Source organism: Pannonibacter anstelovis (assembly GCF_036881715.1).
Classification (GTDB): Bacteria; Pseudomonadota; Alphaproteobacteria; order Rhizobiales; family Stappiaceae; genus Pannonibacter; species Pannonibacter anstelovis.
Genome location: NZ_JBAKBF010000003.1, coordinates 400049 through 455421, shown reverse-complemented (window position 1 = coordinate 455421; position 55373 = coordinate 400049). Strand labels below are relative to the sequence as shown.

57 protein-coding genes (2 of these 57 running past the window's edge) are annotated in these 55373 nt (G+C 63.7%); 22 read left to right on the top strand and 35 right to left on the bottom strand.

Annotation, left to right across the window (positions count from 1 at the left end):
• Together queE and queF are read left to right on the top strand one after the other, a co-directional pair.
• Positions 1-448 carry the 3' portion of a 7-carboxy-7-deazaguanine synthase QueE gene (queE, locus tag V6L75_RS07405; protein WP_334250861.1) on the top strand. It extends 281 nt beyond the left edge of the window, so 448 of the gene's 729 nt are visible here — the last part of the coding sequence; the start codon falls outside the window, past its left edge; it ends in the stop codon at positions 446-448.
• Between the two features lie 2 nt (positions 449-450).
• Positions 451-918 (top strand): preQ(1) synthase, encoded by a 468-nt coding sequence (queF, locus tag V6L75_RS07400; protein ID WP_050474092.1) that lies wholly within the window; start codon positions 451-453, stop codon positions 916-918.
• Positions 919-1020: 102 nt separating this feature from the next.
• Here the strand turns inward: queF and V6L75_RS07395 are convergent, their stop codons facing one another.
• From V6L75_RS07395 to V6L75_RS07355, 9 genes are all read right to left on the bottom strand, one after another.
• Positions 1021-1653 carry a CbiQ family ECF transporter T component gene (locus V6L75_RS07395; protein WP_334250860.1) on the bottom strand — a complete coding sequence of 211 codons (633 nt, stop codon included), beginning with the start codon at positions 1651-1653 and terminating at the stop codon, positions 1021-1023.
• A 7-nt stretch (positions 1654-1660) separates the two neighbouring features.
• On the bottom strand, positions 1661-2431 hold the full coding sequence (locus V6L75_RS07390; protein WP_334250859.1) for an energy-coupling factor ABC transporter ATP-binding protein: 771 nt from the start codon (positions 2429-2431) through the stop codon (positions 1661-1663).
• A gap of 82 nt (positions 2432-2513) precedes the next feature.
• A complete protein-coding gene (locus V6L75_RS07385; protein ID WP_334250858.1) occupies positions 2514-3158 on the bottom strand; it encodes a DNA-3-methyladenine glycosylase family protein in 645 nt (214 codons plus the stop codon).
• Positions 3159-3174: 16 nt separating this feature from the next.
• Entirely contained in the window at positions 3175-3495 is a 321-nt protein-coding gene (locus tag V6L75_RS07380; protein ID WP_334250857.1) for a DnaJ family domain-containing protein, read from the bottom strand.
• Positions 3492-4559, bottom strand: a complete 1068-nt coding sequence (locus V6L75_RS07375) for an ATP-dependent carboxylate-amine ligase (RefSeq protein WP_334250856.1) — start codon at positions 4557-4559, stop codon at positions 3492-3494. Before V6L75_RS07375 ends, V6L75_RS07380 begins: the two co-directional genes overlap by 4 nt.
• A 45-nt stretch (positions 4560-4604) precedes the next feature.
• Positions 4605-5258 carry an outer-membrane lipoprotein carrier protein LolA gene (locus V6L75_RS07370; RefSeq protein WP_334250855.1) on the bottom strand — a complete coding sequence of 218 codons (654 nt, stop codon included), beginning with the start codon at positions 5256-5258 and terminating at the stop codon, positions 4605-4607.
• A gap of 118 nt (positions 5259-5376) precedes the next feature.
• Positions 5377-8259: a DNA translocase FtsK gene (locus tag V6L75_RS07365; protein WP_334250854.1), complete on the bottom strand. Its 2883-nt coding sequence runs from the start codon at positions 8257-8259 to the stop codon at positions 5377-5379.
• On the bottom strand, positions 8256-9479 hold the full coding sequence (locus tag V6L75_RS07360; protein WP_334250853.1) for an aminotransferase class I/II-fold pyridoxal phosphate-dependent enzyme: 1224 nt from the start codon (positions 9477-9479) through the stop codon (positions 8256-8258). The genes V6L75_RS07365 and V6L75_RS07360 overlap by 4 nt, the downstream gene beginning before the upstream one ends.
• A 122-nt stretch (positions 9480-9601) precedes the next feature.
• The gene (locus tag V6L75_RS07355) at positions 9602-9853 is read right to left on the bottom strand and encodes a DUF1674 domain-containing protein (protein ID WP_334250920.1); all 252 of its coding nucleotides are present in this window, start codon (positions 9851-9853) and stop codon (positions 9602-9604) included.
• Between the two features lie 228 nt (positions 9854-10081).
• Between V6L75_RS07355 and htpX the strand changes: the two genes are divergently transcribed.
• The 5 genes from htpX to V6L75_RS07330 all read left to right on the top strand — a co-directional run bounded on the left by htpX (position 10082) and on the right by V6L75_RS07330 (position 18621).
• Positions 10082-11110: a zinc metalloprotease HtpX gene (htpX, locus tag V6L75_RS07350; protein WP_334250852.1), complete on the top strand. Its 1029-nt coding sequence runs from the start codon at positions 10082-10084 to the stop codon at positions 11108-11110.
• A 194-nt stretch (positions 11111-11304) separates the two neighbouring features.
• Positions 11305-12750 carry a 16S rRNA (cytosine(967)-C(5))-methyltransferase RsmB gene (rsmB, locus tag V6L75_RS07345; protein WP_334250851.1) on the top strand — a complete coding sequence of 482 codons (1446 nt, stop codon included), beginning with the start codon at positions 11305-11307 and terminating at the stop codon, positions 12748-12750.
• 127 nt (positions 12751-12877) lie between these two features.
• Positions 12878-14626, top strand: coding sequence for a heparinase II/III family protein (locus V6L75_RS07340; RefSeq protein WP_334250850.1), 1749 nt, complete (start codon positions 12878-12880; stop codon positions 14624-14626).
• A 108-nt stretch (positions 14627-14734) separates the two neighbouring features.
• A complete protein-coding gene (purH, locus tag V6L75_RS07335; protein WP_334250849.1) occupies positions 14735-16351 on the top strand; it encodes a bifunctional phosphoribosylaminoimidazolecarboxamide formyltransferase/IMP cyclohydrolase in 1617 nt (538 codons plus the stop codon).
• A gap of 173 nt (positions 16352-16524) precedes the next feature.
• Positions 16525-18621 (top strand): methyl-accepting chemotaxis protein, encoded by a 2097-nt coding sequence (locus V6L75_RS07330; RefSeq protein WP_334250848.1) that lies wholly within the window; start codon positions 16525-16527, stop codon positions 18619-18621.
• 59 nt (positions 18622-18680) lie between these two features.
• On the opposite strand, the gene V6L75_RS07325 is transcribed toward V6L75_RS07330, so the two are convergent.
• The 6 genes from V6L75_RS07325 to V6L75_RS07300 form a co-directional block, all read right to left on the bottom strand.
• Positions 18681-20039, bottom strand: coding sequence for an MFS transporter (locus V6L75_RS07325; protein WP_334250847.1), 1359 nt, complete (start codon positions 20037-20039; stop codon positions 18681-18683).
• An 8-nt stretch (positions 20040-20047) separates the two neighbouring features.
• On the bottom strand, positions 20048-20251 hold the full coding sequence (locus V6L75_RS07320; RefSeq protein ID WP_050474080.1) for a DUF1737 domain-containing protein: 204 nt from the start codon (positions 20249-20251) through the stop codon (positions 20048-20050).
• A gap of 36 nt (positions 20252-20287) precedes the next feature.
• On the bottom strand, positions 20288-21178 hold the full coding sequence (locus V6L75_RS07315) for an HpcH/HpaI aldolase/citrate lyase family protein (protein WP_334250845.1): 891 nt from the start codon (positions 21176-21178) through the stop codon (positions 20288-20290).
• Between the two features lie 223 nt (positions 21179-21401).
• Positions 21402-21797, bottom strand: coding sequence for a response regulator (locus tag V6L75_RS07310; protein WP_019964371.1), 396 nt, complete (start codon positions 21795-21797; stop codon positions 21402-21404).
• 1 nt (position 21798) lies between these two features.
• Positions 21799-22362, bottom strand: a complete 564-nt coding sequence (hpt, locus tag V6L75_RS07305) for a hypoxanthine phosphoribosyltransferase (RefSeq protein WP_058898455.1) — start codon at positions 22360-22362, stop codon at positions 21799-21801.
• Positions 22359-23363, bottom strand: coding sequence for a zinc-ribbon domain-containing protein (locus V6L75_RS07300; protein ID WP_334250844.1), 1005 nt, complete (start codon positions 23361-23363; stop codon positions 22359-22361). Before V6L75_RS07300 ends, hpt begins: the two co-directional genes overlap by 4 nt.
• A 197-nt stretch (positions 23364-23560) precedes the next feature.
• Here V6L75_RS07300 and ftsE point away from each other — a divergent pair, with 197 nt between their 5' ends.
• The 4 genes from ftsE (at position 23561) to V6L75_RS07280 (ending at position 26998) form a co-directional block, all read left to right on the top strand.
• Positions 23561-24220, top strand: a complete 660-nt coding sequence (gene ftsE, locus V6L75_RS07295) for a cell division ATP-binding protein FtsE (protein ID WP_072242530.1) — start codon at positions 23561-23563, stop codon at positions 24218-24220.
• Positions 24221-24242: 22 nt separating this feature from the next.
• Complete coding sequence (locus V6L75_RS07290; protein ID WP_334250843.1) at positions 24243-25286, top strand: cell division protein FtsX; 1044 nt, start codon at positions 24243-24245, stop codon at positions 25284-25286.
• Between the two features lie 50 nt (positions 25287-25336).
• Positions 25337-26158, top strand: coding sequence for a YdcF family protein (locus tag V6L75_RS07285; RefSeq protein WP_334250842.1), 822 nt, complete (start codon positions 25337-25339; stop codon positions 26156-26158).
• A 69-nt stretch (positions 26159-26227) separates the two neighbouring features.
• A complete protein-coding gene (locus tag V6L75_RS07280) occupies positions 26228-26998 on the top strand; it encodes a lysophospholipid acyltransferase family protein (protein ID WP_425498707.1) in 771 nt (256 codons plus the stop codon).
• A 21-nt stretch (positions 26999-27019) separates the two neighbouring features.
• On the opposite strand, the gene V6L75_RS07275 is transcribed toward V6L75_RS07280, so the two are convergent.
• Positions 27020-27544, bottom strand: a complete 525-nt coding sequence (locus V6L75_RS07275; RefSeq protein ID WP_334250840.1) for a gamma-glutamylcyclotransferase — start codon at positions 27542-27544, stop codon at positions 27020-27022.
• A 103-nt stretch (positions 27545-27647) separates the two neighbouring features.
• On the opposite strand from V6L75_RS07275, the gene V6L75_RS07270 reads away from it, so the two are divergent.
• On the top strand, positions 27648-28673 hold the full coding sequence (locus V6L75_RS07270) for a DUF2125 domain-containing protein (protein WP_334250839.1): 1026 nt from the start codon (positions 27648-27650) through the stop codon (positions 28671-28673).
• 208 nt (positions 28674-28881) lie between these two features.
• On the opposite strand, the gene V6L75_RS07265 is transcribed toward V6L75_RS07270, so the two are convergent.
• On the bottom strand, positions 28882-29370 hold the full coding sequence (locus V6L75_RS07265; RefSeq protein ID WP_334250838.1) for a GNAT family N-acetyltransferase: 489 nt from the start codon (positions 29368-29370) through the stop codon (positions 28882-28884).
• A gap of 204 nt (positions 29371-29574) precedes the next feature.
• On the opposite strand from V6L75_RS07265, the gene yddG reads away from it, so the two are divergent.
• A complete protein-coding gene (yddG, locus tag V6L75_RS07260; RefSeq protein ID WP_334250837.1) occupies positions 29575-30462 on the top strand; it encodes an aromatic amino acid exporter YddG in 888 nt (295 codons plus the stop codon).
• Between the two features lie 31 nt (positions 30463-30493).
• On the opposite strand, the gene V6L75_RS07255 is transcribed toward yddG, so the two are convergent.
• The 4 genes from V6L75_RS07255 to argH form a co-directional block, all read right to left on the bottom strand.
• A complete protein-coding gene (locus V6L75_RS07255) occupies positions 30494-33061 on the bottom strand; it encodes a TIGR02302 family protein (RefSeq protein ID WP_334250836.1) in 2568 nt (855 codons plus the stop codon).
• Positions 33062-33227: 166 nt separating this feature from the next.
• The gene (lysA, locus tag V6L75_RS07250) at positions 33228-34493 is read right to left on the bottom strand and encodes a diaminopimelate decarboxylase (protein ID WP_334250835.1); all 1266 of its coding nucleotides are present in this window, start codon (positions 34491-34493) and stop codon (positions 33228-33230) included.
• A 68-nt stretch (positions 34494-34561) separates the two neighbouring features.
• Positions 34562-34717 (bottom strand): hypothetical protein, encoded by a 156-nt coding sequence (locus V6L75_RS07245; RefSeq protein WP_334250834.1) that lies wholly within the window; start codon positions 34715-34717, stop codon positions 34562-34564.
• A 123-nt stretch (positions 34718-34840) separates the two neighbouring features.
• A complete protein-coding gene (gene argH / locus V6L75_RS07240) occupies positions 34841-36226 on the bottom strand; it encodes an argininosuccinate lyase (protein WP_334250833.1) in 1386 nt (461 codons plus the stop codon).
• 55 nt (positions 36227-36281) lie between these two features.
• Here argH and tlpA point away from each other — a divergent pair, with 55 nt between their 5' ends.
• Positions 36282-36956, top strand: coding sequence for a thiol:disulfide interchange protein TlpA (tlpA, locus tag V6L75_RS07235; protein ID WP_334250832.1), 675 nt, complete (start codon positions 36282-36284; stop codon positions 36954-36956).
• A gap of 122 nt (positions 36957-37078) precedes the next feature.
• On the opposite strand, the gene V6L75_RS07230 is transcribed toward tlpA, so the two are convergent.
• The 12 genes from V6L75_RS07230 to V6L75_RS07175 form a co-directional block, all read right to left on the bottom strand.
• Positions 37079-37303 carry a hypothetical protein gene (locus tag V6L75_RS07230; RefSeq protein ID WP_334250831.1) on the bottom strand — a complete coding sequence of 75 codons (225 nt, stop codon included), beginning with the start codon at positions 37301-37303 and terminating at the stop codon, positions 37079-37081.
• Positions 37304-37360: 57 nt separating this feature from the next.
• Complete coding sequence (locus V6L75_RS07225; protein ID WP_334250830.1) at positions 37361-37606, bottom strand: hypothetical protein; 246 nt, start codon at positions 37604-37606, stop codon at positions 37361-37363.
• Between the two features lie 365 nt (positions 37607-37971).
• Positions 37972-38172 (bottom strand): hypothetical protein, encoded by a 201-nt coding sequence (locus V6L75_RS07220; protein WP_334250829.1) that lies wholly within the window; start codon positions 38170-38172, stop codon positions 37972-37974.
• A gap of 63 nt (positions 38173-38235) precedes the next feature.
• Positions 38236-39729: a class I adenylate-forming enzyme family protein gene (locus V6L75_RS07215; protein WP_334250828.1), complete on the bottom strand. Its 1494-nt coding sequence runs from the start codon at positions 39727-39729 to the stop codon at positions 38236-38238.
• A gap of 7 nt (positions 39730-39736) precedes the next feature.
• Positions 39737-40618: a 3-hydroxybutyryl-CoA dehydrogenase gene (locus tag V6L75_RS07210; RefSeq protein ID WP_334250827.1), complete on the bottom strand. Its 882-nt coding sequence runs from the start codon at positions 40616-40618 to the stop codon at positions 39737-39739.
• A 184-nt stretch (positions 40619-40802) separates the two neighbouring features.
• Positions 40803-41741: an electron transfer flavoprotein subunit alpha/FixB family protein gene (locus tag V6L75_RS07205; RefSeq protein ID WP_334250826.1), complete on the bottom strand. Its 939-nt coding sequence runs from the start codon at positions 41739-41741 to the stop codon at positions 40803-40805.
• A gap of 27 nt (positions 41742-41768) precedes the next feature.
• Entirely contained in the window at positions 41769-42518 is a 750-nt protein-coding gene (locus V6L75_RS07200; RefSeq protein WP_334250825.1) for an electron transfer flavoprotein subunit beta/FixA family protein, read from the bottom strand.
• Positions 42519-42732: 214 nt separating this feature from the next.
• Positions 42733-43428 carry a rhomboid family intramembrane serine protease gene (locus tag V6L75_RS07195; RefSeq protein WP_334250824.1) on the bottom strand — a complete coding sequence of 232 codons (696 nt, stop codon included), beginning with the start codon at positions 43426-43428 and terminating at the stop codon, positions 42733-42735.
• Positions 43429-43523: 95 nt separating this feature from the next.
• The gene (locus V6L75_RS07190; protein WP_334250823.1) at positions 43524-44099 is read right to left on the bottom strand and encodes a cob(I)yrinic acid a,c-diamide adenosyltransferase; all 576 of its coding nucleotides are present in this window, start codon (positions 44097-44099) and stop codon (positions 43524-43526) included.
• A 51-nt stretch (positions 44100-44150) separates the two neighbouring features.
• Positions 44151-44348, bottom strand: a complete 198-nt coding sequence (locus V6L75_RS07185) for a twin transmembrane helix small protein (RefSeq protein ID WP_334250822.1) — start codon at positions 44346-44348, stop codon at positions 44151-44153.
• Between the two features lie 90 nt (positions 44349-44438).
• Positions 44439-45317, bottom strand: a complete 879-nt coding sequence (locus tag V6L75_RS07180) for an SDR family oxidoreductase (RefSeq protein ID WP_334250821.1) — start codon at positions 45315-45317, stop codon at positions 44439-44441.
• Between the two features lie 37 nt (positions 45318-45354).
• Positions 45355-46617, bottom strand: coding sequence for a ubiquinone biosynthesis hydroxylase (locus V6L75_RS07175; RefSeq protein WP_334250820.1), 1263 nt, complete (start codon positions 46615-46617; stop codon positions 45355-45357).
• Between the two features lie 184 nt (positions 46618-46801).
• On the opposite strand from V6L75_RS07175, the gene tesB reads away from it, so the two are divergent.
• On the top strand, positions 46802-47665 hold the full coding sequence (gene tesB / locus V6L75_RS07170; RefSeq protein WP_334250819.1) for an acyl-CoA thioesterase II: 864 nt from the start codon (positions 46802-46804) through the stop codon (positions 47663-47665).
• 4 nt (positions 47666-47669) lie between these two features.
• On the opposite strand, the gene V6L75_RS07165 is transcribed toward tesB, so the two are convergent.
• Together V6L75_RS07165 and V6L75_RS07160 are read right to left on the bottom strand one after the other, a co-directional pair.
• Positions 47670-48866 (bottom strand): CobW family GTP-binding protein, encoded by a 1197-nt coding sequence (locus V6L75_RS07165; protein WP_334250818.1) that lies wholly within the window; start codon positions 48864-48866, stop codon positions 47670-47672.
• Positions 48867-48893: 27 nt separating this feature from the next.
• The gene (locus V6L75_RS07160; RefSeq protein ID WP_334250817.1) at positions 48894-50270 is read right to left on the bottom strand and encodes a D-alanyl-D-alanine carboxypeptidase family protein; all 1377 of its coding nucleotides are present in this window, start codon (positions 50268-50270) and stop codon (positions 48894-48896) included.
• Positions 50271-50618: 348 nt separating this feature from the next.
• Here V6L75_RS07160 and V6L75_RS07155 point away from each other — a divergent pair, with 348 nt between their 5' ends.
• From V6L75_RS07155 to V6L75_RS07125, 7 genes are all read left to right on the top strand, one after another.
• Positions 50619-51491, top strand: a complete 873-nt coding sequence (locus V6L75_RS07155) for an urease accessory protein UreD (RefSeq protein WP_334250816.1) — start codon at positions 50619-50621, stop codon at positions 51489-51491.
• Between the two features lie 26 nt (positions 51492-51517).
• Positions 51518-51820, top strand: coding sequence for an urease subunit gamma (locus V6L75_RS07150; protein WP_019964339.1), 303 nt, complete (start codon positions 51518-51520; stop codon positions 51818-51820).
• 55 nt (positions 51821-51875) lie between these two features.
• A complete protein-coding gene (locus V6L75_RS07145; protein WP_050474055.1) occupies positions 51876-52181 on the top strand; it encodes an urease subunit beta in 306 nt (101 codons plus the stop codon).
• Positions 52182-52245: 64 nt separating this feature from the next.
• Positions 52246-53958, top strand: coding sequence for an urease subunit alpha (gene ureC / locus V6L75_RS07140; protein ID WP_019964337.1), 1713 nt, complete (start codon positions 52246-52248; stop codon positions 53956-53958).
• A gap of 48 nt (positions 53959-54006) precedes the next feature.
• Positions 54007-54618 (top strand): glutathione S-transferase family protein, encoded by a 612-nt coding sequence (locus tag V6L75_RS07135; RefSeq protein ID WP_334250815.1) that lies wholly within the window; start codon positions 54007-54009, stop codon positions 54616-54618.
• Positions 54615-55208: an urease accessory protein UreE gene (locus V6L75_RS07130; RefSeq protein WP_334250814.1), complete on the top strand. Its 594-nt coding sequence runs from the start codon at positions 54615-54617 to the stop codon at positions 55206-55208. The genes V6L75_RS07135 and V6L75_RS07130 overlap by 4 nt, the downstream gene beginning before the upstream one ends.
• Before the next feature lie 41 nt (positions 55209-55249).
• On the top strand, positions 55250-55373 hold the start of the coding sequence (locus V6L75_RS07125; protein ID WP_334250813.1) for an urease accessory protein UreF. Its footprint extends 590 nt past the window's final position; the window shows 124 of its 714 coding nt (coding positions 1-124); the start codon lies at positions 55250-55252; its stop codon lies off the right edge, out of view.

Below are 55373 nucleotides of genomic sequence, written 5' to 3'. Positions count from 1 at the left end.
GATTGAACTGGGCAAGCGCGAGGGCTACCGGTTCGCGCTGGAAACCCAAGGCAGCCTGTCGCGGGACTGGTTTGCGGCACTCGACGTCCTCAGCCTCAGCCCCAAGCCGCCATCCAGCGGCATGGCGTTTGACCGCAAGGCGCTGGCGGATGCCATAGCTGCCGCTGGCCCCAATACGGCCATTGCACTGAAATTCGTCGTCTTTGACGAGGCGGACTACGGCTTTGCCAGAGACGTGGCAGGCGCCTATCCGCATCTGCCGGTCTATCTGCAGCCCGGCAACCACACACCGCCGCCTGCGGATCAGGAGGATGCGGTGATCGACATTCCCGGCATCATGGAGCGGCTGCGCTGGCTGATCGGCCGGGCCGCCAATGACCGCTGGTTCGAGGCCAGCATCCTGCCGCAACTTCATACCCTCATCTGGGGCAACCTTCGCGGAGTGTGACCATGAGTGACAAGACCATCTATCAGAACCTGACCCAGCTCGGGTCATCCACCGCCCTGCCCCAGAGCCCGGAAGACGCCGTGCTGGAGCGCGTTCCCAACCCGCAGGCGGGTACCGGCTACATGGTGCGTTTCGTGGCACCCGAGTTCACCTCGCTCTGCCCGATCACCGGTGCACCGGATTTCGCCCATCTCGTCATTGACTATGTGCCCGGTGACTGGCTGGTGGAGAGCAAGTCGCTGAAGCTTTTCCTCGGCTCCTTTCGCAACCACGGCGCTTTCCATGAGGACTGCACAGTATCGATCGGCAAGCGGCTGGTGGAATTCCTCTCACCGCAATGGCTGCGCATCGGCGGCTACTGGTATCCGCGCGGCGGCATTCCAATTGATGTGTTCTACCAGACCGGCCCGGCACCTGAGGGTGTGTGGATCCCTGAGCAGGGCGTGCAGCCCTACCGCGGGCGGGGGTGAGGGTTCGTTGCCCCTCCCCCACTCCGTCATGCCATGATTAAGTCATGGCACGACGAATGCGGATAGAAATACCGCAAGGCAGGCGGAGAGGCGTGCGGACCACTAGCCCCGCCTCTTCCCCCGTTCCAACGGCCCAAACCCGTCAGCGCCGCCACGTGCAACAAGAGCTTCGCCCACGTGGTCGGCCATGGCGAGGGCCTGAAGGGCGAAGGGGGCGAGAAGCCGCCAGCTGCTGCGCTTGCCGGTGCGGGCCTGATAGGCTTCGCGCTGAGCAGCGCTCAGCGCCAGCAGCACCGGCACGAAGCGCAGGACCAGCGTAACGGCCAGCGCCGGGCGGCGCGGCGAAACGCCGAAGAAGGCCAGTGGCCGGAACAGGGGCGCAACCGCCTCCAGCATGTCATCCATGCGCGTCGTCATGGTGACGAGATTGGCCAGCATTACCAGCAGCAAGAGCCGCAGCAGCACCACAACGCCGCCCATGAGCGAGCCGGACAGCCAGTGCAGCGCCAGCAGCACGGCAAACAATGGCAGCAACGGGCGCAAGAGCGAAAGCTGCCGCAGGGCCGCCCGGCCCAGCGCCGCATAGGCGGCCAGAACCAAGCCACAGCCAGCCGCCAGAATGACGGCATTTTCCACGGGGAAGAACATCAGGCTGGCGGCGGCCAGACCGGTGAGTTTCACGCCGGCAGGCAGGCGGTGGAGAAGGCTGATTCCGGGCAGATAGAGCGAGATCACGCGCGCCTCACAACAGGCCGGAGACGGCGGCGCGCCGCTCGATATCATCCACATAGGCAGGCAGCACCGCGCCAGGCTCGCCGTCCATGCGGATCTGGCCGTCCTGCAGCCACAGTACCCGGTCAAAATCGCGGATCAGCTCCAGATCGTGACTGACCATGATCAGCTTCTGCTCCAGCCCCCGGATCAGCGACATGATCTGACGGGTGGCGAGGCCATCGAGGCTGGAAAAGGGCTCGTCAAAGACGATCAGCCCCGGCTGCATCACCAGCACCGCCAGAATGCAGATAAGCTGCTTCTGCCCCTCGGACAGGTCCAGAAATGGCCTCTCCGCCAGATGAGCGCAGCCGTGGGCCTCCAGAAAGCGCCGGGCATTGAGCCGGGCGTCCTGCCGGGACTGGCCAAGCTGGGTCAGGCCGAAGGCAATCTCCTCCTCCACCGTCGGGAAGATCGCCTGATGATCCGGGTTCTGGAAGACAAAGCCCACATGGCGCGGCAGGTTCGCCCGCGCCTGCCGCGTGTCCGCACCGTAAATCTGCAAGGTGCCGCTGTCAGGCAGCAGCAGGCCGTTAAGCAGGCGCACGAAGCTGCTCTTGCCAGATCCATTCAGCCCGATCAGCGCAATCCGGCGCTCGCTCAAGGTGAGGCTCAGCCCCTCCAGCACGGTCTTGTCCCCGCGCTTCAGGCTCACCTGATCAAACACGGCATAATCAGCCCGGCGGGGGTCGCAAGCCGTCTCCGTCTTGCCGCTGCCGGATTTGAGGCGCCAAAAGGCCATGGGCGGTGATCCGTTCCCTCTGTTGCGGCCTGCATATTCCCCGCCGCTGCAGCAATGTCAAAGGCTGATGCCACCCGCACGCTTACAGCGGCTGGCTGTCGCGCCCTTCGCGGGCGGCCTTGTACCAGGCCCAGAACAGGCGGGCAGCGACGCCGCGCCAGGGAGCCCAGGTCTCCGCCAGCTCATCCAGCGCACGGGGGCTGGGGCGGTCCGGCAGAGCAAAGGCATCTCGCACCGCATTCTGCAGGGCAATGTCACCGCTGGGGAAGATATCCGGATGGCCTGCACAGAAGAGCAGGTAGATATCCGCCGTCCAGCGGCCGATGCCCTTGACCTGGCACAGCTCCTCCCGCGCCACATCGGCCGGAACACTCGCAAGCGCCTGAAGATCCAGCCCCCCGCTCACGGCATCAGCCAGCGCCCGTACGGCGCGGATCTTGGGCCGTGACAGCCCTGCCCCGCCCAGCGCCTCTTCCGTATGGGAGAGCAAAACATCCGCTTCCAGCGGATCGACGAGGGCAGCAAGCCTTGCGCCGATGGCATTGGCGCTGGCGACGGACACCTGCTGCGAGATGATGATCTGCACCAGCGCCGCAAAGCTTGGAGGCCTGCGGCGCAAGGGAACTTCGCCAGCAAAGGAAATGACCGCAGGCAGGCGCGGATCAGCGGCAGCAAGGGCAACAAGGCCCGCAGCGATATGCTCCGGCGTTTCGATGATCACGCTCATGCCTGCGGCCCCTGTTTCATTCGCCGAAGAAGCGGCGGCGTGCCTCCCGCTCCATCTCGAGGCGCATTTGCAGATCGGCGAGCTTCTTCAGCTCGCGCTTGCGGGCGTCCTCGCCCTCCGTCTCCTTGAGGACGAGAGCCTGTTCCTGAACCGCCTTTTGAAGATCGATTTCGCGCGGCACTGCCCCGGCTTCGGCCATGATGCGAAAGCCTATGGCCTCCGCGCTGCCGCCATCGGCTGTCAGGTTCAGCGGTTTGCCCGCCCCTTTGAGCTTGTCAAACTGGCCCTCGGCCTGCGCCTTGAGAATCTGGCTCTCGGCAAGATCGGAAAGTTTCATGCTGCATCTCCAGCATTGCCCCCGGACCTCAGATTACGGGTCAGCGCCTCAAAGATCTTCGCATAGATTTCCTCTACGCGCAGCGCCTCTTGCGGGCCAAGCCGGTGAAAATGGCTGAGACCCGGCGCCGCATTCACCTCGAGAATGGCATAGGGGCCAGACCCTGCCGCAATATCCGGGCAAATGAGATCAAGGCCGAATAGCCGCAAGCCCACGGCTTCCCCCGCCTTGCGGGCTATTTCCGCGAAATAGGAGCTGATCGTGCCGGTCACATCCACCGCACTGCCGCCGGAAGAGAGATTCGCGTTGGGCAAAAGCGCCACGGCTGCACCGGCTTCCGGCACATGGGTGAGATCCAGGCCGCTGGTGGCGAGAAAGGCGAGTATGCGCGGATCATCCGCTGCAATCTTCGAGCCCTTGCCGCCAGCGGCAAAGCCCTGCGTTGCCTGTGTGATCAGAGCCCGGAGCTGGGAAACGCCATCGCCGGTTACCGAGAAGGGCCGCCGCTCGAAGACGGCCAGCACCTCCCCATCCAGCACCAGCACCCGGTAATCGCGCCCCCTCACCTCCTCCTGCACCAGGATCCGGTCGTAAGAGGCGCCCAGGATCGTGAGCGCAGAGGAAAGCCCCTGTTCGTCCTGCACCCGCAGGATGCCGCGCCCTTCCGAATCGTCATTGGGCTTCACGAACAGCGGAAACCCCGTTTCGCGGGCAAAGGCGAGCGCTTCAGCCTCGCCATTCAGTTTTGCGGCAACCGCCGGGTTCTTCACCTCTATGTCACGGATGAAACGCTGCGAACTGATCAGCACTCCGCGCGGCACACGGAGGCCGGCCGCCTCCAGAAAGAAGGCGCCATAGGCCTTGTCGCGGGCGATGGCAGAAGCAGCGGCGGGATTGATATCAAAGCCCGCGCCCTTGAAGAAGGCACGGCGCCCGCCCGGCGCCTCCACATAGCCGGCATAGCCATAGGCAGGCTCGGCAAAGACGGTCAGCCCATGCTTTGCCGCATGACGGCGCAGCAGCACAAGTGCCAGAGGCTCACGGCGGGAAGGATCGGAAGTCATGCAGCGGCAAGGCCCTGAAGCGGGCAGCCGCTGCAAGGGACCGGATCAGTTCCGGTTCTGGCGGGCGGCTGCCAGATAGTCGATGACGAAGAGCTTCGGATTCGAAGGCCCGTTCGCCGTCACATTATAGATTGCCACCGACGTGTCCATGCCTTGCGCATCCGTCACGGTCCACTGCTTCAGATCGAAAGTCTGGGCATCGAAAATGAGCGTCAGCTTGCCGGAATTGAAGGTGGTCTGGTCTTCCACAACCACGGTCACAAGGTCCGGCTCCACCACAACGCCCACCACATTGGTGTCCTTGGTCAGGTCAATCTGCTCGGCCAGCAGGAAGCGCAGCGGCGTTTCGCTCAGCGGCCAGATGTCCTGCGTCTGCACCTTGCGGTCGAGCACGGAAACAGACTTGCCATCGGCGATGATGTCGAGCTGTGCGGGCGGATTGTAGTAGAAGCGGATTTTGCCCGGGCGCTCCAGATAGAACTTGCCTTCCACCTGCCCGCCCTCGGGCCCGAACTGCACGAAGTCGCCATGCATGGTCTTCACCGAGTTGAAGTAGGTGTTGACCTCGTTCAGCGTCTCCTGCTCCTGCGGGCTCAGCGGTACGCGCTGCTGCGCGGCGGCAGGCGACAGGGCTGCCGCCAAGGTCAGCACGATGGCCGCAGACCAGGACAGGATGCGATGCGAACGGATGAACGTCATGATAGTGCTCAGGGCTCCTTCAGGGCGGCGCGGGAGGAAGGCAATCTGACTGCTTTCCTCAATGCCTGATAGCCGTTCTAGTTCCCGCTTGTGGCAAGGTTGCGGCGGACAGGGCGGATCAGTAGTCCTCGTCCACCCCGTTTTTCACAAGGATCTCGCGCTTTCCGGCGTGGTTGGCAGCGCTGATCACGCCTTCTTGTTCCATCCGTTCGATCAGCGAGGCGGCACGGTTGTAGCCGATGCCAAGACGGCGCTGCACGTAGGACGTCGAGACCTTCTTGTCGCGCAGCACAACGGCCACCGCACGGTCGTAGAGGTCATTGCCCTCATCGGAGCCGGAGACCGCATCATAGGGGTTCTCCTGCAGCTCTTCTTCCTCGGTGACCGCTTCCAGATACTGGGGCGAGCCCTGAAGCTTGAGATGCGCGACGATCTGCTCCACCTCGTCATCGGCGACAAACGGGCCATGGACGCGCTGGATGCGGCCGCCGCCAGCCATGTAGAGCATGTCACCCATGCCCAGCAGCTGTTCGGCACCCTGCTCGCCCAGAATGGTGCGGCTGTCGATCTTGGACGTCACCTGGAAGGAGATACGCGTCGGGAAGTTGGCCTTGATCGTGCCGGTGATCACGTCCACCGACGGACGCTGGGTGGCCATGATGATGTGGATGCCGGCGGCACGGGCCATCTGCGCAAGGCGCTGGATCGCGCCTTCGATGTCCTTGCCAGCCACCATCATCAGATCGGCCATTTCGTCGACGATGACCACGATGAAGGGCATCGGCTCCAGCGGCAGATCCTCTTCCTCGTAGATCGGCTGGCCGGTCTCGCGGTCAAAGCCCGTCTGCACGGTGCGGGAGAAGCTCTCGCCCTTTTCCAGCGCCTGCTTCACGCGCATGTTGTAGCCGTCGATGTTGCGCACGCCCATCTTCGACATCTTCTTGTAGCGCTCTTCCATCTCGCGGACGGTCCACTTGAGCGCCACGACCGCCTTCTTCGGGTCGGTCACCACCGGGGTCAGAAGATGCGGGATGCCATCGTAGATCGACAGTTCCAGCATTTTCGGGTCGATCATGATCATCTTGCACTGGTCCGGCGTCATCCGGTACAGCAGCGACAGGATCATGGTGTTGATCGACACCGACTTGCCCGAACCGGTGGTACCGGCCACAAGCAGATGCGGCATGCGGGCAAGGTCCGCGATCACGCTTTCGCCGTTGATCGTCTTGCCCAGCGCCATGGCGAGCTTTGCCTTCGACTTCTCGAAATCCTCAGCCGCCAGCAGCTCGCGCAGGAACACTGTCTCGCGCTTCTGGTTCGGCAGTTCGATGCCGATGGCATTCTTGCCGGGGATCACGGCAACGCGGGCGGAAATCGCGCTCATCGAGCGGGCGATATCATCGGCAAGGCCGATGACGCGCGAGGACTTGATGCCGGGGGCGGGCTCCAGCTCATAGAGGGTCACCACCGGACCGGGGCGCACCTCGATGATCTCGCCGCGCACACCGAAGTCTTCCAGCACGCCTTCCAGAATGCGGGCGTTCTGCTCCAGCGCATCGGCGGAAAGGCCCGGCGTCTTGCCGGCCGGCTTGGGCTCGGCCAGAAGCCGCAGCGGCGGCAGTTCATAGACATCGGGCGCGTCCAGCAGCGAGGGCTGTGCCTCGGCCTGAACCCGGCGGCCGGGCTGCGGGCGCGGAGCCTGCGGCACGACACGGGCGCCGCCCTGTGCCGGAGCAGCCTGCCTTGTCCGGCCCTGATCGGGGCTGGCGATGCCAACGGGACGGCCCAGCGGCGGGCGGTCCAGCGGGGCCTCATCACGCGCTCTGCCACGGCCACGCGGTGCGACCGGCCCAGCCTCTTCCACATCGTAGCCGTCATCGTCCATGTCGAACGGCGGCTCGTCATAGGCCGAGGCGTCCTCCTCGTCCTCGTAATAGTCCTCGTCCTCTTCCACTTGCGGCGCCCGGCCCATGACCGGACCACGTGACGTCACGCGGCGTGGCGCCTCGCGGGTGCCGCGGGCATCGGGATAGAGATCGTCAAGGCCATCGTCCTCCTCGCCGGGAACGAAACGGTCCTTCAGCGCACGGCGCAGGGACCCGAAACGGCTTGTGGGCGGAGCAGCATATTCGTCATCCGCATCCTCCTCGACATACTCGTCTTCCTCATCCTCCCGCACGCGGCGGCGGGACAGGCCAAGACCCGTCATACGCTGGACGGCGGACTGAGCCTGCAGGCGCCAGTGCGCGGCAGCCCCCATGAGAGCGGCAAACCGCGGTTCGCGCTCGTCCTCTTCGTCATCATCAAAATCAAGCTGTTCCTGCGCCTTGCGGCCACGCATCTGCTGGCGGGCGGTGCGGGACGGCAGGGACGGGACATCGTCCTCCTCATCCTGATAGCGCTCGCGCATGTCGCCGAACCAGGCACCGGCAGCCACCAGCAGGAAAACGGCCGGAAGCCCCAGCCCCAGCACACCCGTGATCGTGGCAGCGCCCGGCGTCAGGTTCTGCGTCAGCAGGGAGGGGACATAGTGCATGGCATCGCCCGCAAAGCCACCGAGGCCTGTCGGCAACGGCCAGCTTTCCGGCACGGGCAGCGCAGCCACGGCACCAGCGCCCAGAAGGGTGCCGACGAACCAGAACATGATCCGGCGGCTGCCGATACGCATGGTCTTGCCGGAGAGAAGCCGCCATCCCCACAGCACCACAGGCACCAGGAAGACGGCCGTCGCAAGCCCGATGGACTGCATCAGGATATCGGAAATGATCGCCCCTGGCGTGCCCAGCGCATTGCGCACCGGCTCGCCCGTCGCATGGTTGAAGCTCGGATCGTTCACCGACCATGTGGCAAGGCTCGCGGCAAGCGCTGCCGCAAGGGCAACGACCGCCAGTCCTGCCGCGCCCACCAGATTGCGGCGGACGAAGCGCTTCAACGGGCTTTCGGTGTCGAGAATATGTGCAGCGCCCCGCCCGGACCCGCGCATGGCTGTTGCCCGTCTCATGCCGCACCTCCCAGCCAGCGTGCCACGCGCTCCAGCGCCTCGCCGGTCAGGGCGGACGGGGCACACAGGCCAACGCGGATATACGGGTCGCCCGGATTGCGGCCATCGGCCTGGGTGGAGGCCAGATAGGAGCCCGGCAGCACCTTGACGCCAACCTCGGTCCACAGCCGCCCGGTCACGCTGACTGCACCGCCCCAGCGGCTGACATCCAGCCACAGGAAGAAACCGCCCTCCGGCGTGACCGGTCCGAGGATCGGCGACAGCAGGCTTTCGGCGATTTCGTATTTCTCATTGTAAAGGCGGCGGTTCTCGATCACATGCGCCTCGTCGCCATAGGCGCGCACGGCCAGCGCCTGCGCGGGCAGCGGCACCTGCGGGGCGGCGAGTCCACGGAATTTCACCCAGCGCGAGAGGAAATCCGGGTCACCGGCGGCAAAGCCGCAGCGCAGGCCCGCAAGGTTCGACCGCTTCGACAGGGAGTTGAGCGCCACCACCATGGAATAGCCCTCACCCAGCGCATGGGCCGCTTCCAGAACGCCCGGAGGCGGCGTGCTGCGGTAGATCTCCGAGTAGCATTCGTCCGCGAAAACGTAGAACCGGTGGCGGCGGGCAAGGCCTATCAGCTTCTGCCAGTAGGCAAGGCTCGCCACTGCCCCTTGCGGATTGGCGGGCGATGCCACGTAAAAGGCGATGGTGCGGTCCAGCAGCTCCGGCTCCAGCGCATCCAGATCCGGGAGGAACCCGGTGTCCGCGCCGGTGTCCAGCATAACCGCCTCGGCTCCGGCAATGTGGGCGGCGGCTGCATAGGTCTGGTAGAACGGATTGGGCAGGATCACCGCCGGGCGCGCCACATCCTTGGCCAGCTGATCACGGGCGGAAATCGCGCCGAAGGACAGGCCCTCGCGCGAGCCGTTGAGCGGCAGAACGCCCTTGTCCTTGTCGATGGTGCCGCCAAGATTGTAGCGCCGGTCCAGCCAGGCTGCGATGGCCGCACGGAAGGCAGGCGAGCCTTCAATGGGCGGATACCGGCGGAAATCGGCCAGATTTTCCATCAGCACCTCGCCCGTGAAGGGCGGCAGCGCATGCTGCGGCTCGCCAATGGTCAGCACAATCGGATCCGCACCGGGGCGCGTATCGCCCAGGAGCGCGGCAAGGCGCTGGAACGGATTGGCGTCGGGCAGGGCCGCGCGCGGGGTTGAGGCAGGCATCGTGGACGTCATCTGACCTTCCGGACACTCGAACACACTATTGGTCCGGACGGTAACGCGCCTCTGGTAAATCCCTCATTAACCAAGCAGCGGCAGCAGCCATTTCCCGCTGCCGCGCAGGCAGTTGTCCACTGTCAGAAATCGACGGTAATCCCCTTGATTTCCCAATCCTCATAACGGGTTGGCTCCAGTCCGCCGCGCCCGTCCACTTCTTTTGCCATAGCCTGCTGGCGGGCGTCGATTTCTGCGCGGCGCGCTTCGGCTTCCTTCAGTGCCCGCTGCGCTGCGGGAGGAAGATCCTCGAATCGCCGCTGCGGTGCGGGGGCATGTTCTACAACGGCCTCCGGCTCCGCAGGCGCGGCACGCTGGGGAAAGGGAACGACCACGCCACGGCTCTCCGCAACACCAGCTTCAGGGCCGTTCGCTTCGTTGTTCTCGTCGTCGTGCATGGATATCTCCATCTGCTGCCCCGCCAGGCGCCGCTTCAAGACAGGTTGAAGACCGGCAGGCTTGCGGGAAATCGGGCTCGCCCCCATCATATAGAGGAGATGCGGGAGCGGAAAACTCCCGTCCGGCATACCGCCCGCACTTAAGCGCGACGAGGACCGAAGGCAATGAACTATTTCCGCACTGCCATGCTGCTGGCCGCCATGACCGCCCTGTTCATGGGCATTGGCTTCCTGATCGGTGGACAGAGCGGCATGATGATCGCACTGGTGATTGCCGGTGCGATGAATCTGTTCAGCTACTGGAATTCCGACAAGATGGTGCTGTCCATGCACCATGCGCAGGAGGTGGACGAGCGCAGCGCCCCCGAGCTGTTCCGCATGGTGCGCCAGCTGGCGCAGAATGCGCAGCTGCCGATGCCGAAGGTTTATATCATCAACAATCCGCAGCCGAATGCCTTTGCCACGGGCCGCAACCCGCAGAATGCCGCCGTGGCCGCAACCACAGGCCTGCTGGAGCGCCTGACCATGGAAGAAGTGGCTGGCGTGATGGCGCATGAGCTTGCGCACATCAAGAACCACGACACGCTGATCATGACGATCACCGCGACGATTGCCGGAGCCATCTCCATGCTCGGCAACTTTGCCTTCTTCTTCGGCGGCAACCGGGAGAACAACAATCCGCTCGGCTTCATCGGCGTGCTGGTGGCGATGATCGTTGCCCCTCTTGCCGCCATGCTGGTGCAGATGGCGATTTCCCGCACGCGTGAATATGCCGCCGACCGCATGGGCGCCGAAATCTGCGGCCACCCGATGTGGCTGGCTTCTGCACTGGCCAAGATCGCCGGCGGTGTGGAGCAGATCCACAATCCGGATGCAGAACGCAGCCCGGCGACGGCACACATGTTCATCATCAACCCGCTGTCGGGCGAGCGGATGGACAATCTGTTTTCCACCCATCCGAACACTGCCAACCGCATCGCCGCCCTGCGTGATCTGGAAGGGCAGATGGGCGGACGCGGTAACAGCTCTGGCGGTTCTGGCGGCTTTGGCGGCGGATGGGGCCCGTCTCCCGCGCAGACGCGCAGCCAGCCTTGGGGCGGCGCTGGAAACAGTTCCGCTCCCTCAGGCCCGTGGGGAGGAAGCGGCATTGGAAGCACACGCCCCTCTGACAAACCAAAGGGCCCATGGGGTTGAAACGGCTTGGGCTTGAGCCTAGCGGCTGATCTGCGGTAAAAGCTCCGGATCGCAGCCTCGCGCAGCGGACGGCACCGCAGCCAATTCCGCGCTGCAGGACCACCAGACATGTTTTGCATCAAGCGCCGCGAGCACCGGTTCGCGGCGCTTTGACTCAAAGCCGCATCTTGTCCAACCCAACAAAGGCAACCGCTTTGAACGAACCCACTGGCTCCCGCCCGAAGTCCCCCTCCCGCCCCACGGGCGGCAAGGGTGCACCCGCCCGCAAGCAGGGACCGGGCGCCAAGGCAGGCGGTCCGGGAACCGGCGGCGGTTCGCCCGGCCGGCCAGCCCCCGGCTTTGCCGCCCGCAAGGTAGCCGCCGACATTCTGGGCAATGTGGTGCACAAGCACCGCACGCTGGATGCCGAATATGACGTGACCTCGGGCCACTCCGGTTTCCGCGCGCTGGAGCCAAAGGACCGGTCGCTGGTGAAGGCCATCGTGGCCGCTGCCCTGCGCCGGCGGGGTCAGCTCGATGCCATTCTGGCGGAGCTGCTCGACCGGCCCATTCCGGAGCGCACGGGCCGCGTCACCGATATTCTCCACGTCGCTGCCGTGCAGATCCTCTTCCTGGACGTTGCCGACCACGCCGCTGTGTCGCTCGCGGTGGATCTGGCCGGTTCCGACAAGCGGGCAAGGCCTTACAAGGGCCTCGTCAACGGCGTGCTGCGCCGTCTGGCGCGGGAGAAGGACACGCTGTCCACCATCACCGGTTCGGGTCCGGCAGGCCTGCCGCTCTGGCTCGCAACCCGCTGGCGCGAAACCTATGGCGCGGAGACCTTCGAGGCGATCCTGCGGGCGCATCTGGAAGAGCCCGCACTGGATCTGACCGTCAAGAGCGATGCGGAAGGCTGGGCGGAGCGCCTTGGCGGCCGTGTGGTGGCAGCCGGATCGGTCCGCCTGTCGCGCAAGGGCGCCGTGGACGGGTTCGAGGGCTTCAACGAAGGCGGCTGGTGGGTGCAGGATGCCGCAGCCTCCCTGCCCGCCCGCTTGCTGGGCGACCTGACCGGCAAGCGCGCCGCCGACCTTTGCGCTGCCCCCGGCGGCAAGACAGCACAGCTTGCCACGCAAGGCGCCGATGTGACGGCGGTGGACATTTCCGAAAAGCGGCTGAAGCGCGTCCATTCCAATCTCGAGCGGCTAGGCCTTTCGGCCCGCGTCGTTGCGGCTGATCTGCGCAGCTACGAGCCGGACGAGCCTTTCGACGCCATCCTCCTCGATGCGCCCTGCAGCGCCACAGGCACCATGCGCCGCCACCCGGATGTTGCCTGGACCAAGCGTCCCGCCGATGTGACGACACTGGCCGCCATTCAGGCAGAGCTGTTGCGCAAGACCGTGACCTGGCTGAAGCCGGGCGGCGTCCTTGTCTATTGCACCTGCTCGATGGAGCGTGAGGAAGGCGAAGACCAGATCGCCGCGCTGCTGGCAGAGATGCCGGGAATCGCGCTGGAGCCGGTGCTCCCTGCGGAAATCGGCGGCCTTGCCGAGTGCATCACACCGGAAGGCTATCTGCGCACCCTGCCCTGTCATCTGGGCGGCGGCACGGAGCCGGAAGGCGGCCTTGACGGTTTTTTTGCCGCCCGGCTGCGGCGGCTTTAACTGCCCCGTAACCACTCTGACCCGCAATGGACAACTGAGAGCTAACCCTAACAGTTCGTTACCTCTTATGGTGAAAGGGCAAGTCAATTTCATTCCGGCGCCAGCACAAGGGCAGTGAGACACTGCCATGACGATCCGGGCGATGGGTGAGCAGGGGCGCATAGGGCGCCTGCTGCTCCATCATCTCTGGCAAAATGGCCTGCGCTGGCTGCATGGCGGACCCCTGTTCCGCTGGCAGCCATTTGCGGGAACGCCCTCCCGTTTGCTCATCGCCCCCCAGGACCTGCGCACCGCCGACCAGACCAATGCCCTCGATATATACGGCGGCCGCTTCCTCTTCTCCGGTAAGGTGGTCGAGGCCAGAGGCCGTTCCCCCTTCGAACTGAAGGGGGAAGATCCGGCCTGGCAGCGCGAGCTGCACAGTTTCGGCTGGTTGCGCGACCTGCGCGCCGCCGAGAGCCTTGTCGCCCGCCAGAACGCCCGCGCTCTAGTCGACGACTGGATCCGCCTGTGCGGCCGCTGGGACCCCATCGCCTGGGAACAGCCGGTCGTGGCGCGGCGCGTGCTGTCCTGGCTTGCCCAGTCGCCGCTGGTGCTGGAGGACGGCGATGCCGAATTCTACCGCCGTTTCCTGCGCTCGCTTGGCCGTCAGGTCCGTTATCTGCGCCGTACCATCAACGAGACCCCTGATGGCGTGCCGCGTCTTCAGGCGGCGCTTGCCGTTGCAGCTGCCAGCATTTCCATGGCCGGTCAGGGCCGCTATGTGCGCCAGAGCCTCAGGAGGCTGGAGCACGAGCTGCAGCGCCAGATCATGCCGGATGGTGGTCACGTGTCGCGCAATCCGGGCGCGATCCTCGACATTCTCACCGATCTTCTGCCCATCCGGCAGGCCTTCGTCACGCAAGGGCTGGAGACGCCCGCCGGCATGATGCAGGCCATCGACCGGATGATGCCCATGGTGCGCTTCTTCCGCCACGTGGACGGTGCCTTCGCCCACTTTAATGGCATGGGCTCCACTCCGACAGATCTGGTGGCAACGATCCTTGCCTATGATGATGCACGCGGCGCGCCTCCCGGCAACGCGCCATTCTCCGGTTATCAGCGGCTGATGGGCGGGGACACGGTGGTGCTGATGGACACCGGCACACCGCCGCCGCCACTGCTGAGCGAATCCGCCCACGCCGGCTGCCTGTCCCTTGAAATGTCCTCCGGGCGTCACCGGCTGGTGGTCAATTGCGGCGTATCCGGCTGGGCCAGCGACGGCTGGCGCCAGGTCGCCCGCTCCACGGCCGCCCATTCGACAGCCGGCATGGAAGACAGCTCCTCCTGCCGTTTTCTGACGGAAAAGCCCTTCACCGGCTGGCTCGGTTCACCGATCCTGACCGGCCCGACCAGCGTGCCTGTCAACCGCGAGGAAGACGCCATGGGCACCCGCGTCACCGCCTCCCATGATGGCTATGCCCACCGCTACAATGTACTGCACGAGCGCGACATCCGCCTGTCGAGTGATGGCTCCGTACTGGACGGCATCGATTTGTTCTCGACGCTGGGTGCCCTGACGCATCACGACCATTTCACCATCCGCTTCCATCTGCATCCGCTGATCAAGCCAAGCCTTCTGCGCGCGGGCACCGCAGCGCTGCTGATGGCGCCCGATGGCGAAGCCTGGGAATTCAACGCCTCCGGCGCGGAACTGGTGCTGGAGGAATCCGTCTATCTCTCGGATGTCTATGGCCACCGCCGCACTCAGCAGCTGGTGCTCTATGGCCGCATCAGCCAGTCCAGCCAGGCAGCCTGGCAGTTCCGCCGCACAGCCGGTGCCCGCAATGTGCGGCGCGAACGCAGCACAGCTGAAGAGCCGGAACTGCCGCTGTAGGCAAACCGAAAGCTGATTCGCTCCCTGTGGCTTCTTGCGCTTCCGTTTCAGCCCTGATCGTGCTAGGGCCACGGCCACTTTCCATCCTCAGATCTGCGAGGCAAGGCCATGGCCGTGGTGTCCAAGGGAGTTCCCGTTCCCCCGCTCGTTTCCGTCAAGCGCGCCCTTCTTTCCGTTTCCGACAAGACCGGGCTGCTCGACTTCGCCCGCGGGCTGTCCGAGCGCGGCGTGGAGCTTATTTCCACCGGCGGCACCCGCAAGACGCTGGCGGACGCCGGACTGCCGGTGAAGGACATTTCCGAAGTCACCGGCTTCCCGGAAATCATGGACGGCCGGGTCAAGACCCTGCATCCGATGGTGCACGGCGGCCTGCTCGCGATCCGTGACGACGCGGAGCACAAGGCAGCCATGGAGGCCCATGGCATCGGCGGCATCGACCTGCTTTGCGTCAACCTCTATCCCTTCGAAGACACGGTTGCTTCCGGCGCGGACTATGCGACGGGCGTCGAGAACATCGACATCGGCGGCCCGGCCATGACCCGTGCAGCGGCCAAGAACCACGCCTATGTAACCGTCGTCGTGGACCCGGCAGACTATGCTGCCGTTCTGTCCGCGCTGGACGAGAACAACGGCCAGTCACCGCTGGAACTGCGCAAGAAGCTCGCCCAGAAGGCCTTTGCCCGCACCGCAGCCTATGATGCCGCCGTGTCCAACTGGCTGGCCGGTGAAACCGCTGTCGAGGCCCCCGATTACCGCGCCATGGGCGGCAAGCTGGCCGAGGTCATGCGCTACGGCGAGAACCCGCATCAGTCGGCCGGCTTCTACACCACCGGCGAGCGCCGCTCCGGCGTGGCCACCGCCCGCCAGCTGCAGGGCAAGACCCTGTCCTACAACAACATCAATGACACGGACGCCGCCTTCGAGCTGGTCAGCGAGTTTGACCCCAAGCGTACCAAGGCCGTTGCCATCATCAAGCACGCCAACCCATGCGGCGTTGCGGAAGGCTCCAGCCTGAAAGCAGCCTATGAACTGGCGCTTCGCTGTGATCCGGTCTCGGCCTTCGGCGGCATCGTCGCCCTCAACGACACGCTGGATGCGGAAGCGGCCGAAGAGATCGTCAAGATCTTCACCGAGGTGATCATCGCCCCGGCAGCCACGGACGAAGCCATCGAAATCGTCGCGAAGAAGAAGAACCTGCGCCTGCTGGTCACCGGTGGTCTCGCCGATCCGCGCGCCGCAGGTCTGGCCATCAAGTCCGTCGCAGGCGGCCTGCTGGTCCAGTCGCGCGACAATGGCGTCATTGACGATCTCAACCTCAAAGTCGTGACGAAGCGCGCCCCGACGGCGCAGGAACTTGCCGACCTCAAGTTCGCCTTCCGCGTTGCCAAGCACGTGAAGTCCAACGCCATCGTCTATGCCAAGGATGGCGCAACGGTTGGCGTGGGTGCAGGCCAGATGAGCCGCGTCGACAGCGCCCGCATCGCAGCCCGCAAGGCGCTGGATGCGACCGAAGCGGCCGGCCTTTCCACCCCCCTGACCAAGGGCTGCGTGGTCGCCTCCGATGCCTTCTTCCCCTTCGCTGATGGCCTGCTCTCCGCCGCCGAAGCGGGAGCAACCGCCGTCATCCAGCCGGGCGGTTCCATGCGCGATGATGAAGTCATCGCGGCTGCAGATGAGGCAGGTCTTGCGATGGTTCTGACAGGTATGCGTCACTTCCGTCACTGACAGTAGGTGCATTGAGAATTATTACAATGCCTAATAGTTGAAAAAAATTTTTAGCTTCCAGAGGCGAAAAAACTGCTTCTGGAAGCTTTTCCTTAACGGGATTCAGCGTTTCCTGACCCTAGGAGAGTCCTGCCGGGACAAGAGAATTCCCGGAGGCCAGAAGGGGTGCCCGTATGTTGAAGCAGGCAAAGATCGCAACCAAGCTTGCGGCCGTCAGCGTGACTGCGCTGGCCGGAGTTCTTGCTGTTGGAATTGGTGTCATTGGATATCAGGCAACCTCAGCAACGCAGCAGCTTGCCATTCAGCAAGTGGAAGCCATTGCGCAGGAACAGGCCGAGTATGTTGCACGGGTGATCGAGCAAGGCCTTCTGCCCGCGCAAGGTCTCGGCAGTGCGCTGAACGCACTGAAGCGCAGCGGTCCGGTCGACAGGCAGGCCTGGACCAACATCTTGCAGGATGCAATGCAGACCTATCCCCAGATGGCCGGAACCTGGGGTATGGTTCTTGAGAATGCATTGGACGGCCGCGATGCAGAGTTTACGGGCCAGCCGGGCCACGATGAGGCCGGTGTCTGGCGCCCCTACTTCTACAGGAACAAAGGCAAGGTCGACTTCAGCCCCATCCCGCCGCTCAAGCCATCTCCTGAGGGCGACTGGTTCCATGTCTCCTACAAGACCGGCAAGGACTTCGCCACGGAGCCCTACACCTGGGAAACTGATGGCGTTGTCATGACCGGCATTTCCTTCAGCTCCCCGATCCGGGATGGTGGCAAGGTCATCGGCGTGACCGGTGGCGATCTTCTGCTCACCGATCTGACGACAACCCTGTCTTCCCAGAAGCCCATGGGCACCGGTCAGGTGAATCTCCTGTCTCAGGCGGGTGTCTGGATCGCCAACACAGACCCGGCGCTCCTGGGCAAAACATGGGCCGAAGCCAAGGGCTCTGAAGAAGCGGCCTTTGGTTCTCAGGTTCTCAATGCGGTCAAGTCAGCCCAGCCCTTCTCCTACACTGCATACGCAGACGCGGCGGGCGGAGATATGATCAACATCGTCCGCCCCGTCGCCATCGGCAACACGGACGCCACCATGGCCGTGGTGGTCAGCGTGCCCATGGCAACGGTGAATGCCGCTTCGACACAGATCATCTATACAATCCTCGGCATTGGCGCGGTTCTGCTCGCTGTCGTCGCCTTTGCGGTCATGTTCTTCAGCAACCGCATCGTCCGCCGTCCGCTGGAACGGGCTGTCACCACCATCAATGCCCTGATCGACCAGCGCTACGACATCACCATTCCGGACAAGGATCGCGGTGATGAGATCGGCCACATCAATCAGGCACTCGAAATCTTCCGTGAAAAGGCGAAGCAGGCTGAAGAGCTGGTGGCCGAGCAGGAAGAACAGCAGCGCCAGCGCATCCTGCGCGCCGAAGCTGTGCGGGATCTGTCCCAGTCGTTCGATGCCCGGATCTCGAAACTTACGGAAACGGTTTCGAGCCTCGTCGGTGACCTTAACAATGCATCCAACGTGCTGACGGTCGGCGCCGACGACACCAGCGCCAAGAGCACAGCCGTTGCGGCCGCCTCTGAAGAAGCAGCAGCCAACGTGGAAGCCGTTGCTTCCGCCGCCGAAGAGCTGCTGGCCTCCGTGTCGGAGATCCGCCGTCAGATGGAACAGTCTGCCGGGATTGCCGGGCAGGCTGTGCATCAGGCGCAGGCCACCAATGGCAAGATCGAGGCTCTGGCAGATGCCGCCAGCCGCATCAACGAGGTGGTGGCACTAATCCAGGCCATTGCCGAGCAGACCAACCTTCTCGCCCTCAATGCCACCATCGAGGCCGCCCGTGCCGGCGAGGCAGGCCGCGGATTTGCGGTCGTGGCGGCGGAAGTGAAGGAGCTCGCCAACCAGACGGCCAAGGCGACAGAGGAAATCTCCAGCCAGATCCAGTCGGTCCAGTCGGAAACGGCCAATGCGGTGAAAGCCATTCAGGAGATCTCCTCGACCATCGAGCAGATCAACGAAATCTCCGGCAGCATCCAAGTCTCCGTGGACCAGCAGGGCCTGGCAACCACCGAAATCGCCCGCAACATCCAGGAAGCCTCGAACGGCACGCAGGAAGTGACGCGCAATATCGTTGCCGTGTCCGCGTCGGCCAATGAGACCGGCGAAACGGCCCGCAAGGTCAGCTCCTCGGCCGCGATCCTCCAGCAGGAAGCGAGCGAACTGCGGCAGGAGGTGGAGCAGTTCCTTCGGGACATCCGCCAGAGCGCCTGAACACCAGGACAGACAGAACGAACTCAACAGCCCCGGCATCCGCCGGGGCTGTTGCCGTTTCAGCGCGGCTTCAGGCCTGCAAGAACAAAAGCCCCGCCGGCAAAGAACACGAGGATCACCGCCATGCCTGCCGCCTGACTGGCGGTGGCGGTGGTGACGAGGGCAACGGCCAGCGGGGCCAGGAAACTCGTCACCTTGCCGGAGAGAGCGAGGAGACCGAAGAACTGGCCCTGACGGCCAGCAGGCGCCAGATGCACCAGAAGGCTGCGTGCAGCGGACTGCAACGGGCCAGCGAGCGCACCGATACAGCCGCCAAGCACAAGGAACATCAGATCCGGCAGAGACCCGAACAGAACACCGGGGGCGGCAGGCGTTACATCAATGACGAAGAACACCGTGTCCCGGTCCACCGAAACAAGGCCAAGGCCGCACAGGATGAGACCGCCAAGCGCTCCCAGAATCACCGGGCGCGAGCCGATCCGGTCATCCAGCCAGCCGCCGGTCAGCGCGCCTATGGTGCCGGTGATGGTGAGCAGGATGCCGAAGGTGCCGATCTGGATCGTGCCCCAGCCGAGCACACCGGCTGCATAAATGCCGCCAAAGGCAAACAGCGCCACCAGTCCGTCGTTGTAGAGCATGTTGGCAATGAGGAACCGCGCCATGCCGGGCACCTGCCGCAGCTCTGCAAGGCTGCGGCGCAGGGAGGCAAGGCCCTGCCGGACAGCGGCCCCCACCTCCATGCGGCGCGGCTCATCGGGCGTGAAGAGGAACATCGGCAGCACGAAGACGAGGAACCACAGCGCCGAGAATGGCCCCGACGCTCTGTCCCCCTCGCGCGAGGCCGGATCAAGCCCGAAAAGCGGGTCTGCGCCCAGCAGGGTCTTGCCCGTTTCCGGATTGGCCGCCATGAAGCCAAGCACCATGACGAGGCTGACGAGCCCGCCCAGATAGCCGGCTGCCCAGCCCGCGCCCGACAGTCGGCCAAGCCTGTCCCGCGCCACCAGCGAGCCCATCATGGAATTGTTGAAGACCGTGGCAAATTCGATGGCAAGCGTGCCCAGCGCGTAGCCCGCCAGCGCCACGGCAATCCCGTAGCCGGTGCCGGGAATGGCCCACCATAGGGCAACGCAGGACAGGACATAGGGCACGGCCAGAGCCGCAATCCACGGCTTTCGCGCGCCCCCTGCATCGGCAACGCAGCCGAGGAACGGGGCGAGCAGTGCAATGGCAAGACCCGCCGCCGAGGTGGCATAGCCCCAGAGGGCCTGCCCTTCCGCCGGGGTGGCGGCAAGGGCGGAGGCAAAATAGGGCGCGAAGACGAAGGTCGTCACCAGTGTGAAGAAGGGCTGGGCTGCCCAGTCGAACAGAACCCAGCCAGCGACGCCGGCAGCCCCTGCCTTCCGCCCTGCGGTGCTCATCAAGCGGCTCAGTAGTCGCCGAGCTTGATATCCGGGGTGTAATCGCCCGGCACTTCCTTGGTCACCGCCTGACCGCAGACAACGATGCCGCGGGTGGCATCAAAGGTCAGCTGCGGCGCACCGGCCAGTTCCCAGCCCTTGTTGAGGGCTTGCGTGACGCGGTGGCAGAACTGGCTGTCATCGGGACCGGTGATAAAGCGGTAGAGTTTCATGGCAATCTTTCCAGGAACAAAGATGACTCCGGCATATCATTCCTGCGCAGCTGCCGCCATGGCCTTGGCGATGGCCAGCACCCTGAGCCCCATGTCCGCGTGAAGCCGCTCCACCATCTTGCCGTCGATCTGGATCGCCCCCTTGCTGGCATTTTCCGGCAGGGCGAAGGCATCGTTGATCTTCTGCGCCCAGGCGATTTCAGCCTCCGAGGGCGAGAAGGCAGCGTGACAAGCCTCAATCTGCTTGGGATGGATCAGCGTCTTGCCGTCCATGCCCATCTCCGCCCCTTGCGCGCATTCGGCGGCAAAACCGTCCAGATCGTTGAAATCATTGTAGACACCGTCAAGGATATCGAGCCCGCCCGCCCTTGCGGCGGCCACGCAGGTCATCAGCCAGGGCATCATGACAGTCCGGCCCGGCAGCAGGCGGGCGCGGGTTTCCTTGGCAAGGTCATTAGTGCCCATGACGAGGCAGGCAAGCCGGGTTTCGGGGTCCCGTCCCGCCGAGGCAATGCTGGCTGCATGCAGCATGGCCTGCGGCGTTTCCATCATCGCCCAGAGCTTTACCGAGGCGGGAGCACCTGCCAGCTTCAGCCGGTGCGCCACGCGCTCCACATCGGCGAGGGACGAAACCTTAGGCAGGAGGATTGCGCCGGGCGCAGCCGCGATTGCCGCCTCCAGATCCGCCTCACCCCACTGGGTATCAAGACCATTGATGCGGATCACCGCCTCACGGCCTGCAAAGGCACCAGCCATCACGGCCTCGCACACCTGGCGGCGGGCATCTTCCTTGGCATCGGGAGCCACGGCATCTTCCAGATCCAGCAACAGGCAGTCCACGGCGAGGCTGCGGGCCTTTTCCAGTGCCCTGGCATTGGAGCCAGGCATGTAGAGCGCCGAGCGGCGGGGCTTGAAGCTTGCGGTCACGGGCCGTCCTCCTGCAGATCTTGGCGGCACTGCGTTTGTGCAGTGCAAAAGCTGGAACGCAAAAGCTAGACGGTGGCGGCCGCTTTTTCCACTCGCCTTTCGGCGGGTATCTCTTGAAGCTCTCAGGCGCGGCAGCGCTGAGCCGCCCAAAATAAAACCCGGCGAAAACGCCGGGTTCACATGTGCCGGACCTGTTGCGTCCGGTAAGACAGGAGACAGCTGCTCAGGCCGACAGGCGGCGCTGCTCGCGAACGACCCCGTGGATGGCATCACGCACAGCCTGGCGGATATCGGCCAGCGAGAAGGGCTTGGTGATGACATCATGCACCAGCTCGTCGAGGCCGTTGGCCCGTTCACGCTGATCGGCAAAACCGGTCATCAGCAGGATCGGCAGGCTCGGCCAGTCGCGGGCGGTGGCCAGCGCGAGGGCGATACCATCCATCACCGGCATCTTGATGTCGGACAGCAGCAGATCGAAGCTGCCTCTCTCGCGGACGAGTGTTTCCAGCGCCGCTCCGCCATCTTCCGAGGCGCAGACGGTGTGGCCATCCAGTTCAAGGGCGCGTTTCACAAAGCTGCGAACCGCCTCGTCATCTTCCGTCAGAAGAATCCGGGCCATATCACACTCCCGTTGTTTCGCGAGGGGGTGTAGCCTCTTCCCCGGCTACATACCCGATGAAGGGCAACTGCCGCCAGGCGTGCCCCATGTCCATCCCGTAACCCACGACAAACTTGTCCGGACAATTAAAGCCCACATAGTCAGCCTGAATATCGGCCTTTCTGTGATGCGGTTTGTCCAGAAGTGCGGCGACCTTGACCGAACGCGCGCCCCTTTCAAGAAGCCTGTCCTTGGCGAACTTCAGGGTACGTCCGGATTCCAGAATATCATCCGCCAGTATGATATCGCGATCCTTAACAAGACTTTCAACGTCACGCAGAACCTGAACATTTCCAGAGCTTACGGTCCCTGCCCCGTAGCTGGACAAATGCATGAACTCCATTTCGAGTTCCAGACCGGCACGGTGCATGGCGCGCACCAGATCTGCTGCGAAAATGAAGCTGCCCTTGAGCACAGCCACGACCAGCAGCTGATGCGGACGGGAAGAAGCCACTTCGCTGGCAAGGCTTTCGACCCGTGCGGCGATCTCGGCTTCATCGTAAAGGGTATGGATCACCGGCTTCATTTTGTCGCTTCTGCTGCTTGTCCTGAGCGGCGGTCCACAAAGCGGACCTGAATGTCTGCGGCGTCTGCGGGGGGATCTGTCAGCCTGGTCCTGAAGCGCGTATCTGCGCCCGGCTCCAATGCCACCGCACGCGGTTCGAGGGTCCAGGCGTAAATCTCCTGCTGATCCTCGCTTCGCAGCGACAGGCGCACCGCAGGTACTGCGGCAGGCTGTTCCGATACGCTCTGGATTGTCCCCTCGACAACCAGAACGATGGTCCCCTCGTCGACTTCCCTGAATGTTCTCAAATCACGGAACTCAAGTCCGCGCAAGTTCACCGGAAGTCCCATCATGTCGAACAGACTGGCAAGGTCCGGCACATGTTTGACCACAAACTGGCGGTTCGTGAAGATGAGCGCGCTGAGTCCCACCGCAACAAGAAAGATCAAAAGGCCACCTGCGCGGCGCAGGTTGTTCACAGTCACGTGACGGGTCAGGAATGACCAGTCGCGCTCCCGCCGGGGTTTTTTCGTGTTAACCTTGATCTTCTTGCGCTTGGCAAGGGACTCGATGTCAATCGTACGGCGAGCATTTTCCTCTTCGTCCGTTTCATCATTTTCATCGGCATCCACTACATCTGGGTATTCCGGCGGAGCGTCTCTACCAGTCTTTGATTTACCCTGAGTATCCACAGATCCTTTGGCAGGTTCGGGCTCATCGTCTTCAAGCGCGCGTGCCTGGACAAGGGCTTCTTCCTCCGTAGCGTCCTCCGCCCATGCCGCTTCATCCTCGTCCTCGTCTGTCTCCGGCTCGTCCTCGATCGCCATGGCAGGCTTTGCAGCCGCCTTTGCGGCGCCTCCGGAAGAGGCGGCCGGGGAAGCAGCGACGGGGATATCTTCCTTGCGCGGGCTGATGAACCAGCGGTTTCCGCAGCGCGCGCATTTCACGCTGCGCCCTTCCGGTCCGACCATTTCCGGCTTGATATCGTAGGAAGTATCGCAGTCCGGACAGGTGATCTTCATGTTCGGGAGACCCTCGCTCCACGGCCTCGCGGGGCCTTGATGATGCCATCCATGATGCGGATGATAGCAGTCCGGTGCTGAATTGGGGGGAAGACCTGCGTTAGAGCTCCCCCAATTCTGGTTCAGAGGACATTCATATGTTTAATGAAGCGTTAAAGGGATGGCTCTAGGGTGAGCGCCGTCCACGGAGGTTTTGCGTGATCCGTTTCGAGAACGTCGGGCTGAGATACGGCATGGGGCCGGAGATCTTGCGCGACCTGACATTCAGCATCGAACCACAGTCGTTTCAGTTCCTGACCGGGCCCTCCGGTGCGGGCAAGACAACGCTGATCCGGCTGCTGTTTCTGTCGCTGCGGCCCACGCGCGGCCTCATTCGCGTGTTCAACCGGGACATGGCGACGATTGCCAAGAAGGAACTGCCAGAGCTGCGCCGCCGTATCGGTGTGGTGTTTCAGGATTTCCGGCTACTGGACCATCTGACGACTTACGAAAATGTCGCCCTGCCGCTGCGCGTCCTGGGCAAGGAAGAAGCGAGCTACCGCTCGGACGTGGTGGAACTGCTGAAATGGGTGGGCCTGGGCGAGCGCATGCATGTGCTGCCGCCGGTTCTCTCGGGCGGCGAAAAGCAGCGCGCGGCCATTGCCCGGGCGCTGATCACACGGCCGGACATGCTGCTGGCGGATGAGCCGACGGGAAACGTCGACCCGCCGCTTGCCCGCAGGCTGTTGCGGCTGTTCATTGAACTCAACAGGCTTGGCACATCCGTTGTGATTGCCACCCACGACATCACCCTGCTTGAACAGGTCGAGGCGCGCCGCATGGTTCTGGCGGACGGGCGCCTGTCCATTTTTGACTGAGGGCATGGGGAAGGCACCACGCATGGCATCCAAGGCCCCGCCACCAAAGAAGACCGGCGCAAAGGCGCCGCAGCAGCAGAAGAGCAAGCCCAAGCTGCCGCGCCCTTCGCTGAAGCTGCCCCTGCGCAGCAAGGCGAAAGCTGCTGCAGCCGGGCAGGACGCGCGCCTGCGGCCGTCTGCGGCCATCGTTCCGTCCCAGTCGGTGGCTGGGCGCGCCCTGACGCTCGTCGTCGCCATCATGAGCTTTCTGGCCTGCCTCACCGTCGGCTCCGTGTCTGTCGTCTGGGAAGCGGCCCATGACTGGAGCAATGACCTCGTGCGGGAAGTGACTGTGCAGATCCGCCCCGCTGACGGGGTGGACATGCTGCGCGAGATCGACAAGGCCGTGGCGCTGACACAGGAGTTTCCCGGCATCGGCACGGTGCGCGCCCTGTCGGATGAAGAAACCCGTCAGCTGCTGCAGCCCTGGCTCGGCGCCGGCCTTGACCTCGAAACCCTGCCCGTGCCGCGCCTGATCCAGGTGACGGTCAGCAATCCGCAGGAGCTGGATCTTCCGGCGCTGAAGCAGTCGATCGAACAGAACGTGCGCGGCGCGAGCCTTGATGATCACAGCATCTGGACCTCCCGCCTTGCCGCCATGGCCGGGGCTGTGGTGGCCGGGGGCTTCGGCATTCTGGCTCTGGTGCTGTTTTCCATGGTGCTCAGCGTCATCTTTGCTACCCGTGCGGCCATGGCCGGAAACCGCGACGTTGTGTCCGTGCTGCATTTCGTCGGCGCAAGTGACGGCTTCATCGCCCGCGAGTTCCAGCGCCACTTCCTCGTGCTGGGTCTCAAGGGCGGGATTGCCGGCGGGCTTGCTGCGTCCTTCTGCTTCATTCTGCTGGAAGTCTTCACCCGGCAAACGTCCGGCATGGCAGGTGCTGACCAGATGTCTGCGCTGTTTGGCTCCGTGGCAGTCGGCACACCGGGTTACTTCGGAGTGGTCGGCATTGTGTTCATCGTCGCCGTTCTGACGGCAGTTACCTCCGGCCTTGCTGTCAAATCCCACCTTGCCAAAATCGACTGACTGCAACATCCATCCAAGAAACAGCAGAATTGGTCTATAATCTTCGCACGATGAAACCTGCGCCTTCGGAAAAACAGCCTGATGCTGCCGCCCCTGCACCGGTCCCGGAGGACCGGCTGCGGGCCGAGCCGTCTTTGGCTGCCGCGCAGGACGGGGCAAGGGACGAGGCAAATCAGACCCTTGCGCGCGAAGCTGGACAGCCGGCCGGAGAACAGCCAGGGCAGCAACTAGGGCCTGCCCGGCAGGCTCCGCCGCGCCGCCGGGGCTACAAGCGCTGGCTGGCTCTGAAGGCGCTGGGGGTAGCTACAGTGCTTGTCTGCCTGTGGCTGCTCATTTCCTTCATCCGCTTCACCATCGATGTCGTTACCATCGATCAGCCGGAAGACCCGCGCGCCGATGCGATCGTAGTGCTGACCGGCGGCCAGGAGCGGATCGAGACGGCGGTGCAGCTGTTGCAGCAGGGCCGCGCCCAGCGCCTGCTCATTTCCGGGGTCTATCCGGCAACAACTGCACGGCAGCTGCGGCTGCGCACGGAGGCTGAGCGCGACCTGTTCAGCTGCTGCATCGACCTCGACAAAAAGGCCCTCAACACCATCGGCAATGCCAGCGAAGCTGCCATCTGGGCCAAGACGAACGGTTATGCCTCACTCGTGCTCGTCACCAGCGCCTACCACATGCCGCGCGCCGAGATGGAGCTGAATGCGGTCATGCCGGATCTGGTGGTCATTCCCTATCCGGTCTTTGCGGGCGACTTCAATGTGAAGCAATGGTACGCGGAGCCGAGGACCTTACGGCTTCTCCTGAGGGAGTTTGTGAAGTATACCCTCGCGCGGTTGCGGGTGAGCACGCTTGGTGTCTCTGCTGCTGGCTGAGGGCCTGAACCCGGCCGCGCCGCTCGGTCTGCCCGGCTTCCAGCCCGTTTCTGTCTCCAGTCAGGTTCCCTGATGATCTATCTGCGTTCGCTTTTTTTTCAGATTGCCTTCTATCTGCTGACACTGGTCCAGATGGTGGTCTACAGCCCCTTCGTCTTTCTGGCTCCGCGCCGGATGGCCTGGGTGGTGGTGCCAATATGGGCAAAGGTCAATCTGGCGCTGCTGCGCTGGATCGCCGGGCTCAAGGTGGAGTACCGGGGCATTGAGAATATCCCGCAGGGCGGCTTTCTGGTGGCATCCAAGCATCAGTCCGCGTGGGAAACCTTCGCTCTCATCCCGTTCTTTCCGGACCCGACCTACATTCTGAAGCGGGAACTGCGCTGGATCCCGATCTTCGGCTGGTACACGGCCAAGATGAAGCAGATCCCCATCAACCGGGGCAAACGCTCAGCGGCACTGGCTGCGATGATGGCCGCAGCACGCGAGGCAATTGCCGAAGGCCGCCAGATCCTCATCTTCCCGGAAGGCACGCGCCGGCCGGCCGGTGCCGAACCGGCCTACAAATACGGCATTTCCCATCTCTACCGGGATCTTGCCTGCCCGGTGCTGCCGGTGGCGCTCAATGCGGGGCTTTATTGGCCGCGCAAGGGTTTCCTCATTCATCCGGGCACGGTGGTGGTGGAGTTCCTGCCTGTGATCAAGCCGGGCCTTGAGCCAGCAGTTTTCTTCGAAACGCTGACAGGGCAGATCGAAGCCGCGTCAAACCGCCTCATCGAGGAAGCCCGGCAGGCAGAGCGGCCCTCGCCGGTTCTCGCCGGCATTGCGCCCCGCAGCGTCTGATCCGGCTGCAGGCGGTAAAGCTCAGGCCATTTGCTTCAGCCGCTGGGCGAGCCAGGAGACGCGGGCATCGTGAATGCCCAGCTCTTCCAGATGGCTGGCCGTGTTCAGCACATATTCCGGATTGGCGCCGGACTGGCCCACAGCCCCTTCCACCAGCTCCAGCTGACGCTCCAGAGGCAGCACGCCGGCATATTGCGGGTGCTGCCGGTCAACCAGATAGGTGAGTGCTGTGGCATTGGTGCCATCGGCAAAGCGCACCGGGCGCAGGGCTTCCAGATAGACCATGGTCGCCTGTTCGCGGGCGCGCAGGTATTCGATCGTGCCATCCCGGTCCTGTTCCCGGACGCGGAAGGCCATCCCCCGGCAGGCGCCGCCGCGATCAAGGCCAAAGACAAGGCCGGGCCGCTCCGGCGTGCCCCGGTGCACCCAGGAATAGACGCAGAGCGAACGGTGGGCGCCGTGCAGCAGCGCAGGACGTTTCTCCTCAAACGGGAAACCGGGCTTCCAGATGAGAGAGCCGTAGCCAAAAACCCACAAATCGCCCATATCGGTCACGATACCTTGTTTTGCCTGAGCCGCGCACTTAGCAATGCGCCGGGCAAGTTTCAATGGCAGTGCTGCAAGTGGACTGCGGCACCAGAGGACAGACATGACCGAAATCCCTTCCGCGCCGCGAAAATCCTCCAGCCGCAAGTTCATCTATCTCGCCGGAGCCGTGGTGCTTGTGGTGGGGGGATGGAGTGCGGCCTGGGTCGCGGCCCGCAGCTTCGTCAACAGCCAGATTGACGCCGCCCTGCAGAATGCAGCGGCCATGGGCTTCGAGATCGCCTGCAGCGAGCGCAGCCTTGGCGGCTATCCGTTCCGCTTCGAGCTGACCTGCAAGGACTTCGCCCTGCGCACGCCGGTGGGCCACTTCGTCAGTGTCGCCGAGCTGCGTGCCGTCGCGCTCGCCTATAATCCGCAGCACATCATCATCGAGGCAGACAGCCCGATGGCCGCCTTTGCGCCCGGCGACGGCCCGATCCAGGAAGGGGCATGGGAGAGCCTGCGCGCCAGCCTGCGCTTCAACGGCACAAGCCTGCGCCAGCTGGATGCAGTGATCGCGGCACCCCGTTTCTTTGCGTCCGAGAACCCCGATGCAGGTGAAGTATCTCTGGCGGGCGGAGAATTGCACCTGCGGCCCAACCCGGCACAGCCGGACGATCTGGATCTGGCCGTCAGCTTCAAGGGCCTGAAGGTTGCGGCGGAAGACCAGCCCGGTGACGGCAGCTTCATCGGCCAGATTTCCGGCGGGGCGCCGCTGCTGTCAGGCACCGTGCCCCAGACCCTTTTTGCCAGCACGGACGGGCACCCGGCGCTGACGGTGACCTCGCTGGAGCTCACGTCCGGAGGCACCCGCCTCAGCACCACCGGTCAGATCCGGCTGGAAACCAACGGCACCCTGTCCGGGGAGCTGCCGCTGACAGCGGTGGAACCCGATGGCATCAAGGCCGTTCTTGCGCCCTTTTTCCCGTCCGATTCTGGCTTCCCCGAAGCGCTGCAGGGTGCCGTCATCAGCTTCGGCAAGGCAACGCAAGTGGATGGAAAGGCGGCGGTGGAAGCAAAGGTGCAGCTCACCAACGGCTCCGCCCGCATCGGCATCCTGCCGTTTGCGCAGATTGATCCGGTGTATTGAGGGAAGATTCAAGTCCCTTTGACCGCGTGAGACCCCAGCGCATTCGTCATGCCATGGCTCCGCCCATGGCATCCATGCCGATGCCTGTCATCTGGCTTCTGCGCTGATGTGCGGAAAGGAGGGCGGAGCAAGCGCGTCTGCGGCCAAACTTCGGCGAGGCTGCCCCGGATCTGGCACGCAGCATCCGGGGCGCTTCACCACAGGCTTCTCAGGCCGATGCCAGCCGGTCGATGGCAATGATGTAGCTCTTGTGGTGATCGGGCTCGGCGATCTGGTCATAGAGCGCAAGTGCCGGAGCGTTCTTGCTCGGCACGATCCAGCGCAGCTGCAGCCAGCCGCGGCTCTGGCCCTCGGTGACGAGAGTCTGGATCATCTTGCGGGCAATGCCCTTCTGGCGGAATTCCGGGCGCACGTAGATGTGGTCCATCTGGCCGGCGCGCAGGCCCGTGATCAGCTCGGGCAGATCGAAGAAGACCGCAAAACCGACAAGCTGCCCGTCCACGAAGGCGCCGATCACTTCGGCGGAGCGGTCACCCAGAATGCGCTCGGCATAGAACTGGTCCGGACGGCGCGGGGCGCCGCGCTTGAGGGCCTGGGCATTTTCAGCAATCAGGGGCGCAAGGTGCAGGGCATCGTCGGGGCCAAGAGCCTTGATGTCGAGCTTGGTCAATTCGGTCTCCGCTATGGATCGGATCATCGTTACATGCGCAACATGTCCCGAACCGGCGGGACGATCAAGCACCTGATGCGGCGGCATAACCACCCCATGGGCGCTTGAGCCTTGCTAAAGCTGTTACAGCTGCACAATGCACGCAGATGAGGCACGCCTGTCCTTGCGCCACCTCAAGGACTATGCATTTCTGTCATGGCCAGACCCGCCGCACAATGTCCTCAGGATGCCATGACCGACCAAGCCGCCCGCTTCCGCGCCACACTCATTGGCCTCACGGCCGTGCTCATGTGGGCCACTCTTGGCGTCTTCGGTGCCGGGTCCGGGGCGGTGCCGCCGTTCCTGCTCAATGCGCTCTGCTTCGGTCTGTCGGGTCTTCTCGCCTGCCTGTGGCTCGGCTTTCGCGGAAAGCTCTCCGCCCTGCGCCAGCCATTGAAGGTCTGGGCCTTCGGCACGGTGGGGCTGTTCGGCTTTCACTTCTTCTATTTCACTGCGATCCGCAACGCGCCGCCGGTCGATGCCAATCTGATCAACTACACCTGGCCGCTGCTGATCGTGGTGTTCTCCGCCCTGCTGCCGGGTGAAAGACTGAAACTGCATCACGTGCTGGGCACCGTGCTGGGCCTTGGCGGTGCGGCGCTGCTGGTCAGCAAGGGAGAGGGCCTCAGCCTTGATCCCGCCTATGCCCTTGGCTATGGCGCGGCGGTCGCCTCTTCCCTGTTCTGGTCCACCTATTCGGTACTCTCCCGCCGCATGGGCGAAGTGCCGACGGAAGCTGTGGCCGGCTTCTGCCTGATGACGGCGCTGCTTTCGGCCATCTGCCATCTGGTGCTGGAAGACACCATCTGGCCGTCCGGGACGGTGGAATGGGCCAGTGTCGTGGCGCTTGGCCTGCTGCCGGTCGGCCTTGCCTTCTTCACCTGGGACATTGGCGTCAAGCGCGGCGACATTCAGGTTCTGGGCGCGGCCGCCTATTCGGCCCCGCTCCTCTCCACGCTGCTGCTGATCGCCTTCGGCTTCGGTACTTTCACCTGGATCGTCGGCGCAGCCTGCATTCTGATCACCATCGGCGCCGTCATCGCGGCGAAGGACATGATCTTCAAACGCGCCGCCACGTGATTTGCGGGCGCGCAATCCGCCCCTGCGCCCATCAATAGCTGCGCAGCAGCCGCTCCAGATAGTCGAGTTCCAGCCTCGGCCGGGCGGGATCTGAGAAGCGGCGGCGCAGTTCTTCCAGGATCCGGCGCGCGCGCTGCACGTCGATCTCGTCCGGCACCTTCACCTGGCTGCCCAGATCCGGCCCCTGATTGCGGCGCGGACGGCCGAGCGGGTCTGTGTCCATCGGCGAGCGCTGGCTCATGCCCTGCCCTTCGCCCATGCCCATCATCTGCTCACCCAGCTGCTGGGCGCCGCGGCGCAACGCGTCGAGGGCATCACCCTGCTGGCCGACCGCCTGATCGCCCTGTCCCTGCCCGAGTGACCTCTGGGCCTGTCCCATGGCATCACCGGCCTCGCCCAGACCTTCGTTCTGCGACAGGCCGTTGCGCTCCATCTGCTCCATCAGCTGCTGCAGCTGCTGGGCCAGATCGCCCTGCCCCTTCTGCAACTGCTCAAGCAGGCCGCGCAGCTGCTCTTCGGTCATCTGCTGGCCCTGCCCGCCATTCTGGCCGCCCTGCTGATCACCTTCACCTTGCTGCTGTTCACCGTTCTGGCCGTTCTCGCCCTGCTGCTCTTGCTGCTGGTTGAAACGGTGGGTCTGGTCCATCAGCTCCTGCTGGCGCTGGATCATCTGGCCAAGCTGGTTCAGCATCTCCATCATTTCGTTGGTGAGGCCGTCAGGTGCCATTTGCGGGCGGCCGGTCTGCAGGTTCTCCATCATCCGCTGCATCTGCGCCAGCAGGTCGCGGGCCGCATCGCGTGAGCCGCTGCGCGCCAGCTCCTCGATCCGGTTCAGCATCTCATCGAGATCGCGCGTGCTCAGGCTCTGCTGATTGGGGTTGAACGGCTGCATGGCCTGCGGGTTCTGGCGCAGCTGTTCGGTCAGCGCCTGCATGTAGTCCTGCAGGGCCTGCCGCAGCTCCTGTGTCAGGCGGGCAATCTCCTCATCGGATGCGCCCTCTTCCAGAGCCTTCCGCAAAGCCTCCTGCGCGTCGCGCAAGGCCCGTTCGGCCATGGAAAGGTCGCCATCCTCGATGGTCAGCGCCAGATCCCACAAGAGCGGCAGCAGCTCCTTCAACTGCTCGTCGCTGCGGGCGGCAACCAGATTGCGGTAGGCAAAAGCAAGGCCGAGATGCACGCGCGGCTCGACGTCAAAGGCCTCGGGCGCCAGCAGCAGTGCATCGAAAGCATCGATCACCCTAAGCTGGGAATTGGCATCCAGAGCCAGATCCCGCCGCTGCTCCACCACGGCCTTGGCCAGCGGCTTGGAAAAGCGGCGCTGCGGCAAGGTGAAGACCACCGGTTCCGATGTGCCCGTCTGCCCCGCCTCATCGCGGGCAATCAGCGTCAGCAGCACCTCGGAGCCCGCCCAGGGATGAGACGTCAGGTCGCGGATCGTCTCGCCCGGCTTGGCCGAGCCGGGGGCATGCGGCGGCACGGACAGGGGAAACTGCGGCGCCTCGACCAGCGGGCGCGGCTCTTCATTGCCGTCGGACGCTTTCGGTGCCGGCTCGATCTGCGCCTCGGCGCCTGTAACCCGGTAGTCGTCCTGCGCCAGATAGCTGAGCTTCAGCGCACCGCTGAGCTGGGCTTCCGGATCATCCAGCAGGCGGATGGTGGGCGGCAGATCCGGCTGCACGTCAAACGGCCAGGAAGCAATGACGGCACCTCCCTGCTGCAGCTCATAGGAGCCGCTTTCGGAAAGCGTCAGGCGCTGCTCTTCAACGCCGGTGTTCTGCGCAACTCCAGCCTCATCCTCCTGCGCCGGAGTGACAATCTCGCCATCCTTGTAGATGGCAAGGCCGGACGTACCCTGTGCCCGCAGCGTCAGCACGCTGCCGGCCGGAACTCTCAGCGGCACGGCAGGATCGCGCAGGGCGGCACTTTCTCCCGTGAGATAGATCGGCGCGCGGGCCGTGTAGAGCGGCGGCGTCACCCAGGCGTCGATCCGGCTTGCAACCTCCTGCAAGTCCAAAGGCGAGGTGAAGGCCGAGCCAAGCCGGTTCAGTCTCATGCCGTCCTGCGTGACCGCAAATCCGGTCACCAGCAGCATCAGCGCAACCACGCGCAACGCATAGGGGTCGCGGCGGAAGGCCTCAGGGTGGGCAAGGCCGGACCGCATGGAACGCAGCGCCTCAGCCATGCGGCGCTTGTGCATTTCCCACAGGGCCAGCGTTTCCGGGCTGGCACTGCCGGACGGCAAGTCATCCTCGATGGCCGTCAGGGGCCGGTGGGAATGGCCGCTGACCAGCTCCACCCGGTGCAGAGCCTCCTGCCGGCCGGGCCAGCGCAAGCTGAGAAGCGGGCGCAGCGACCAGAGGAACGCCCCGGCCAGAACAGCTACCAGCACAAGCCGCAGCCAGACTGGCACGATGAGCCAGGTTCCGACCAGCGAGAGACCGGCGAACAGGGCAAGAATGATAACGGGTTGATAGAGCGCGGACCAGAGCCGTTCCCAGAACAGCGCAACGCGGCTGCGCCACACCACGGCCTTGAGCCGCCTGTCCACCGCCGCCCGCGTCAGATCCTGCGGAAGAGACAGCCTGTCGCTATCCGTCACGGCAATCTCCTGCCCGGATGGAAAAGCGCGCTCAACTGGGTCCTGTTCCGCCAAACCGTATCTCTCCGCGTTCAGCCCTCAACCCGCAGCTTTCTAGAGTGGGGCAAAGCGGGTCTGACGGCAACCCGCCCAGCTGATCAAATCAGCCGTGATCTTGTTGCCCGTTTCAAAGCCAGTCCGGCATCCGGTCCAGTCCCAGCAGGTCCTCATAGGACGGACGCGGACGGATCACGGCATATTGTGAGCCATTCACAAGGACTTCGGGCACCAGAAGCCGGGAATTATAGCTGGAGGATTGTGTCGCGCCGTAGGCACCGGCGGTATAAACCGCCAGCAGGTCCCCGGCCTTCACCTCCGGCAGGTCGCGGCCCAACGCGAGATAGTCGCCCGTTTCGCACACCGGACCCACAACGTCGGCAATGATTCGCCCGCTGTCAGCGGCCGGTTCCACCACCGGTCCAACCTCGTGATGGGCGTCATACAGCGTCGGCCGGATCAGGTCGTTCATCGCCGCATCGACGATGACGAAGGACTTGTCCTCGCCCTTCTTCACATAGATCACGCGGGTGACCAGAATGCCGGCATTGCCCGCAATCAGGCGGCCGGGCTCGAAGATCACCTGGCAGTTCAGCTGCTGCACATGTTTGCGCACGACAGCGGCATAGTCATCCGGGTGCGGCGGCGGATCATTGTCAAAGACATAGGGAACGCCCAGACCACCGCCGAGATCAACGTGATCAATCTCATGCCCGTCGGAGCGCAGCTGCGCCACAAGCTCGCCCAGCCGCGAAAATGCTGCATCGAAGGGCTCCAGCTCGGTGATCTGCGAGCCAATGTGCATGTCGATGCCGCTGACCTTGATGCCCGGCAGGCGCGCAGCCTGCGCATAGACTTCACGGGCACGCTTCCAGGGAATGCCGAACTTGTTCTCGGACTTTCCGGTAGAAATCTTGGCGTGGGTGCGGGCGTCCACATCCGGATTGATGCGCAGCGACACCCTTGCCGTCTTGCCCAGCGATTGCGCGACACGCGAGAGCTGGATCAACTCCGGCTCTGATTCCACGTTGAAGCAGAAGATGCCCTGCTCAAGGCCAAAGGCGTGTTCGGCTTCGGTCTTGCCAACGCCGGAGAACATGATGCGCTCCGGCGGCGTGCCTGCGGCCAGCGCGCGGCGGGCCTCGCCTTCGGAAACCACATCCATCCCCGCACCCAACCGGGCCAGCGTGCGCAGCACGGCCAGATTGGAGTTGGCCTTCACCGCGAAGCAGACCATGGACGGAATGTCCTTCAGTGCCTCCGTAAAGACCCGGTAGTGCCGCTCCAGCGTTGCCGCCGAATAGCAGTAGAATGGCGTGCCGACGGCTTCCGCCATCTCAGTCAGGCTGACGTCCTCCGCATGGAGAACGCCGCCCTTCATCTCGAAATGATGCATGGCAAGTCCAGGAACGCCGCAGGCACAGCGCCATGGCGGCAGAGGCATCAGGCTGTCAGGTCAGACCTTCAGGCAAGCTGCAGGGTGGCCAGATGCGGCGTCACCTCGATTGCAGCAGCAGGGCGAACCTTTTCAAGGGAACCACGGCGGCCGCAGGCCGAAACGGCCAGGCCAAGACAAAGAATGCAGGTGGCAGCAGCCAGAAAACGCCGGTTCTTCAGCATGTCAGACCTCGTTGCTTGTAACGTTCAGATGCGATGTCGTCGCACGCCTTCCCGCCTGCAGCAAGCCCCGTGCGGGAAGATGGCAGGCGCCGGTCCTGCCAGCCAGGCGCCCTCACCGGTTCCTCAGCCTTTGGCCAGCTGCTTCAGCCAGCGGCGGGCCTGCTTGCGCACATTGGCCGGAGCCGTGCCGCCGTAGCTCGTGCGGCTCTTCACCGACTTGTCGACGGTCAGCACGGAATAGATCTCGCGGGTGATGCGCGGCTCGATTTCCTGCATCACGGCCAAAGGCACCTTTTCAAGCTCAACGCTTTCGGCAACCGCATAGCCGACGATCCTGCCGGTGACGTGGTGGGCATCGCGGAAAGGCATGCCAAGCACGCGCACCAGCCAGTCGGCCAGATCCGTTGCGGTGGAATAGCCGGAGCCTGCAGCCTTCTTCAGGCGCTTCACCTGAGGTTCCATGTCCCGCACCATGCCGGTCATGGCAGCAAGGGCCAGCGACAGGGACGGCAAGGCATCGAAGGCCTGCTCCTTGTCTTCCTGCATGTCCTTGGAATAGGCGAGCGGAAGGCCCTTCATCATCACCAGCAGCGCCATCATGCCGCCGTAGATGCGGCCCGTTTTGGCGCGCACCAGTTCGGCGGCATCCGGGTTTTTCTTCTGCGGCATGATCGAGGAGCCGGTCGAGAACTTGTCCGACAGCTTGATGAAGCCGAACTGGGCCGAACACCACAGCACGATTTCCTCGGCAAAGCGCGACAGGTGCATCGAGCAGATGGACGCAGCAGCCAGCGCCTCGATGATGAAGTCGCGGTCAGACACGCCGTCGAGCGAATTGGCCATCGGCCGGTCGAAGCCAAGCGCTTTCGCGGTCGCTTCCCGGTCGATCGGGAAGGACGTGCCGGCGAGTGCGGCAGAGCCCAGCGGGGACTCGTTCATGCGCTTGCGCGCATCTGCAAAACGGCTGCGGTCGCGGGCAAACATCTCCACATAGGCCATCATGTGGTGGCCGAAGGTGACCGGCTGAGCCGACTGGAGATGGGTGAAGCCCGGCATCACGTCGGCGGCATGGGTCTCTGCCTTTTCAGCCAGGGCCACCAGCAGCCCGGCCAGCTGGCCATCGAGCGTATCGAGCGTATCGCGCACCCACAGGCGGAAATCTGTCGCCACCTGGTCATTGCGCGAACGGGCGGTGTGCAGGCGTCCGGCCGGCGCACCGATCAGCTCGGCAAGGCGCGCCTCGATGTTCATGTGAATGTCTTCGAGGGCGCGGGAGAAGGTGAACTTGCCCGTCTCGATCTCTGACAGGATCGTGTCGAGACCGTGAACGATCTTTTCGGCATCCTCGCCCGCGACAATCTGCTGCGCAGCCAGCATGCGGACATGGGCCTTGGAACCCTCTATATCCTGCTTGTATAGCTTCTGGTCGAAGCCAATGGACGCATTGATCTCTTCCATGATCGCGTCCGGGCCTTCGGCGAAACGGCCGCCCCACATGCGGTTGCTCATATGACTGCCTCTTGATAGACGCCCCGGAGAGGTGCCCTTGCCAGGTGAAGAAGACATGAAGCCGACAAGACAGACCCGTTCCGGTTACAAGCGTCCGCTGGTTGCGGTCGCTGCGGCCGGTCTGCTTTCAGCCATTGCGGCGGTATACGTGATTGGCAGCCCCGGTGGCAACACAAGCGCTGGGAAAAGCTGCCAGGCCTCGCTGGCGGCAGCCTCTGCGGCCAAGTCCCTTGCGAAAGGCGATGTCGCCGCCTTCCTGCCAGCGCAAAAGCCACTCGATCTTCGCGATCTGAAATTCAAGGGACCGAACGGGGAGGACGTGAGCATTGCCCAGTTCACCGGCAAGACGGTCCTGCTGAATCTCTGGGCCACCTGGTGCGCACCTTGCCGCAAGGAAATGCCCGCGCTGGACCGGCTGGCTCAGGCGCGCAATGGCGATGACTTCGCTGTGGTCACAGTGAACCTTGACCGGGGCGGACCGGAAAAGCCCAAGGCCTTCCTTGAGGAAATCGGCGTTGCATCGCTGACCTACTACTCGGACGCGTCAAATGCCGTGTTCCAGGATCTGCGCAGCAAGGCCCGCGCCACTGGCCTGCCGACAACGATCCTGGCAGGCCCGGACGGCTGCGAGATCGGCACCATGTATGGCCCGGCCGAATGGGACCATGAGGATGCGCTGCAGCTGATTGATGCGGCGCGGGCAAAGGCACCAGGACAGGCCGCAGGTTGAAATGGCGGACAGAGCCCTTGCAAGCTGCGTAAACAGCAGCTGGCTCTCCGCGTTGCCCGGCACCAAAAGAACAAAGCCCCGCCGGAGCGGGGCCATGGATCTTCTATTGAAGCCGTCCACTGTCAGGCAGTGATGTCCACCGCATTGCCGAGACCGGGAATCTTGCGGCTTTCGCGCTGCTCTTCCTGGCGGGACGTCTCCTGCACGGTCTCGCGGCGCTCGTCCGTCTGGCGTTCCGAGGCCTGACGCTCAACCCGGGCGGTATCCTGCGCAGCCCTGGCGGAATAGTCAGGACGCACGCCCGACGCAGCGAGATCAGCCGATGCAGTTCCGGAAATTGCAACCATAACTCAAGCCCTTTCCAGTTGATGCCTGCGCCAGCCGGAGCCCGGAGAATGCCGGGATCAGACCGTCACATCGACGCGGTCACCCATGCCAAGGACGGCACGGCGCGCGATGCGATCGGCATCATCACTCAATTGCTCTGCGCGATTCGCCTTTCTGTCCGCTTCGCGATTCACCGACTCGGCCAGCATTGCGCTGCGCCGGGCGTTGAATTCCTCGAACCGTTCAGTGCGGCGTTCCGAGAGGTTTTTCTCCTCCCTCAGCGCAGAGGCTGGAACACCGCGGTAGCTTTCGATCTCCGCCATGTGAACCTCCATCGTGAGCATCGGCCGGCGAACGGCCAGATTGCTGGAATGCCACGAAGGATAAGATAGGCCATGGAGCCAAAGCAAACATTACAACGAATCAGGCAAATTATATAAAATTTTATTAAAATGTTGAATTACGCTAGGTTAGAACAGAAATAAGCCAATAAAATCAGCATCGCAGGAACAAAGACTTAACTATTTTTTAACTATAAATCCAAAGGGCGAAAATATTGCGAAATCCCTACCCCGATTTCCGTCAGTTGATTTTATCAGAGGAAAACTTGGTAAACGGCCACAGCATCTCAGCCCGAGCGGGATTTGGCCCGGCCGGGAACGCTTGAGCGGAGCGAATCTGGATGTGGTCAGACGATGACGTCGACGAGACCGCCGGTCCCGGCGGCAAGCGGCGCAGAGCCTGAACCGGAGGAAGCCGCCTGATCCAGCATGGCGACGATCGACTGATCCGGCTGCATGGACATCTTCAGCATCTTGGCCTGAAGCTGCTGCTGGGTCTGGGCCTGTGTTGCCCCGACAAGCGCGGCTGCGATGGATGCGCTGCTCATGGATCTACCTTTCCTGATGGGATCCAGTGTCGCGCCAGAAGGTTAATCTGCCGTTAATATCTCTCAGAATGGTTCCCGCCACAGAGCCTTGCGCTGCAGCTTGCCCGAAGGCGTGCGCGGCAGATCGTCGACAAGACGGTAGACCTTGGGCCGTTTGTACTCCGCCAGCCGGTCTGCGGCGAACACCGCCACAGCATCTGCATCCAGTGCCGCACCCTCCCTCGGCACCAGAAAAGCGGTAACGAGGCTGATGCCATTGGAGGCAGGCACTGCCGTGACAGCCACATCCGCCACATCCGGGTGGGTGGCCAGAACCCGTTCCACTTCCTCCGGAGCCACACGGTAGCCGAAGGCATTCATCACATCGTCGGCGCGGCCCTCGTACCACAGATAGCCGTCCGCATCCTGGCGGGCACGGTCGCCTGTCAGGAACCAGTTGCCGCGCATCACCTCCGCCGTGTCTTCCGGCCGCTGCCAGTAGCCCAGCATCAGGCCCGGATCATCCCGCGAAACCGCCAGAAGCCCCGTTTCGCCAGAAGGCAGCGGGGTATCCCCACCCTCTTCCGGCAGGATGGCGACGGAACGTCCGGCCTGCGGCTTGCCTGGGCTGCCGGGGCGCGTGGGCACTTGCGGGCCGCTGGAGACATAGGTGGAGATTTCGCTCATGCCCAGCGCCTCAAAAAGCTGCCTGCCGCTGCGGCGCGTCCACTCCTCGTGGAGCGCTGCGGGAAGCGCCTCTCCTGCCGTCAGCCCATGACGCAAGGCCGGGAAGCGGTGCGGCGTAACATCGCCGTATTTCAAAATACGCCGGTAAAGGCTCGGCACCGCCGCAAAAAGGGTTGCGCCTGTGGCTTCCAGCAGATCCGGCCAGACATGCGGATCGCGCGGGCCATCATAGACAATGCTGGTGGCACCATTGGCCCAGGGGTCCATCAGGCCAACGCCGAGCGTGTAGGTCCAGTTGAAGGCGCCTGCATGCAGCAGCCGGTCAGAAGACGAAATCCCGTACCAGCCTTGATCCATGGGACGGCGTCCAGACGCTGCACGCTGCGCATGCAGCACGCCCTTGGGGCGGCCACTGGTGCCGGAGGTGTAGACGATGAAGGCCGGATCATCGCGCTGCGTGGGCGCAAAACTGCCCTGCGGCGCGCTCTTGAGCGCTGCAATGCCTTCCGGCCCGATGAAGCGCACCCCATCACGCGGCTGCGGCAGGGGCGTTTGCCCGTCATGAATGACGGCCACAGCCCCGCTGTCAGCCAGAAGCATGTCACATTCCGGCCCGGTCAGCAGCGCGGAGCTGGGCACCGGCACTAGACCGGCAGCGATGGCACCAAAGAAGAAGAGCGGAAAATCACTGGAATGGCCAATGCGCAGGAGAATGCGGTCCCCCTGCTTGAGCCCCTCACCTGCAAGGCCCCCTGCCACGGACAGGACGCTCGCAGTCAGATCACCATAGGTCCAGCGTTCCAGCAGCGCCCCGCCCGGCCCCACCACCTCCAGCGCCACCGCGCCCGGATCGGGCGCAGCGCGGGTAAGGCAGTAGCGGGCGAGGTTCATGCAGCTGTCAGCGGGTGGGAACCGGGGTTTCGCCGCGATAGTCGTAGAAGCCGCGGCGCGTCTTGCGGCCAAGCCAGCCGGCCTCAACATATTTCACCAGCAGCGGGCACGGGCGGTACTTGCTGTCGGCCAGCCCCTCATAAAGCACCTGCATGATGGACAGACAGGTGTCGAGGCCAATGAAGTCGGCCAGCTGCAGCGGTCCCATCGGATGGTTGGCGCCAAGGCGCATGGCCGTGTCGATGGATTCCACCGAGCCAACACCCTCATAGAGCGTGTAGATGGCCTCGTTGATCATCGGCAGCAGGATGCGGTTGACCATGAAGGCCGGGAAATCTTCGGCCACCGCGGTGGTCTTGCCCAGACGGGCGACAAAGCCCTTGGCGGCTTCAAAGGTCTCGTCTTCGGTGGCGATGCCGCGCACCAGCTCCACCAGCTCCATGATCGGAACCGGGTTCATGAAGTGGATGCCGATGAAGCGCTCCGGCCGGTCTGTCGAGGCAGCAAGGCGCGTGATGGAAATGGACGAGGTGTTGGTCGCCAGCATCGCTTCCGGCTTCAGCACCGGGCAGAGCTGGGAGAAAATCTTGCGCTTGACCTGCTCGTTCTCGACGGCGGACTCGATCACCAGATCCACATCGGCCAGCATGTCGAGGTTTTCCGCACCATGCAGCCGGTCGAGAGCTGCGGAGCGGTCTTCCTCGGAAATCTGGCCCTTGGACACCTGACGGGCCATGTTGCCATTGATCGACGCCAGACCGGATTCGATCCGGTCGCGGGACAGGTCGTTCAGATAGACCTGATATCCGGCCACGGCGCAGACATGGGCAATGCCACTGCCCATCTGACCCGACCCGATCACACCGACTTTCTTGATCTCGACCACCATCGTCTCATCCGATCCTGTTGCAGGCCGTGCCGCATATGCACGCAAGCCGCGCTATTCTTTACAAGGTTCATCGCATCGGGCAAGGACCAGCGCAACAAAAGCGGGTCATTCCGTCTGCCTGCCCCTTCAAAAGCAGTTCAGGCTGCCGGGATGTCCGCAGCAGCCTGAAGCTCTTGATGTGCCATCAGGCCTTTTCGAGTTCTGCCTTCAGCTGCGGCAGGATCTCGAACAGGTCACCGACGAGGCCATAGTCCGCCACCTGGAAGATCGGAGCTTCCTCATCCTTGTTGATGGCAACGATGACCTTGGAGTCCTTCATGCCCGCAAGATGCTGGATGGCACCGGAGATACCGCAGGCAATGTAGAGCTGCGGGGCAACCACCTTGCCGGTCTGGCCGACCTGCCAGTCGTTCGGGGCATAGCCCGCATCGACCGCAGCGCGCGAGGCGCCGACAGCTGCACCCAGCGCATCTGCCACCGGCATGATGACTTCCTGGAACTTCTCCGAAGAGCCCAGCGCACGGCCGCCCGAGATGATGATCTTGGCTGAAGCCAGTTCCGGACGGTCGGAGCGGGACAGCTCTTCACCGGCAAAGCTGGACAAGGCGCTGTCAGCAGGCGCTGCCACATCCTCGATGGCCGCCGAGCCGCCCTCGCCTGCAGCGGCGAAGGAAGCGGTGCGCACGGTGATCACCTTCTTGGCATCGCCCGACTTGACGGTCTGGATGGCGTTGCCCGCATAGATCGGGCGCTCGAAGGTCTCGCCGTCGATCACGGCGGTGACGTCCGAAATCTGCATCACGTCGAGCAGGGCAGCAACGCGGGGCAGGATGTTCTTGCCGTTCGCGGTGGAAGCGGCAACGATGGCATCGTAGCTGCCAGCCAGCGAAACGATCAGATCTGCCACCGGTTCTGCCAGTTGATGGGCCACAGCGCCGCCCTCAGCCACCAGAATCTTGGCAACGCCAGCGAGCTTTGCAGCTGCTTCGGCGGCAGAGCGGGCGCCCTCGCCGGCCACCAGCACATGCACATCACCGCCGAGTTTCGCGGCAGCGGTCAGGGCCTTGGCGGTTGCATCGTTCAGGGCGCCGTTGGCGTGTTCGGCCACAAGAAGTGTCGTCATGGGTTTTTATCCTCCTGTGACGGGTCCTCAGAGGACGCCGGCCTCGTTCTTCAGCTTGGACACAAGCTCGGACACCGAGCCAACCTTCACACCTGCCTGGCGGGATGCCGGCTCGACCGTCTTCAGCACGGTCAGGCGCGGAGACACATCGACACCGAAGTCATCCGGGGTCTTCTCATCAATCGGCTTCTTCTTCGCCTTCATGATGTTCGGCAGGGACGCATAGCGCGGCTCGTTGAGGCGCAGGTCCGTGGTGACGATGGCCGGAAGCTTCAGCGACACGGTCTGCAGGCCGCCGTCCACTTCACGGGTCACGTCCACGCTGCCGTCACCAACGCTGACCTTGGAGGCAAACGTGCCCTGGCCCCAGCCGAGCAGCGCCGCCAGCATCTGGCCGGTCTGGTTGCAGTCATCGTCGATCGCCTGCTTGCCGAGGATCACGAGACCCGGCTCTTCGGCTTCGACAACCTTCTTGAGGATCTTGGCAACGGCCAGCGGCTCCACCGTAGCATCGGTCTTGACCAGAATGCCACGGTCGGCCCCCATGGCCAGCGCGGTGCGCAGGGTTTCGGTGGCCTGAGCCGGTCCGATGGAAACCACCACCACTTCCGCCGCCTTGCCCGCTTCCTTGAGGCGCAGGGCCTCTTCAACGGAGATCTCGTCGAAGGGGTTCATCGACATCTTCACGTTGGCCAGCTCGACGCCGGAACCATCCGGCTTCACGCGAACCTTCACGTTGTAGTCGATCACCCGCTTTACGGGCACAAGGATTTTCATGGGTCTTATCCTCCCGCTTCGGCGGCTTTTTTGCCGCACTGCGTCAACAGGTCGAGCCGGCTTAACATCCCGCAAAGAAAATGGCGGGTTTCAGCCAATACTTGCATTCGGCGCGCGACGGTAAACACCCGGACGCCGGGTGTCAACGATGGCGCTACGGAAGGTCCACCCGCTTCTTGCTGCAACGCAAAGACTTGGCCGGACCACATCCGCATCAGGCCTCCAGATCGCGGTCGAACAATCTCACGCCCGGACGGCGCATCACCAGCACAAGAACGGCACCGGCCATAATGCCTCCGGCATGAGCCACCCAGGCCACCTCGCTTTTCTGGAACAGCAGCAGATTGGCGATCTGCACGATGATCCAGCCGCCCAGCAGCCACAGGGCAGGCAGGCGCAGGGGTATACGCCCCATGAACAGCACCCAGACCCGCACCCGAGGATGCAACATCAGATAGGCTGACACGATGCCTGATACAGCCCCGGACGCACCAATCAGCGGAACGTCCGAAGCCGGATCCAGCAGCGCGAAGGCCAGCCCGCCCGCCGCCGCGCTGAGGAGATAGAAGGCAAGAAACCTCAGATGCCCCATGGCATCCTCGACGTTATCGCCGAAGACCCAGAGGAACAGCATGTTTCCCGCCAGGTGCATGACATCAGCATGCAGGAAGGCATAACTGACGAGCGACAGCTTTTCCGGCAGAATGATCAGCTCAGGTGCCAGATCCTTCATATCGAAGAACACGGACGGGATCAGCCCGTAGGAATAGGCGCTGGCGATGGCTGCATCGCCAAAGCCCCCGCCCTGAATGAGCAGATAGACCAGTACATTGGCGAGGATCAGCGACCATGTGACCACGGGCCGCAGCACGTGGCGCAAGGGGTTATGGTCGTAGAGGGGAAAGAACATCCGGCTCTGCCTGATCCCTGTTTTCTCTTATGCCAAGTCTAAAGATGCCAACGCATCAAGCCCTGAATTGCTCAAACGCCGCAAGGGCCGGGGTCCTACCGGTTCTTGCCGGGCACCCAGAGCACGTCGCCCGCGCCCTTGTCATTCAGATACCGGGACGCGACAAAAAAGAAGTCGGACAAACGGTTCATATAGCGCGTGGCTGCAGGATTGATTCGCTCCTCCGCCGCCAGGTGCACCATCAGCCGCTCAGCCCGGCGCGAGACGGTACGGGCAAGGTGCAGATAGGTGGCCGCAGGTGAGCCGCCCGGCAGCACGAAAGAGCGCAGCGGCTTCAGATCCGCATTCAGCAGATCGATAGCATTTTCCAGCGCTGTGACCTGCCCATCGGTGATGCGCAGCGGCTCGTAGCCCAGATCCTTGTCCGTTTCCGGCGTCGCCAGATCGGCGCCAAGGTCGAATAGGTCATTCTGGATGCGGCCGAGGATGGCATCCACCTCAGCATCCGCACCGTCGAGGGCGAGGCGGACGAGACCGACCACCGAGTTGGTTTCGTCCACCGTGCCATAGGCCTCGATGCGCAGGTCATACTTGGGCCGCCGCTCACCGGAGCCCAGCGCGGTCGTGCCGTCATCGCCCGTCTTCGTGTAGATCTTGTTCAGAACAACCATGCTGCAATGCCTCCCGGGCGCTTGTGTCTTGATGCGGCTCTCAGGCGCGCGTCAGGGTTTGGGTCCCAGGAAATAGAGCGCAGCCATGATGATGACGATGGCGAGAAACTGAAGGCCGACGCGCCAGCGCATCAGCTGCTGCGAGCGGCTGGAGCTGCCGCCCCGCATCATGTTCCAGAGCCCAAGCAGCAGCACGACCGCCACCGCGCCAACGGCAACCGGAACCAGATAATAAAAGAAACTGCCCATTTCCTGTACCTCTCGGGCGGCACTCTTCTGCCGCCGCTGTGCCCCCCTTACGCAGATCCGCCTGACGCAGACCTGTGAAGGCATATGATCTCACTCTTCCCCGTCCGCCGCTTTCAGCAGCACCCGGTCCAGGGCGCGGGTGCTCAGAAACCGGCGGACGATGTTCATCCAGATGGTGGGTTTGGTCACCCGGTAGCGCGCCCTCGGCCGGCTGGCCTCGACGGCGTGCACCAGCTTTTCAACCACCGCTTCAGGCGGAAGTTTCCAGGGGCCGGGCTCGCCGTTCTCCATCCGCTTCAGCCGCCGCTCATAGGTAGCGCGGTGCGGCGAGGCCATCATGCCTTCCTTACCGATCCAGTGATGGAAGTTTGCCAGCGCATTTTCGGTAAAGCGTGTGCCGATCGGCCCCGGTTCGATCAGGCTGACATGAATGCCCGTGCCATACAGCTCCTGCCGCAGCGTGTCGGAATAAGCCTCGAGCGCAAACTTCGACGCCGTGTAGGCGCCCCGGTATTTCATGGCAATGAAGCCGAGAATAGACGAGCATTGCACGATGCGCCCTGTCCCTTGGGCGCGCATCACCGGAATGACCTGCCGGGTCAGATCGTGCCAGCCGAAGAAATTCGCCTCGAACAGCGCACGCAAGGCATCGACGGGGAGATCCTCCACCGCGCAGGGCACAGCATAGGCGCCATTGTTGAACAGCGCATCAAGCCGCCCGCCAGTTTTCGCCAGCACGCTTGCCAGCCCGGAACGGATGGTTTCGGGCCGCTCGTAATCGATAAGCACCGATTCAAACCCTTGCGCGGCCAGCGCCGCAACGTCCTCCGGTTTGCGTGCCGCCGGAAAGACCCTCCAGTTACGTCCGCGCATGAGGCGGGCAGAGGCAGCCCCAATGCCGCTGGAGCAGCCCGTGATCAGGATGGTGCGCGGGCCAGCATCGGCACCGGCAGAAACTGTTGCCGTCATCTTCCCCCCTGATGCCCAACTAACCCCTGACGCCAGCTCAGATCGCTTCGCCGCTCAACAACCGGGGCGCAGGCCCGGCAAAGCCGGCAGCCTCGCGGATGAACATGCCCTTGAGCTTCGGCAGCCGGTCCACCAGACCGAGGCCAAAGTCCCGGATGCCGCGCACCACATCCACATCGTTGGAGAACAGCCGGTTCAGCACATCGGTGACGACGCCCATCTGGAACGTGTCGAACCGGCGCCAGCGCTGATAGCGCTCCAGCACGTCGAGCCCGCCGATATCCTGCCCCAGACGCCGGGCCTCGACGATGACCTCCGCCAGCGCCGCAACGTCCTTGAAGCCGAGATTGAGGCCCTGTCCGGCAATCGGATGGATGCCATGGGCCGCATCACCTGCCAGGGCAATGCGCGGGCGGACGAAATCACGCGCCAGCGTCAGGCCCAGCGGATAGGCATGGCGCGGGCCGTCCAGCTCCAGCTTGCCGAGGTGGTGGCCGAAGCGGCGCTCCAGCTCCAGCTCGAAGGTGAAATCGTCGGCGCGCACCAGCCGGTCCGCATCTCCCGTCCGCTCGGTCCACACCAGCGACGAGCGGTTGCCCGGCAGCGGCAGAATGGCGAAAGGCCCGGCAGGGAGGAAATGCTCTTCCGCCCGGCCATTGTGCGGGCGCTCGTGCTTCACCGTGGTGACGATGCCCGACTGACCATAGGACCAGTGCACCGTGCGGATACCGGCCAGATCGCGCAGGCGCGAGCGCACGCCGTCAGCGGCCACCAGAAGCTTGGCCCTGATGCGCCCGCCGCTGGCCAGCGCCACGCTGACATGATCGCCCGCCTGATGGAAATCGCGCGCCGTATCGGGCGCATGGAACCGCACGCCCAGCGCCAGCGCCGCCTTGTAAAGCGCCGGCAGCATGGCACCGTTCGGGATCATGTGGGCAAAGGGCTCGTCACCCTGGGCGCTGCCGGTCTCGCCCGCAAAGGTCAGGAACACCGGACGCACCGTGTCGCGCAGCTTGCTGTCGGTGACGATCATCTCGTTGATCGGCTGGGCGGTGGCGCGGATCTCATCCCAGATGCCAAGCTGGTCCAGCATGCGGCAAGCCGCCGCGGCAATCGCCGAAGCGCGCGGGTCCTTCGCAAGGCTGTCCATGGGCTTGGGATCGACCACGGCCACTTCCATCGACGGATCCGCCTGCTTGAGCGCCAGAGCGAGGGACAGGCCGACATATCCACCGCCGGCAATCACCACATCGGCCGCACTCGCGTGAGCTGGGCTTTCAGCGGCTTGGGACTCGGGCATTTTCATCTCCTTGATCGCCCGGCCGTTTCGCAGCGCTGCGAAACAATTCCGGGCTGTCTTCCCTTTGGTCAGCATTGACACGGACCGGACACCGCGTCCAATCAGGCATTCACGGACGGTGCGCCACGGGTGCATCCCATGCACTCATTTAGCCCCATGCGCTCATTTAGCAAGGAATGCGGCAATGAACACGGCCATCAACTCACTTTTGTCCATTCTTGACCTCGAACAGCTGGAACACAACCTGTTCCGTGGCCGCAGCCCCCAGGCGGGCTGGCAGCGGGTCTATGGCGGACAGGTGATCGGGCAGGCATTGGTGGCCGCCTCGCGCACCGTGGTGGAAGAACGGCACATCCATTCCCTGCACGGCTACTTCCTGCGGCCCGGCGATCCGGCGGTGCCGATCATCTATGACGTGGACCGCATCCGCGACGGCGGCAGCTTCACCACGCGCCGCGTTGTAGCGGTCCAGCACGGACAGGCGATCTTCTCCATGTCCGCCTCGTTCCAGACGCTGGAAGACGGGCTTGAGCATCAGATCGACATGCCGGACGTGCCGATGCCGGAAGACCTGCCCAGCGAGCAGGACCTGAAGGAGAAGTTTCTGAAGGTGGCGCCGGAGAACGTGCGCCGCTACTGGGAACGGGAACGCCCGATCGAACTGCGCCCTGTCGATCTCACCCACTATTTCAGCGAGAAAAAGCTGGCGCCGCAGCAATATGTCTGGGTCCGCGCCACCAGCCCCCTGCCCGACGAAACCCGCATCCACCAATGCGTTCTGGCCTATGCCTCGGACATGACGCTGCTGGATACCTCGCTCTTTCCGCACGGAAAATCGGTGTTCAGCCCGCAAATCCAGGCCGCCAGCCTTGACCATTCCATGTGGTTCCACCGGCCGTTCCGGGCCGATGACTGGCTGCTCTACGCCACCGACGCCCCCTCTTCATCCGGCGGGCGCGGCATGAACCGGGGCCTGCTTTATGACCGCAGCGGCCACCTCATCGCCTCAACCGCCCAGGAAGGCCTGATCCGGCTGAAGCGCAGCTGAGGCGTCACCCGGGCTTGAAGCCGGAGATGGCGAGCGGGTTGTCCATCATGGCCTGGGCGTCCGGCGTGTCACTGACCATGGCGCCGGTGAAGGCGTCAAAGAGGCGGCGGACGAAACCTTCGGCAAGATCGTAGGTGATGAAGACCAGCCGCGTGCGCCTGTCGCCATCCGGCCAGCCAGCCAGCGTGACTGGCGGGTGGAACACATGCTGCACCCCGTGAATGACCACGGGCCGGTCCGGATCTTCGGCAATCTGGATGATGCCCTTCACCCGCAGCAGCTTCGGCCCATGGGCGGAGCGCAAAAGATCAAGGAACATTTCCAGCGCCGAGGCAGGAACCGGGCGGTTCGCGGTCAGCGTGAAGGCGCGGATCTTGTCGTCGTGACGGTTCACATCGTGATGATGGTGCCCATGATCGTGGTGATGATGGCCGTGGGCGTGGTCATGCCCGTGGTGGTGATGACCGTGAGCTTCATAGGCCTGCGCATTCAGCCAGCGCGCCACATCGGGGATCTTGGTGGCTGGATCATAAAGCCCGGCATTGAACAGATGCGCCGCATCAGCCTCGCCCTTCTGCCCGCTGAGAAGCTGCGCACCGGGATTGAGCGCCTTCAGCCGTGCGGTCAAGGCGTCAAGGGTCGCAGCTCCCGCATCGCCCTCCAGCAGATCGGTCTTGGTCAGCACCAGCCGGTCGGCAACGGCAGCCTGACGCACAGCTTCCTGATGGGCATCGAGCGTCGCAGAACCGTTGACCGCATCCACCAGCGTCACGACACTGTCCAGCCGGTAGCGCAGCATCAGATAGGGATGCAGCATCACCGTGTGCAGGATCGGAGCGGGATCGGCGAGACCCGTTGTCTCGATCACCACCCGCGCCAGACGCTCCATGCGGCCATTGTCCAGACGGCGCAGCAGGTCTTCCAGCGTGTTGATCAGGTCCCCCCGGATGGTGCAGCACAGGCAGCCGGAGGAGAGCTCCAGGACGCCCTCGCTCGACTGATCCACCAGCAGGTGATCCAGCCCGACATCACCAAACTCGTTGATGATGACCGCCGTATCCGCCATCGCCGGATCCTTGAGGATGCGGTTCAGCAGCGTCGTCTTGCCAGCCCCCAGAAAGCCCGTGATGATGGACAGGGGAATGGGCGGCTTCGGGCCGCGCTGCGGCTGTGCGGCGGCGCCATCCTGAGCTTCGGTCATCTTGACTATCCTTCGCGCAGCTCTGCGTCAGTTGCCGCTCTTGGCTCTGGGGACGGCGGAAGCCGGCACGTTGCCGTTGAAGAGGGAACCAAATGCCGGGGTGGTTTGTGCCGCGCCCGGCACAACCACGGAAGGCCTCAGATCCAGTGGCTTTGATGCCGGCAGGCGGACGGACGGAAGCTCAGCGGCAACCGTGGCGGCAGGTGCCGCTACAGGGGCTATCGCCGCAGCAGCAGGGACAGAGCCCGGTGCAAGGCCCGTACGCACTGTGATGGGCGCATAGGCTACCTGTTCTGTGCCGACCGTGCGGTCAAGGATCATGTTCCAGTCAACCTTGCCGGATTTGGACGGGAATTCCGCACCCTCTTCCCCCGGTTCAGCATCCCCTGCCGGAACCGCAATCACCGGACGGCCCTCGCCCGTGGACTGGAACACCACCGCAGAGCGTGTCTTGCCCGCAGCTTGGCGGATGTCGTAGCGGGCCAGAATCTGTTCCGGCCCGAGTTTCGGGTTGCGCTTGCAATAGCCATCTGCCGGAAGCCCTGCGCCGCTCGGCGGCAGGGTGGAGACATGCTGGCCACGCCCGCCAAGGCGGAAGCCACGGTCGATCACCTCACGGGTAAAGGCGGTGCGCTCCAGCCCGGAGCCCGCCCCCAGCACAACTGCAATTATCGTTCGGCCATTGCGCGTGGCAGAAGCGGCAACATTATAGCCCGAATTGCAGATGTAGCCGGTCTTGAGTCCGTCGGCCCCCGGCACACGCTGCAGGAACTCGCGATTGGCGGAGCGCAGCGTCTTCTTGCCGAATTTCAGGCCGGGATGCCGGTAATATTTATGGGCTTCGGGGAACTCGCGTTTCAAGGCCAGCGCCAGAATGGCAAGATCCGCAGCTGAGGACACCTGCCGGTTGTCAGGCAGGCCATGCGGATTGACGAAATGGGTGCTGCGCATGCCAAGACGGCGCGCTTCCGCATTCATCATCGCAATGAAATTCTCCTCGGTGCCCCCAACTGTCTCCCCAATCGCAACGGCCAGATCGTTGGCCGACTTGACCATGAGGATGGTGAGCGCTGTTTCCAGCGTGAGCTGCGTGCCCACCTTGAAGCCCATCTTGCTGGGCGGCTGGGCGATGGAATTGGCAGACTGGGTAACCGGGGAGGTCAGCTCGAGTCTTCCCTCGCGTATGGCCTTGAGGGTGACATAGGCCGTCATCATCTTGGTCAGCGAAGCCGGATACCAGGGCCGGGTCGCCTCATGCTCTTCCAGCACGGTGCCGGTGGCAGCATCGATCACCAGATAGGGACCAATGTCAGCCTTGGCAGGAACGGCCAGCCCGCAAAGGCACAGCCAGCCGGAAATAGCAGCAAGGCCCAGCAGGCGCTTGTCAATCAATCGCGAAAACACGACACCCTCGTCATCCGAATGCCCCGGAACAGCCCAGGAACGCAGCCCCCATCCTTCCATAGCCGATCAGGGTTAAGGAATGCAAAGCCCCCGCACGGAGTTGTGAGGAGAAGGAAGCAGGCGCATTGCCTGCTTTCTGCGCATATGCCTGATTTTTGCACATTCTGAGTTCAGCTCCAAACTCCATATCTGCGGGCGCACAACGCGCAGGCATATGGCCCCGGCTTTGCTAGTGTCTCGCTCCGGGGCCGGAGTTGCCTTCCGGGAGCACCCTTGCGTGAAGACACGCTCCCGGCACAAGATCAGACAAGGCTCGCACAGAGCACTGGGATGCACAGAAGAGGTGGCATGCGGGCGGAAACGGGCATCGAGGGCGGCGGAGCAGGCAGCGGGGGCAGCACCCGGCCCGTGATGCAGCGCGCCCGTGGCACGGCGCGTGTCTCCTTTGCCCAGCGCGATGGCAAAACCTGCCTTGACGGGCTCTATCAATCGGGCTCGGCCAAGATCCGTCTGCCGAAGGTCTACGATGGCCTGCCGCTGGCTGTGCTGCTGAATACTTCGGGCGGCATCACCGGCGGCGACCGGCTCAATTACACCGGGCACCTCGCCGCAGGAACCCGCGCCATCCTCACCTCGCAGACTGCCGAGCGCGCCTATCGCAGCTCCGGCGGCACGGGCGAAGTGCTGAACAGCCTGTCGGCAGAGGACGGCGCACATCTGGAGTGGCTGCCGCAGGAGCTGATCCTCTTTGAGGCCAGCGCGCTCTCCCGCAAGATGGACGTGCGGCTTGAAGGCTCTGCCCGCTTCACCGGCCTCGAAATGGTGGTGCTTGGGCGCAAGGCCATGGGCGAAAGCGTAAAGACCCTTTCCTTCCGCGACCAATGGCGCATCTGGCGCAATGGGCGGCTCACCTTTGCCGACAATCTCGCCATCGGCCCGGACACGCAGATGCTGGAGGGCCCCGCCACTGCTGCAGGCGGCTGCGCCTTTGCCACCTTCATCGACAGCGGACCAGACGCAGAAAGCGGCCTTGCCCGCGCGCGCCGCTGTCTTGAAGAAATCACTCCCGAAGGTGGCCCCTTGCGCGGTGGTGTCAGCGCCTGGAACGGCCAGCTTGTGGCCCGCTTCGTCAGCGCGGACAGCCGAAGCCTGCGCGATGGCCTGATCACCTTTCTTGAAACCTGCCGGCAGGCGCCCCTGCCCCGCCTCTGGTCCTGCTGACCAAGACCCCATAACGGAGGATCCACGTGAACCTGACCCCACGCGAAAAGGACAAGCTGCTGATTTCCATGGCCGCCATGGTGGCCCGGCGGCGGCTGGAGCGAGGCGTGAAGCTGAACCATCCCGAAGCCATCGCCCTGATCAGCGACTTCGTTGTGGAAGGCGCCCGCGACGGGCGCACGGTGGCCGAGCTGATGGAAGCAGGCGCCCATGTTCTCACCCGCGACCAGGTGATGCCGGGCATTGCCGAAATGATCCATGACGTGCAGGTGGAAGCCACTTTCCCTGACGGCACCAAGCTCGTCACCGTCCACCAGCCGATCCGGTAAGGCAGCATGGAGTTTGGCTGTCAGGCACGCACGAAGGCCACAAGGAGATGAAACGATGATCCCCGGAGAGATTTTTCCCGCTGATGGTGAGATCGAGCTGAATGCCGGTGCGCCGGTGACGGAGCTGGAAGTGGCCAACACCGGCGACCGGCCCGTTCAGGTGGGCAGCCATTATCATTTTGCCGAAACCAATCCGGCGCTCGCCTTTGACCGGGAGGCGGCACGCGGCCAGCGGCTGGACATTCCGGCAGGCACCGCCGTGCGTTTCGAACCGGGACAGACCCGCAAGGTGCGGCTGGTGCCCTTTACCGGGGACCGGACCGTCTATGGCTTCAACCAGAAGGTCATGGGACCGCTCTGACCGCTTGAGACGCTGCGCCTGTCCCTGACGCCCTGTTTTCACACGTGATTTTCGAGGTTCTTCCATGTCCTTCAAGATGCCCCGTGCCGCCTATGCGGACATGTTCGGCCCCACCACCGGCGACCGGCTGCGTCTGGCCGACACGGATCTGATCATTGAGGTGGAGAAGGACTTCACCATCTATGGCGAGGAGGTGAAATTCGGCGGCGGCAAGGTGATCCGTGACGGTATGGGCCAGTCGCAGCATCCCCGCTCTGCCGGGGCGGTGGATACGGTGATCACCAATGTGCTGATCATCGACCACTGGGGCATCGTGAAAGCCGACGTGGGCCTGAAGGACGGGCGGATCGCCGGCATCGGCAAGGCCGGCAACCCGGATGTCCAGCCAGGCGTCACCATCATCGTTGGCCCCGGAACGGAAGTGATTGCCGGCGAAGGCCGTATCCTGACTGCCGGGGCTCTGGACGTTCACATCCACTATATCTGCCCGCAGCAGATCGACGAGGCGCTGATGTCCGGCGTCACCACCATGCTGGGCGGCGGTACGGGACCGGCCACCGGCACCAACGCCACCACCTGCACACCCGGCCCCTGGCATCTGGCGCGGATGCTGCAGGCCGCCGACAGCTTCCCGATGAACCTTGCCTTTGCGGGCAAGGGCAATGCCTCGCTGCCCGCCGCTCTCGAAGAGCAGATCCTGGCAGGCGCCTGCGCGCTGAAACTGCACGAGGACTGGGGCACGACACCGGCGGCCATCGACACCTGCCTGTCCGTGGCGGACGAATACGATGTGCAGGTGATGATCCACACGGACACGCTGAACGAAAGCGGTTTCGTGGAGAACACCAAGGCCGCCTTCAAGGGCCGCACCATCCACGCCTTCCACACGGAAGGCGCGGGCGGCGGCCATGCGCCGGACATCATTAAGGTGGTGGGCGAGGCCAATGTCATCCCCTCCTCCACCAACCCGACCCGGCCCTATACGAAGAACACCATCGACGAGCATCTCGACATGCTGATGGTGTGCCACCACCTCGATCCGTCGATCCCCGAGGACGTCGCCTTTGCCGAAAGCCGCATCCGGCGCGAAACCATCGCGGCAGAGGACATCCTGCATGACATGGGGGCCATGTCGATCATCTCCTCCGACAGCCAGGCCATGGGCCGCGTCGGCGAAATCCTGATCCGCACCTTCCAGACGGCCCACAAGATGCGGGTGCAGCGCGGCCGTTTGCCGGAGGAGACGGGCGAAAACGACAACATGCGCGTCAAGCGCTACATCGCCAAGGTGACGATCAATCCGGCCATCGCCCATGGGCTGGACGAGCATATCGGCTCGGTCGAGGTCGGCAAGCTGGCGGATCTTGTGCTCTGGTCGCCTGCCTTCTTCGGCGTCAAGCCGGACATGATCCTGAAGCTTGGCACAATTGCCGCGGCCCCCATGGGCGATCCCAACGCCTCGATCCCGACCCCGCAGCCGGTGCATTACCGGCCCATGTTCGGCGCCTTCGGCAAGGCGATGACGGCGAGCCGCGTCACCTTCGTCTCGAAGGCTGCACATGACCATGGCATCAAGGACCGGCTTGAGCTGGACAGCCTTGTCCTGCCGGTGAAGAACACGCGCGGCGGCATTTCCAAACGCTCCATGATCCACAACAGCGCCCTGCCCCATGTGGAGGTGCATCCGGAAACCTATGAGGTGCGGGCGGATGGCGAGCTGCTGACCTGCGAGCCGGCAGAGGTTCTACCGATGGCGCAGCGCTATTTCCTGTTCTAAAATAAGATGTTGTGCGCGCAAGGAAACGCGCTGCAGGAGGAAACCGGAATGTATAAGGTTATTGGCGTACCGCAGAGCCGCGCAAGCCGCATCTACTGGCTTCTGGAAGAGCTTGGCCAGCCCTATGAAATCGTACCGGCCAAGCCGCACAGCCAGGAAGTGCTGGCTGTAAACCCGAATGGCAAGATCCCGGTTCTGATGGACGGAGATGTGGCTCTGACCGACAGCACCGCCATTCTGCACTACCTCGCCGACAAGCACGGCAGCTGCACCTTCAAGGCCGGGACCATTGACCGCGCAATGCAGGACAGTTTCACCATGTTCTGCCTTGATGAAATCGAAGGCGCACTCTGGACCGGCTTCAAGAATACCGTGGTGCATCCCGAAGGTGTCCGCGTGCCGGACGTCATGCGCGCCTGCAAGGCGGAGCTGACGAAGGCGCTGGACATTCTTGCCAAGCGTCTTGGCACGAAGACCTATGTCATGGGTGACACGTTCACAGTCGCGGACATCATCATCACCAATTGCCTGATGTGGGGCGCGAGCATTCCCGAATTTGGCGTTCCGAAGGAAGGTCCGATTCCGGATTATGTGAAACGGACCACAAGCCGCCCAGCCTTCAAGGCAGCCGGCAAGCGTATCGCCGGCGCCCAAACATGAGTACATCCTTGCGCGCAGGTCTCGTCCGTCCGGCCGGAACCTGGCCGGACTGGTCGCTGGACACCATGACCCTGGGCGGCGAAGACCGGCACCGGCGCCGGGGGATGCTGACAACGGACGGGGGGACGAGTTTTTTACTGGATCTTCCCGAGGCTGTCTGGCTGCGCCATGGCGACGGGCTTCAGCTGGAGGACGGCCGGATCATCAAGGTTCAAGCCGCGCCGGAGGCTGTTACCGACATCACCGCGTCCTCACCGGCCGCGTTGATGCGGATCGCCTGGCATCTGGGCAACCGCCACCTGCCGACACAGCTGATGGACGGGACCTTGCGCATCCTGCAAGACCACGTGATCGAGGACATGGTGTCCCGGCTTGGCGGGACCATCATACACAGGATGGCGCCCTTCGACCCGGAAGGCGGCGCCTATGGCCAGGGCCGCACGCACGGGCACGAGCATGGGCATGATCATGGGCATTCGCACAACCACGCTCACAGCCATAGCCATAGCCATTCCCATGGGCACTCACACTCGCACGCGCACTCCCATTCGCATGGCCATCACGGCTCCGGAGACGGGAGCGGACATTGACCGCTGAAGCCACCCCTGTTTCATGTGAATCACCCCCCCTGATGCCGGGGCTCGCGGAGCTTTACCGCGTGCAGGCCTTCTTCTCACCCGCCTTTCCGGTGGGTGCCTTCACCTACAGCCACGGGCTGGAACAGGTGATCGAGGATGGCAGCGTGCATGATGCGG

Excerpts from the sequence above, each read along its gene's own strand:
- queF (WP_050474092.1), top strand. The coding sequence starts at position 451 with ATGAGTGACAAGACCATCTATCAGAACCTGACCCAGCTCGGGTCATCC.
- V6L75_RS07390 (WP_334250859.1), bottom strand. The coding sequence starts at position 2,431 with ATGGCCTTTTGGCGCCTCAAATCCGGCAGCGGCAAGACGGAGACGGCT.
- V6L75_RS07385 (WP_334250858.1), bottom strand. The coding sequence starts at position 3,158 with ATGAGCGTGATCATCGAAACGCCGGAGCATATCGCTGCGGGCCTTGTT.
- V6L75_RS07380 (WP_334250857.1), bottom strand. The coding sequence starts at position 3,495 with ATGAAACTTTCCGATCTTGCCGAGAGCCAGATTCTCAAGGCGCAGGCC.
- V6L75_RS07375 (WP_334250856.1), bottom strand. The coding sequence starts at position 4,559 with ATGACTTCCGATCCTTCCCGCCGTGAGCCTCTGGCACTTGTGCTGCTG.
- V6L75_RS07370 (WP_334250855.1), bottom strand. The coding sequence starts at position 5,258 with ATGACGTTCATCCGTTCGCATCGCATCCTGTCCTGGTCTGCGGCCATC.
- V6L75_RS07365 (WP_334250854.1), bottom strand. The coding sequence starts at position 8,259 with ATGAGACGGGCAACAGCCATGCGCGGGTCCGGGCGGGGCGCTGCACAT.
- V6L75_RS07360 (WP_334250853.1), bottom strand. The coding sequence starts at position 9,479 with ATGACGTCCACGATGCCTGCCTCAACCCCGCGCGCGGCCCTGCCCGAC.
- htpX (WP_334250852.1), top strand. The coding sequence starts at position 10,082 with ATGAACTATTTCCGCACTGCCATGCTGCTGGCCGCCATGACCGCCCTG.
- V6L75_RS07340 (WP_334250850.1), top strand. The coding sequence starts at position 12,878 with ATGACGATCCGGGCGATGGGTGAGCAGGGGCGCATAGGGCGCCTGCTG.
- purH (WP_334250849.1), top strand. The coding sequence starts at position 14,735 with ATGGCCGTGGTGTCCAAGGGAGTTCCCGTTCCCCCGCTCGTTTCCGTC.
- V6L75_RS07330 (WP_334250848.1), top strand. The coding sequence starts at position 16,525 with ATGTTGAAGCAGGCAAAGATCGCAACCAAGCTTGCGGCCGTCAGCGTG.
- V6L75_RS07325 (WP_334250847.1), bottom strand. The coding sequence starts at position 20,039 with ATGAGCACCGCAGGGCGGAAGGCAGGGGCTGCCGGCGTCGCTGGCTGG.
- V6L75_RS07320 (WP_050474080.1), bottom strand. The coding sequence starts at position 20,251 with ATGAAACTCTACCGCTTTATCACCGGTCCCGATGACAGCCAGTTCTGC.
- V6L75_RS07310 (WP_019964371.1), bottom strand. The coding sequence starts at position 21,797 with ATGGCCCGGATTCTTCTGACGGAAGATGACGAGGCGGTTCGCAGCTTT.
- hpt (WP_058898455.1), bottom strand. The coding sequence starts at position 22,362 with ATGAAGCCGGTGATCCATACCCTTTACGATGAAGCCGAGATCGCCGCA.
- V6L75_RS07300 (WP_334250844.1), bottom strand. The coding sequence starts at position 23,363 with ATGAAGATCACCTGTCCGGACTGCGATACTTCCTACGATATCAAGCCG.
- V6L75_RS07290 (WP_334250843.1), top strand. The coding sequence starts at position 24,243 with ATGGCATCCAAGGCCCCGCCACCAAAGAAGACCGGCGCAAAGGCGCCG.
- V6L75_RS07285 (WP_334250842.1), top strand. The coding sequence starts at position 25,337 with ATGAAACCTGCGCCTTCGGAAAAACAGCCTGATGCTGCCGCCCCTGCA.
- V6L75_RS07275 (WP_334250840.1), bottom strand. The coding sequence starts at position 27,544 with ATGGGCGATTTGTGGGTTTTTGGCTACGGCTCTCTCATCTGGAAGCCC.
- V6L75_RS07270 (WP_334250839.1), top strand. The coding sequence starts at position 27,648 with ATGACCGAAATCCCTTCCGCGCCGCGAAAATCCTCCAGCCGCAAGTTC.
- V6L75_RS07265 (WP_334250838.1), bottom strand. The coding sequence starts at position 29,370 with ATGATCCGATCCATAGCGGAGACCGAATTGACCAAGCTCGACATCAAG.
- yddG (WP_334250837.1), top strand. The coding sequence starts at position 29,575 with ATGACCGACCAAGCCGCCCGCTTCCGCGCCACACTCATTGGCCTCACG.
- lysA (WP_334250835.1), bottom strand. The coding sequence starts at position 34,493 with ATGCATCATTTCGAGATGAAGGGCGGCGTTCTCCATGCGGAGGACGTC.
- V6L75_RS07245 (WP_334250834.1), bottom strand. The coding sequence starts at position 34,717 with ATGCTGAAGAACCGGCGTTTTCTGGCTGCTGCCACCTGCATTCTTTGT.
- argH (WP_334250833.1), bottom strand. The coding sequence starts at position 36,226 with ATGAGCAACCGCATGTGGGGCGGCCGTTTCGCCGAAGGCCCGGACGCG.
- tlpA (WP_334250832.1), top strand. The coding sequence starts at position 36,282 with ATGAAGCCGACAAGACAGACCCGTTCCGGTTACAAGCGTCCGCTGGTT.
- V6L75_RS07230 (WP_334250831.1), bottom strand. The coding sequence starts at position 37,303 with ATGGTTGCAATTTCCGGAACTGCATCGGCTGATCTCGCTGCGTCGGGC.
- V6L75_RS07225 (WP_334250830.1), bottom strand. The coding sequence starts at position 37,606 with ATGGCGGAGATCGAAAGCTACCGCGGTGTTCCAGCCTCTGCGCTGAGG.
- V6L75_RS07220 (WP_334250829.1), bottom strand. The coding sequence starts at position 38,172 with ATGAGCAGCGCATCCATCGCAGCCGCGCTTGTCGGGGCAACACAGGCC.
- V6L75_RS07215 (WP_334250828.1), bottom strand. The coding sequence starts at position 39,729 with ATGAACCTCGCCCGCTACTGCCTTACCCGCGCTGCGCCCGATCCGGGC.
- V6L75_RS07210 (WP_334250827.1), bottom strand. The coding sequence starts at position 40,618 with ATGGTGGTCGAGATCAAGAAAGTCGGTGTGATCGGGTCGGGTCAGATG.
- V6L75_RS07205 (WP_334250826.1), bottom strand. The coding sequence starts at position 41,741 with ATGACGACACTTCTTGTGGCCGAACACGCCAACGGCGCCCTGAACGAT.
- V6L75_RS07200 (WP_334250825.1), bottom strand. The coding sequence starts at position 42,518 with ATGAAAATCCTTGTGCCCGTAAAGCGGGTGATCGACTACAACGTGAAG.
- V6L75_RS07195 (WP_334250824.1), bottom strand. The coding sequence starts at position 43,428 with ATGTTCTTTCCCCTCTACGACCATAACCCCTTGCGCCACGTGCTGCGG.
- V6L75_RS07190 (WP_334250823.1), bottom strand. The coding sequence starts at position 44,099 with ATGGTTGTTCTGAACAAGATCTACACGAAGACGGGCGATGACGGCACG.
- V6L75_RS07185 (WP_334250822.1), bottom strand. The coding sequence starts at position 44,348 with ATGGGCAGTTTCTTTTATTATCTGGTTCCGGTTGCCGTTGGCGCGGTG.
- V6L75_RS07180 (WP_334250821.1), bottom strand. The coding sequence starts at position 45,317 with ATGACGGCAACAGTTTCTGCCGGTGCCGATGCTGGCCCGCGCACCATC.
- V6L75_RS07175 (WP_334250820.1), bottom strand. The coding sequence starts at position 46,617 with ATGCCCGAGTCCCAAGCCGCTGAAAGCCCAGCTCACGCGAGTGCGGCC.
- tesB (WP_334250819.1), top strand. The coding sequence starts at position 46,802 with ATGAACACGGCCATCAACTCACTTTTGTCCATTCTTGACCTCGAACAG.
- V6L75_RS07165 (WP_334250818.1), bottom strand. The coding sequence starts at position 48,866 with ATGACCGAAGCTCAGGATGGCGCCGCCGCACAGCCGCAGCGCGGCCCG.
- V6L75_RS07155 (WP_334250816.1), top strand. The coding sequence starts at position 50,619 with ATGCGGGCGGAAACGGGCATCGAGGGCGGCGGAGCAGGCAGCGGGGGC.
- V6L75_RS07145 (WP_050474055.1), top strand. The coding sequence starts at position 51,876 with ATGATCCCCGGAGAGATTTTTCCCGCTGATGGTGAGATCGAGCTGAAT.
- ureC (WP_019964337.1), top strand. The coding sequence starts at position 52,246 with ATGTCCTTCAAGATGCCCCGTGCCGCCTATGCGGACATGTTCGGCCCC.
- V6L75_RS07135 (WP_334250815.1), top strand. The coding sequence starts at position 54,007 with ATGTATAAGGTTATTGGCGTACCGCAGAGCCGCGCAAGCCGCATCTAC.
- V6L75_RS07130 (WP_334250814.1), top strand. The coding sequence starts at position 54,615 with ATGAGTACATCCTTGCGCGCAGGTCTCGTCCGTCCGGCCGGAACCTGG.